At 65.5% G+C, this 54,521-nt stretch carries 67 protein-coding genes (2 of these 67 only partly in view); 38 read left to right on the top strand and 29 right to left on the bottom strand.

Features of this window, described 5'->3' with window-relative positions; genetic code table 11:
• The 7 genes from EGT50_RS10150 to EGT50_RS10120 all read right to left on the bottom strand — a co-directional run.
• Positions 1–333, bottom strand: the 5' portion of a protein-coding gene (locus EGT50_RS10150) for a propionyl-CoA synthetase (protein ID WP_127953808.1). The gene continues 1,593 nt to the left of window position 1, outside the view; 333 of the gene's 1,926 nt are visible here — the first part of the coding sequence; it begins with the start codon at positions 331–333; the stop codon falls past the left edge of the window.
• Between the two features lie 159 nt (positions 334–492).
• Entirely contained in the window at positions 493–1,995 is a 1,503-nt protein-coding gene (locus EGT50_RS10145; protein ID WP_127953804.1) for a carboxyl transferase domain-containing protein, read from the bottom strand.
• A 137-nt stretch (positions 1,996–2,132) separates the two neighbouring features.
• Complete coding sequence (locus EGT50_RS10140) at positions 2,133–2,585, bottom strand: YiiD C-terminal domain-containing protein (protein WP_127953801.1); 453 nt, start codon at positions 2,583–2,585, stop codon at positions 2,133–2,135.
• A gap of 297 nt (positions 2,586–2,882) precedes the next feature.
• Positions 2,883–4,085 carry an ABC transporter permease gene (locus tag EGT50_RS10135; protein WP_127953798.1) on the bottom strand — a complete coding sequence of 401 codons (1,203 nt, stop codon included), beginning with the start codon at positions 4,083–4,085 and terminating at the stop codon, positions 2,883–2,885.
• Positions 4,082–4,981, bottom strand: coding sequence for an ABC transporter ATP-binding protein (locus tag EGT50_RS10130; RefSeq protein ID WP_127953794.1), 900 nt, complete (start codon positions 4,979–4,981; stop codon positions 4,082–4,084). Before EGT50_RS10130 ends, EGT50_RS10135 begins: the two co-directional genes overlap by 4 nt.
• Positions 4,978–5,535 (bottom strand): hypothetical protein, encoded by a 558-nt coding sequence (locus tag EGT50_RS10125; RefSeq protein WP_127953791.1) that lies wholly within the window; start codon positions 5,533–5,535, stop codon positions 4,978–4,980. The genes EGT50_RS10130 and EGT50_RS10125 overlap by 4 nt, the downstream gene beginning before the upstream one ends.
• Positions 5,528–5,818 (bottom strand): helix-turn-helix transcriptional regulator, encoded by a 291-nt coding sequence (locus EGT50_RS10120; RefSeq protein ID WP_127953788.1) that lies wholly within the window; start codon positions 5,816–5,818, stop codon positions 5,528–5,530. The genes EGT50_RS10125 and EGT50_RS10120 overlap by 8 nt, the downstream gene beginning before the upstream one ends.
• A gap of 100 nt (positions 5,819–5,918) precedes the next feature.
• On the opposite strand from EGT50_RS10120, the gene EGT50_RS10115 reads away from it, so the two are divergent.
• The 3 genes from EGT50_RS10115 to EGT50_RS10105 all read left to right on the top strand — a co-directional run bounded on the left by EGT50_RS10115 (position 5,919) and on the right by EGT50_RS10105 (position 8,367).
• Positions 5,919–6,461: a hypothetical protein gene (locus EGT50_RS10115; protein ID WP_127953785.1), complete on the top strand. Its 543-nt coding sequence runs from the start codon at positions 5,919–5,921 to the stop codon at positions 6,459–6,461.
• Positions 6,462–6,596: 135 nt separating this feature from the next.
• On the top strand, positions 6,597–7,184 hold the full coding sequence (locus EGT50_RS10110) for a copper chaperone PCu(A)C (RefSeq protein WP_127953782.1): 588 nt from the start codon (positions 6,597–6,599) through the stop codon (positions 7,182–7,184).
• Positions 7,177–8,367: a Dyp-type peroxidase gene (locus EGT50_RS10105; protein ID WP_127953779.1), complete on the top strand. Its 1,191-nt coding sequence runs from the start codon at positions 7,177–7,179 to the stop codon at positions 8,365–8,367. The genes EGT50_RS10110 and EGT50_RS10105 overlap by 8 nt, the downstream gene beginning before the upstream one ends.
• A gap of 189 nt (positions 8,368–8,556) precedes the next feature.
• Here the strand turns inward: EGT50_RS10105 and EGT50_RS10100 are convergent, their stop codons facing one another.
• The 3 genes from EGT50_RS10100 to EGT50_RS10090 all read right to left on the bottom strand — a co-directional run bounded on the left by EGT50_RS10100 (position 8,557) and on the right by EGT50_RS10090 (position 9,952).
• The gene (locus EGT50_RS10100) at positions 8,557–8,814 is read right to left on the bottom strand and encodes a hypothetical protein (protein WP_127953776.1); all 258 of its coding nucleotides are present in this window, start codon (positions 8,812–8,814) and stop codon (positions 8,557–8,559) included.
• Between the two features lie 14 nt (positions 8,815–8,828).
• Positions 8,829–9,200 carry a LapA family protein gene (locus tag EGT50_RS10095; RefSeq protein ID WP_235870673.1) on the bottom strand — a complete coding sequence of 124 codons (372 nt, stop codon included), beginning with the start codon at positions 9,198–9,200 and terminating at the stop codon, positions 8,829–8,831.
• 152 nt (positions 9,201–9,352) lie between these two features.
• Positions 9,353–9,952, bottom strand: a complete 600-nt coding sequence (locus EGT50_RS10090) for a class I SAM-dependent methyltransferase (RefSeq protein ID WP_127953773.1) — start codon at positions 9,950–9,952, stop codon at positions 9,353–9,355.
• Between the two features lie 138 nt (positions 9,953–10,090).
• Between EGT50_RS10090 and EGT50_RS10085 the strand changes: the two genes are divergently transcribed.
• The 3 genes from EGT50_RS10085 (at position 10,091) to EGT50_RS10075 (ending at position 13,046) form a co-directional block, all read left to right on the top strand.
• Positions 10,091–10,927 carry an aldo/keto reductase gene (locus EGT50_RS10085; RefSeq protein ID WP_127953770.1) on the top strand — a complete coding sequence of 279 codons (837 nt, stop codon included), beginning with the start codon at positions 10,091–10,093 and terminating at the stop codon, positions 10,925–10,927.
• Positions 10,928–11,115: 188 nt separating this feature from the next.
• Positions 11,116–12,627, top strand: a complete 1,512-nt coding sequence (locus tag EGT50_RS10080) for a DHA2 family efflux MFS transporter permease subunit (RefSeq protein WP_127953767.1) — start codon at positions 11,116–11,118, stop codon at positions 12,625–12,627.
• A gap of 125 nt (positions 12,628–12,752) precedes the next feature.
• Complete coding sequence (locus tag EGT50_RS10075) at positions 12,753–13,046, top strand: DUF427 domain-containing protein (RefSeq protein WP_127953764.1); 294 nt, start codon at positions 12,753–12,755, stop codon at positions 13,044–13,046.
• 54 nt (positions 13,047–13,100) lie between these two features.
• On the opposite strand, the gene EGT50_RS10070 is transcribed toward EGT50_RS10075, so the two are convergent.
• Together EGT50_RS10070 and EGT50_RS10065 are read right to left on the bottom strand one after the other, a co-directional pair.
• Positions 13,101–13,646 (bottom strand): peroxiredoxin-like family protein, encoded by a 546-nt coding sequence (locus tag EGT50_RS10070; protein WP_127953761.1) that lies wholly within the window; start codon positions 13,644–13,646, stop codon positions 13,101–13,103.
• A gap of 53 nt (positions 13,647–13,699) precedes the next feature.
• The gene (locus EGT50_RS10065; protein WP_127953758.1) at positions 13,700–14,440 is read right to left on the bottom strand and encodes a Crp/Fnr family transcriptional regulator; all 741 of its coding nucleotides are present in this window, start codon (positions 14,438–14,440) and stop codon (positions 13,700–13,702) included.
• A gap of 122 nt (positions 14,441–14,562) precedes the next feature.
• Between EGT50_RS10065 and EGT50_RS10060 the strand changes: the two genes are divergently transcribed.
• Positions 14,563–15,135 (top strand): hypothetical protein, encoded by a 573-nt coding sequence (locus EGT50_RS10060; protein WP_235870672.1) that lies wholly within the window; start codon positions 14,563–14,565, stop codon positions 15,133–15,135.
• 15 nt (positions 15,136–15,150) lie between these two features.
• Here the strand turns inward: EGT50_RS10060 and EGT50_RS10055 are convergent, their stop codons facing one another.
• Positions 15,151–15,633 (bottom strand): cupin domain-containing protein, encoded by a 483-nt coding sequence (locus EGT50_RS10055; protein WP_127953753.1) that lies wholly within the window; start codon positions 15,631–15,633, stop codon positions 15,151–15,153.
• 69 nt (positions 15,634–15,702) lie between these two features.
• Between EGT50_RS10055 and EGT50_RS10050 the strand changes: the two genes are divergently transcribed.
• Positions 15,703–17,073 (top strand): DUF1254 domain-containing protein, encoded by a 1,371-nt coding sequence (locus EGT50_RS10050; protein ID WP_127953751.1) that lies wholly within the window; start codon positions 15,703–15,705, stop codon positions 17,071–17,073.
• 10 nt (positions 17,074–17,083) lie between these two features.
• On the opposite strand, the gene EGT50_RS10045 is transcribed toward EGT50_RS10050, so the two are convergent.
• Entirely contained in the window at positions 17,084–18,154 is a 1,071-nt protein-coding gene (locus EGT50_RS10045) for an NAD(P)-binding domain-containing protein (RefSeq protein ID WP_127953748.1), read from the bottom strand.
• Positions 18,155–18,349: 195 nt separating this feature from the next.
• Here EGT50_RS10045 and EGT50_RS10040 point away from each other — a divergent pair, with 195 nt between their 5' ends.
• The 8 genes from EGT50_RS10040 (at position 18,350) to EGT50_RS10005 (ending at position 31,607) form a co-directional block, all read left to right on the top strand.
• Complete coding sequence (locus EGT50_RS10040) at positions 18,350–19,081, top strand: enoyl-CoA hydratase (protein ID WP_127953746.1); 732 nt, start codon at positions 18,350–18,352, stop codon at positions 19,079–19,081.
• Positions 19,082–19,092: 11 nt separating this feature from the next.
• Positions 19,093–20,190 (top strand): MBL fold metallo-hydrolase, encoded by a 1,098-nt coding sequence (locus EGT50_RS10035; RefSeq protein ID WP_127953744.1) that lies wholly within the window; start codon positions 19,093–19,095, stop codon positions 20,188–20,190.
• Positions 20,191–20,315: 125 nt separating this feature from the next.
• The gene (locus EGT50_RS10030; protein ID WP_127953741.1) at positions 20,316–22,781 is read left to right on the top strand and encodes an HAD-IC family P-type ATPase; all 2,466 of its coding nucleotides are present in this window, start codon (positions 20,316–20,318) and stop codon (positions 22,779–22,781) included.
• Positions 22,782–22,860: 79 nt separating this feature from the next.
• Entirely contained in the window at positions 22,861–24,525 is a 1,665-nt protein-coding gene (locus EGT50_RS10025; RefSeq protein ID WP_127953738.1) for a Na+/H+ antiporter, read from the top strand.
• Between the two features lie 17 nt (positions 24,526–24,542).
• Positions 24,543–25,739, top strand: a complete 1,197-nt coding sequence (locus EGT50_RS10020; RefSeq protein WP_127953735.1) for a lipase family protein — start codon at positions 24,543–24,545, stop codon at positions 25,737–25,739.
• 200 nt (positions 25,740–25,939) lie between these two features.
• Positions 25,940–27,565, top strand: coding sequence for a substrate-binding domain-containing protein (locus tag EGT50_RS10015; RefSeq protein WP_127953730.1), 1,626 nt, complete (start codon positions 25,940–25,942; stop codon positions 27,563–27,565).
• Between the two features lie 145 nt (positions 27,566–27,710).
• Positions 27,711–29,198 (top strand): class I adenylate-forming enzyme family protein, encoded by a 1,488-nt coding sequence (locus tag EGT50_RS10010; protein ID WP_127953727.1) that lies wholly within the window; start codon positions 27,711–27,713, stop codon positions 29,196–29,198.
• Positions 29,199–29,369: 171 nt separating this feature from the next.
• Complete coding sequence (locus EGT50_RS10005) at positions 29,370–31,607, top strand: ATP-dependent DNA ligase (RefSeq protein ID WP_127953724.1); 2,238 nt, start codon at positions 29,370–29,372, stop codon at positions 31,605–31,607.
• 51 nt (positions 31,608–31,658) lie between these two features.
• Here EGT50_RS10005 and EGT50_RS10000 read toward each other — a convergent pair whose 3' ends face one another.
• From EGT50_RS10000 to EGT50_RS17035, 4 genes are all read right to left on the bottom strand, one after another.
• A complete protein-coding gene (locus tag EGT50_RS10000; protein ID WP_127953720.1) occupies positions 31,659–32,366 on the bottom strand; it encodes an HD domain-containing protein in 708 nt (235 codons plus the stop codon).
• Positions 32,353–33,015 (bottom strand): TetR/AcrR family transcriptional regulator, encoded by a 663-nt coding sequence (locus tag EGT50_RS09995; protein ID WP_235870670.1) that lies wholly within the window; start codon positions 33,013–33,015, stop codon positions 32,353–32,355. Before EGT50_RS09995 ends, EGT50_RS10000 begins: the two co-directional genes overlap by 14 nt.
• 138 nt (positions 33,016–33,153) lie before the next feature.
• On the bottom strand, positions 33,154–33,966 hold the full coding sequence (locus EGT50_RS09990; protein ID WP_127953717.1) for a class II aldolase/adducin family protein: 813 nt from the start codon (positions 33,964–33,966) through the stop codon (positions 33,154–33,156).
• 197 nt (positions 33,967–34,163) lie between these two features.
• On the bottom strand, positions 34,164–34,847 hold the full coding sequence (locus EGT50_RS17035) for a PucR family transcriptional regulator (protein WP_164873381.1): 684 nt from the start codon (positions 34,845–34,847) through the stop codon (positions 34,164–34,166).
• A gap of 72 nt (positions 34,848–34,919) precedes the next feature.
• Between EGT50_RS17035 and EGT50_RS17030 the strand changes: the two genes are divergently transcribed.
• Positions 34,920–35,225 (top strand): hypothetical protein, encoded by a 306-nt coding sequence (locus tag EGT50_RS17030; protein WP_164873380.1) that lies wholly within the window; start codon positions 34,920–34,922, stop codon positions 35,223–35,225.
• A 368-nt stretch (positions 35,226–35,593) separates the two neighbouring features.
• Here EGT50_RS17030 and EGT50_RS09980 read toward each other — a convergent pair whose 3' ends face one another.
• The 7 genes from EGT50_RS09980 to EGT50_RS09950 all read right to left on the bottom strand — a co-directional run bounded on the left by EGT50_RS09980 (position 35,594) and on the right by EGT50_RS09950 (position 42,086).
• Positions 35,594–36,316 (bottom strand): hypothetical protein, encoded by a 723-nt coding sequence (locus EGT50_RS09980; RefSeq protein WP_127953711.1) that lies wholly within the window; start codon positions 36,314–36,316, stop codon positions 35,594–35,596.
• Between the two features lie 93 nt (positions 36,317–36,409).
• On the bottom strand, positions 36,410–37,771 hold the full coding sequence (locus tag EGT50_RS09975; RefSeq protein WP_235870668.1) for a YncE family protein: 1,362 nt from the start codon (positions 37,769–37,771) through the stop codon (positions 36,410–36,412).
• A 668-nt stretch (positions 37,772–38,439) separates the two neighbouring features.
• Entirely contained in the window at positions 38,440–38,964 is a 525-nt protein-coding gene (locus EGT50_RS09970) for a hypothetical protein (protein ID WP_127953708.1), read from the bottom strand.
• 351 nt (positions 38,965–39,315) lie between these two features.
• The gene (locus tag EGT50_RS09965; protein ID WP_127953706.1) at positions 39,316–39,843 is read right to left on the bottom strand and encodes a hypothetical protein; all 528 of its coding nucleotides are present in this window, start codon (positions 39,841–39,843) and stop codon (positions 39,316–39,318) included.
• Between the two features lie 459 nt (positions 39,844–40,302).
• Positions 40,303–40,614 (bottom strand): hypothetical protein, encoded by a 312-nt coding sequence (locus EGT50_RS09960; protein WP_127953703.1) that lies wholly within the window; start codon positions 40,612–40,614, stop codon positions 40,303–40,305.
• A gap of 308 nt (positions 40,615–40,922) precedes the next feature.
• The gene (locus EGT50_RS09955; RefSeq protein WP_127953700.1) at positions 40,923–41,597 is read right to left on the bottom strand and encodes a hypothetical protein; all 675 of its coding nucleotides are present in this window, start codon (positions 41,595–41,597) and stop codon (positions 40,923–40,925) included.
• A 222-nt stretch (positions 41,598–41,819) separates the two neighbouring features.
• Positions 41,820–42,086 (bottom strand): hypothetical protein, encoded by a 267-nt coding sequence (locus EGT50_RS09950; RefSeq protein WP_127953696.1) that lies wholly within the window; start codon positions 42,084–42,086, stop codon positions 41,820–41,822.
• A 169-nt stretch (positions 42,087–42,255) separates the two neighbouring features.
• Here EGT50_RS09950 and EGT50_RS17025 point away from each other — a divergent pair, with 169 nt between their 5' ends.
• A complete protein-coding gene (locus EGT50_RS17025; RefSeq protein WP_164873379.1) occupies positions 42,256–42,432 on the top strand; it encodes a hypothetical protein in 177 nt (58 codons plus the stop codon).
• Entirely contained in the window at positions 42,429–42,668 is a 240-nt protein-coding gene (locus EGT50_RS09945; protein WP_127953693.1) for a hypothetical protein, read from the top strand. Before EGT50_RS17025 ends, EGT50_RS09945 begins: the two co-directional genes overlap by 4 nt.
• 117 nt (positions 42,669–42,785) lie before the next feature.
• On the opposite strand, the gene EGT50_RS09940 is transcribed toward EGT50_RS09945, so the two are convergent.
• The 3 genes from EGT50_RS09940 to EGT50_RS09930 all read right to left on the bottom strand — a co-directional run bounded on the left by EGT50_RS09940 (position 42,786) and on the right by EGT50_RS09930 (position 45,468).
• The gene (locus tag EGT50_RS09940) at positions 42,786–44,021 is read right to left on the bottom strand and encodes a site-specific integrase (RefSeq protein WP_127953691.1); all 1,236 of its coding nucleotides are present in this window, start codon (positions 44,019–44,021) and stop codon (positions 42,786–42,788) included.
• Between the two features lie 86 nt (positions 44,022–44,107).
• Positions 44,108–44,794, bottom strand: a complete 687-nt coding sequence (locus tag EGT50_RS09935; protein ID WP_127953689.1) for a helix-turn-helix domain-containing protein — start codon at positions 44,792–44,794, stop codon at positions 44,108–44,110.
• A gap of 449 nt (positions 44,795–45,243) precedes the next feature.
• The gene (locus EGT50_RS09930; protein ID WP_164873378.1) at positions 45,244–45,468 is read right to left on the bottom strand and encodes a helix-turn-helix domain-containing protein; all 225 of its coding nucleotides are present in this window, start codon (positions 45,466–45,468) and stop codon (positions 45,244–45,246) included.
• A 146-nt stretch (positions 45,469–45,614) separates the two neighbouring features.
• Between EGT50_RS09930 and EGT50_RS09925 the strand changes: the two genes are divergently transcribed.
• From EGT50_RS09925 to EGT50_RS09855, 19 genes are all read left to right on the top strand, one after another.
• Positions 45,615–45,890 (top strand): hypothetical protein, encoded by a 276-nt coding sequence (locus tag EGT50_RS09925; protein WP_127953684.1) that lies wholly within the window; start codon positions 45,615–45,617, stop codon positions 45,888–45,890.
• 145 nt (positions 45,891–46,035) lie between these two features.
• Complete coding sequence (locus EGT50_RS09920) at positions 46,036–46,524, top strand: BRO-N domain-containing protein (protein WP_127953681.1); 489 nt, start codon at positions 46,036–46,038, stop codon at positions 46,522–46,524.
• A complete protein-coding gene (locus EGT50_RS09915) occupies positions 46,521–46,760 on the top strand; it encodes a hypothetical protein (protein WP_127953678.1) in 240 nt (79 codons plus the stop codon). Before EGT50_RS09920 ends, EGT50_RS09915 begins: the two co-directional genes overlap by 4 nt.
• 313 nt (positions 46,761–47,073) lie before the next feature.
• The gene (locus tag EGT50_RS17020; RefSeq protein ID WP_164873376.1) at positions 47,074–47,211 is read left to right on the top strand and encodes a hypothetical protein; all 138 of its coding nucleotides are present in this window, start codon (positions 47,074–47,076) and stop codon (positions 47,209–47,211) included.
• Positions 47,208–47,459 (top strand): hypothetical protein, encoded by a 252-nt coding sequence (locus tag EGT50_RS09910; protein WP_127953675.1) that lies wholly within the window; start codon positions 47,208–47,210, stop codon positions 47,457–47,459. The genes EGT50_RS17020 and EGT50_RS09910 overlap by 4 nt, the downstream gene beginning before the upstream one ends.
• Positions 47,460–47,649: 190 nt before the next feature.
• The gene (locus tag EGT50_RS17335) at positions 47,650–47,772 is read left to right on the top strand and encodes a hypothetical protein (protein ID WP_268960670.1); all 123 of its coding nucleotides are present in this window, start codon (positions 47,650–47,652) and stop codon (positions 47,770–47,772) included.
• Complete coding sequence (locus EGT50_RS17015; RefSeq protein WP_164873375.1) at positions 47,769–47,933, top strand: hypothetical protein; 165 nt, start codon at positions 47,769–47,771, stop codon at positions 47,931–47,933. Before EGT50_RS17335 ends, EGT50_RS17015 begins: the two co-directional genes overlap by 4 nt.
• The gene (locus EGT50_RS09905) at positions 47,930–48,115 is read left to right on the top strand and encodes a hypothetical protein (RefSeq protein ID WP_127953671.1); all 186 of its coding nucleotides are present in this window, start codon (positions 47,930–47,932) and stop codon (positions 48,113–48,115) included. The genes EGT50_RS17015 and EGT50_RS09905 overlap by 4 nt, the downstream gene beginning before the upstream one ends.
• Entirely contained in the window at positions 48,112–48,294 is a 183-nt protein-coding gene (locus EGT50_RS09900) for a hypothetical protein (RefSeq protein WP_127953668.1), read from the top strand. The genes EGT50_RS09905 and EGT50_RS09900 overlap by 4 nt, the downstream gene beginning before the upstream one ends.
• 73 nt (positions 48,295–48,367) lie before the next feature.
• A complete protein-coding gene (locus EGT50_RS09895; protein ID WP_127953664.1) occupies positions 48,368–48,913 on the top strand; it encodes a hypothetical protein in 546 nt (181 codons plus the stop codon).
• Positions 48,910–49,539, top strand: a complete 630-nt coding sequence (locus tag EGT50_RS09890; protein ID WP_127953661.1) for a hypothetical protein — start codon at positions 48,910–48,912, stop codon at positions 49,537–49,539. Before EGT50_RS09895 ends, EGT50_RS09890 begins: the two co-directional genes overlap by 4 nt.
• Entirely contained in the window at positions 49,536–49,883 is a 348-nt protein-coding gene (locus EGT50_RS09885; protein WP_127953658.1) for a hypothetical protein, read from the top strand. Before EGT50_RS09890 ends, EGT50_RS09885 begins: the two co-directional genes overlap by 4 nt.
• Entirely contained in the window at positions 49,883–50,236 is a 354-nt protein-coding gene (locus EGT50_RS09880) for an HNH endonuclease (RefSeq protein ID WP_235870666.1), read from the top strand. Before EGT50_RS09885 ends, EGT50_RS09880 begins: the two co-directional genes overlap by 1 nt.
• Positions 50,237–50,358: 122 nt before the next feature.
• Entirely contained in the window at positions 50,359–50,811 is a 453-nt protein-coding gene (locus EGT50_RS09875; RefSeq protein WP_127953655.1) for a single-stranded DNA-binding protein, read from the top strand.
• A gap of 132 nt (positions 50,812–50,943) precedes the next feature.
• Positions 50,944–51,075 carry a hypothetical protein gene (locus EGT50_RS17330; RefSeq protein ID WP_268960669.1) on the top strand — a complete coding sequence of 44 codons (132 nt, stop codon included), beginning with the start codon at positions 50,944–50,946 and terminating at the stop codon, positions 51,073–51,075.
• 185 nt (positions 51,076–51,260) lie between these two features.
• A complete protein-coding gene (locus EGT50_RS09870; RefSeq protein ID WP_127953652.1) occupies positions 51,261–52,070 on the top strand; it encodes a hypothetical protein in 810 nt (269 codons plus the stop codon).
• Entirely contained in the window at positions 52,067–52,564 is a 498-nt protein-coding gene (locus EGT50_RS09865; protein ID WP_127953648.1) for a hypothetical protein, read from the top strand. The genes EGT50_RS09870 and EGT50_RS09865 overlap by 4 nt, the downstream gene beginning before the upstream one ends.
• The gene (locus EGT50_RS09860; protein WP_127953645.1) at positions 52,557–52,946 is read left to right on the top strand and encodes a hypothetical protein; all 390 of its coding nucleotides are present in this window, start codon (positions 52,557–52,559) and stop codon (positions 52,944–52,946) included. The genes EGT50_RS09865 and EGT50_RS09860 overlap by 8 nt, the downstream gene beginning before the upstream one ends.
• Positions 52,947–52,979: 33 nt before the next feature.
• Complete coding sequence (locus tag EGT50_RS09855; RefSeq protein WP_127953641.1) at positions 52,980–53,648, top strand: hypothetical protein; 669 nt, start codon at positions 52,980–52,982, stop codon at positions 53,646–53,648.
• Positions 53,649–53,933: 285 nt separating this feature from the next.
• On the opposite strand, the gene EGT50_RS09850 is transcribed toward EGT50_RS09855, so the two are convergent.
• Positions 53,934–54,521 carry the 3' portion of a hypothetical protein gene (locus EGT50_RS09850; protein ID WP_127953637.1) on the bottom strand. 87 nt of this gene lie beyond the right edge of the window, so only the last 588 of its 675 coding nucleotides appear in the window; its start codon lies off the right edge, out of view; it ends in the stop codon at positions 53,934–53,936.

Below are 54,521 nucleotides of genomic sequence, written 5' to 3'. Positions count from 1 at the left end.
GCCGGCGAACCGGGCGACCTCGGCGAGCAACTCGGAGTACGTGTACGTCCGCTTCGTGGGCACCATCGCCGAGTCGTAGATGAGCGCAGGCTCGTCGCCGTGCCCGTCGCGCACGTGCCGGTCGAGTGCGTTGAAGCACGTGTTGAGGGTGGCATCAGGGAACCACCGGTACATCGGGGCGTTCGAGCGGTCCAGAGCGAGTGTCGGCGCGGAGTCCCACGCGATAGCGTCGGCGGCCGCGAGCCAGAAAGTGTCCGGATGCTCGAGGCTCTCCTCGAAGGCGATGGCATACGCTTCGGCGCGCGTGCCAGGTGCGTGCTCGGTTCGGCTCATCTGTTCGTGTCCTCTCGTGTTCCGAAGGACACCCTATGTGAGCTTCGCCTCATCTGCGGTCCGGTTGTGACCGGTGCAACCAAGAGCATGGATCGTCCTGAGCGCCCACTTCTGGGCTCGGGGAACGGGAACCCGCGCGAAATCGGAAGGAGTGGGCGCTCAGGCCGGAGGGAAGCCGAGGGTGCGGTAGCGCGCCAGGCGGGAGGACATCCGGTCGTCGTCGGCGAAGTCGCGTAGTGCGACGATCTCGCGCGCGATCGCCGCGCCGACGCGTTCGGAGAACTCCACCGGTTCGAGGGCGGCATCCGGTCGTTCCGGGATGACGGTGTCGACGACGCCGTCGCGCAGGAGATCCACCGACCGGATGCCCTGCGCCGCCGCCATCTGCGGGGCGTGGGTGGTGTCGCGGTGCACGATCGCGCTCGCACCCTCGGGGGGAAGCGGTGCGAGCCATCCGTTCTGGGCGGCCAGGACACGGTCGGCCGGCAGCAGCGCGAGTGCGCCACCACCGGTGCCCTGGCCCAGGATCACCGAGACGGTGGAGGTGCGAAGGGTGACGAGATCGGATATGCACCGGGCGATCTCGGGGGCCAGGCCGCGTTCCTCGGCCTCCTGCGACAGCGCGGCCCCGAGCGTGTCGATCACCAGTACGAGCGGCATTCGGAGCTCTGCGGCCATGCGCATGCCACGGCGGGCCTCTCGCAGCGCGGCCGGGCCCATTGTGTTGAGCGCCGACTGGCCCGCGCGGTCCTGGCCGAACAGCACACAAGGCTGGCCGCCGAAACGCGCGAGGGACAGCAGCACTGTCGAGTCCACCTCGCCCTGCCCGGTGCCACTGAGGGCCACGCGTGTGGAAGAGGCGTGGCGCACCAGCTGGCGGACGCCCGGACGGTCGGCACGACGCGATGCAATCACCGACTGCCACGCCGGTACATCCGGGATGTCCTGTGCCTCACGCTCCGGGATATGGATCGTGTCGTCGGCCGGATCGCTCAACACGTGTAATGCTCGATCGACCAGCTCACGCAATTGGTCGACGGATGCCACGCCGTCGATGACGCCCTTGCGGTAGAGGTTCTCCGCCGTCTGCACACCGGCCGGGAACTCTGCGCCGTACAGCGCCTTGTACACGCGGGGTCCGAGGAAGCCGACGAGTGCCCCGGGTTCCGCGATCGTCACGTGCCCCAACGATCCCCACGACGCGAATACGCCCCCCGTGGTGGGGTCGCGCAAGTACACGAGATATGGCAGGTGTGCGGTCTTGTGCGCGGCGATGGCGGCGGTGATCTTGACCATCTGCACGAACGCGATCGTGCCCTCTTGCATGCGGGTTCCGCCGGACGTCGGTGACGCCAGCAGCGGCAGTCCCTCGGCGGTGGCCCGCTCGATCGCCGTGACGATCCGCTCGGCGGCGGCAACCCCGATCGAGCCGGCGAGGAACGAGAACTCGCATGCAATGACCGCAACCCGACGACCCTCGAGGGCGGCGGTGCCCGTGATCACGGATTCGTCCACCCCGGACTTCGACGCGGCCGTGTCGAGTTCGGTGCGGTACTTCGCATCCGGAGACACGTCGACCGGGGTGACATCCCACGACACGAAGCTGCCGACGTCGAATACCCGTCCGATCAGTTCCCGAGCCGAAATCCTGGTGCGGGACATGGTAATTCCTTACGTCCGACGACTGCCGCCGGCGACCGTGGCCGACGGAGGACGGTCGCCGCGACCCAGCCTAGTCAGCGGGCGAGGGCATCTTCGGCTGAGCACCATGTCTCATTGCTCGGAACCGAAGTGATCGATCAGCCGCGATCGGTCCTGTTCGGCCGCATGCTGACCACGAACTTGCAAGCCCCAGTGATCGTTCCGTCTTGGTCTGTCAACGAGACGTCAACGTCGACGTCCTGACCCTCCCCAGCTTGAAGAGCTCGCTGTATCTCTGCAGCCACCGACGGATCGACCTTGCCGCTGGCGGTGATACCTCCCTGCGCGGGCCGCTGATACTCGATCGTCGCGCTACGGATGACAATGTACGCACTGGTTGCGGCCGCGCCGGCAGCCATTACCGCCGCGCCGGCTCCCGCAACTTCGGCCACGCCGTAAATGACTGGAGCATTGACGTGCCCATTGTGGTTGATGTGCTCGGGCTTGGGGCGGCGCAGTATGGACCTCACCGATCCGTCCTCACCGAGTTCGGTGTCCAAGTCCAGCCACTCGATCCAGGGCATTGTCTTCATCGCATCTGTCGCGGCCACCGATCCTCCTGCATCCGACTGTTCACTGTGTAATGGCGTACCCGCGGTGGATCAGCGTTGCAGTGCTGGTAAACGCTGCCCACAAGTTGTGTGTCCAGCATTTGTCTCACCGCGGGTCCGCAGGGTAACACGGCCAGGAGGCGCAGCCCGGCCGGGGTGGGAGCAAACGAATTTCGACGCTGTGGCGTCGGGTTCGGGGCCGAAATTCTGTTGCCGGACATGGGCCTTCCTTCACCCGGGGAACCGCCAACGGCGACCGCGCCCCAAGTAGGGGACGGTCGCCGTGGCCAAGCCTGGCTACCGGGCGAGGGCCTCGCGCCACGAAACGGTCTTGCCCATCCGAAGGATCGAGCGCTGGTAGATCCGGGCGGCAACAGCAGACATCGCGACGGTGACCACCAGCATCAAAGCCACCGTGGTCACGACCTGAGTTGGGGTTGCGACACCGGCAGCAATGCGCAGGGGCATGAGTATCGCGGAGAACGGCGGAATCCAGCTGAGCACGTTCGACAGCGTGCCCTCCGGGTCCTGCGACGAGAAGAACGCGGCGAAGAACATCCCCATGACCAGGATGGTCAGCGGCATCGCTGTGGAGTTGACGTCCTCCTGTCGCGACACCATCGAACCGGCAGCGGCGTAGAGAACGGCGAAGAACGCGAAGCCGAGGACGAACCAGCCGAGCGTGCCCACGAGCGTGCCCCATGCGGTGCCACCCAGGGTGAGGACTCCCGTCGAGGTGCCGGCGCTGACGCCGACGACACCGTAGACGGTCAGCTGCGCCAATCCCACGGCACCGATCCCGATCACCTTGCCCCACAACAACTGCAGCGGTCGAAGCGTCGACAGCAGCAGCTCGACTACCCGGGACGACTTCTCCTCGACGACGCCCATGGCCACGTACATACCGAAGGCGAGAATTTGCATGTAAAGGAGCACCACGACGGCCATGGAGAGCGCAATACGTTGTCCGCGTTCGGGGTCCGGCGGGTCGATGGCGTCGACGATTACAGCGGCGGAGCTTGTGTCCTGGGCCAACTGTGAGGCATCGACTCCCTGCGTCGCGAGTGCCTCGGTCTGTGCCTGCGCGGCGACCGCGCCGTCGAGCACGATCCGCAGCGGTGCGTCGATCTGTGACTTCGTGATCGCGGTGACGGCTCCGTCGGCGCCAGGAAGCAGTGCGACGTCGAGGTGGCCGTTCTCGACCTGGCGCCGGGCGGCCTGCTCGTCGCCCACCTCCGTCACTTCGACGGGGTTGCCGACTGCGTCCCCGGCCGCGACGAGTGCCTCGCTGAGCGACTGGTCACCGACGATTCCCACCTTCGAGCTCGACTCGTCGTCGGTGCCGGAGAGGACCGAAGCGGCGACGATGCCGCCGATGATCACCAGCAGGACGACCGCGTTGCTTATCAGGAAACTCTTCTTCTGCACCTGGGTCACGAATTCGCGCCGGGCTACCAGGGCGATCGCGCGGACTGAGGGGAGCGTTGCCCGGTCGCTCATGCGGACACCACCTTTCGGAACAGTTCGGTCAGGGTTGGCTTGTGTACTGCGAATTCGCGCACAGGCCCGGTCTTCAGGGCGGCGTGCAGCACAGCCTGATCGTCGGCACCCGCACCGAGCGACAGCACCGTGCGTCCGTCGGAGTGACTGACGGTTGACACTCCCAACAGGTGATCGGCCCACCCGTCCGGAGCCTCGGGTGCGTGCACCTCGAGGAGTACTTCACCGGTGCCGCGGAGCTCGTCGACGGTGCCGATCGAGTTCATCCGGCCCTTCGTGATGATCCCGACCCGGTCGCACAATTGCTGCACGAGATCGAGTTGATGGCTCGAGAAGATCACGGGGACACCGGTGTTCGCCTTCTCCGCCAGGACGTCGCTCATGACGTCGACGGCAACAGGGTCGAGTCCGGAGAACGGCTCGTCGAGAATGAGGACTGACGGGTCGTGGACCAGGGCGGCCGCGAGCTGGACGCGCTGCTGGTTGCCCAGGCTCAGCGCGTCGACGGTGTCGTTCATGCGCTCGGCGATGCCGAGGCGCTCGGTCCACCGGTGCGCCGACTCGGTTGCCTCACGATGAGAGAGCCCGTGCAATTCGGCTAGGTACGTGAGCTGCCGTCCCACCCGCATCTTCGGGTAGAGGCCCCGCTCCTCGGGCATGTAGCCGATCGAGCGCCGCACCTCGAGATCGACGGTTCGGCCGCCGAGTCGGACCTCGCCGGCGTCGGCGGCGAGGACTCCGAGCGCAATCCGCATCGTGGTGGTCTTCCCGGCGCCGTTGCTGCCGACGAATCCGAAGATCTCGCCGGGGCGGACGTCGAAGCTCAGGTTCTCGAGTGCGACGACGTCGCCGTAGCGTTTCGAGATCGCGTCGAAGGTGAGGGTCTGGCCGGTCATGCAGGCTCCTGGTGGTCGTCGGGGTCGGTGTCGGGGTCGGGTCGGGTCCAGGCCAGGATCATCGTGGGCACGCAGGCGCCGAGGGTGAGTGTGGTCACGACGAACAGGCCGCCGGCATAGGCGAGGTTGGGGCGGTCGATGTCGAGGTCGTATCCACTCGCGACGATGAGGAACATCGCGGGGAGGACAGTGAGCGACTGGGTGACTGTGAGTCCGATCGATCGGGCACTGTCGCGCTGCTGGATCTCCCATTCGTCGAGGGCGTCGCGCGGCGCATCGCCCTGCCGACCCGAGACGATCTGCAGAACTGCACGGGTAGTCACAAAGGCCAGGACCGCCGACGCCACCAGCAGGGGGCCGGTGCGCATGTTTGTCAGGCACACCGCCGCAGCCGTCGCCAGGTACACCAGCGTCGCCGCGAGTGCGACGACGAGGATGCGCCTCCGTTTTTGGGTCCGCCACCGGGGAAGCCAGTGCCGGTAGCGCTCCGCGTGGCGAAGGAAGCGCCTCGTGCGGAAGTCCTGATACCGCTCGAGCAGGCCGATGTCAGCCATCGTTGTCGACTCCTTGTGATCGGACGGGTCGGTACAGCTCGGTGCTGAGGGGGCCGAACTCGGTGCGCGAGAACACAGCCTCCACCGGCAGGTCGAACACCGCGCAGATCCTTAGCGCGAGGTCGAGGCTGGGGTAGTGGTCGCCCCGCTCGAGTGCCCCGACGGTCTGCGGATTCACCTCTATCAGTTCGGCGAGCTGCGCGCGGCTCATCCTGCGTTCCGCGCGCAGCACGGCGATTCGATTGAAGATGGGGAGATTCGCCCCACGTCGCGCCGGACTCATGCAAGGAACTGTTGTAAAAACACAACAACTTGTCAAATCGAGTAGACGGACGAGGATTCCGAATCACATCCCGTACGACGGCCTGTAGTAACCTCTGGCCATGCGGAACGGCCCAGGTGGAGAGCTCGCCCGCCAAGTGCGTGGCCTCGCCGTGGCCGGGTCCGCGATCGCCCTTGCGATCGGTGCCCACGGACTGGCGGGCGGCGCAATGCCGAAAGTGGGCACGCTCCTCCTGCTCGTCGGCGTCGCCGCTGTACTTGCCGCGGCCGTGACTGCGGTGCCGACCCTCGCCGTTCGGAGGAGCTGGCTCGTTCCTGTGCTGGGTGCCGGGCAGGCGGTATCGCACCTGACGTTGTCTCTGGGAGACGCCCACGGCGGGATGCACGCCGGATCTCACCTGACCGGGCCGATGCTTCTGGCGCACTCCACGGCGGTCCTCGCGTGCGCGGCACTCATCGCCGCAGCCGAGCGCATCGGTCCGCGCGCCTGCGCCGCGCTTCGCCGGATCCTCCCGCAGATGGTTGCCTCGATACCGGTGCTGATCGAGCCGGCTGCGCCGCGTGTCCTCGCGGATGTGCGCCCAGTGGTATCAGATCCGTGCTTGGGATCGATTGCACGCCGCGGTCCGCCGGCGTTCTGCTGACTTCCCACACTTCACCGCGTCGCGAAAGCGTCGTCGACGCGCATTCCCCCATCCGGGTTACCCCGGACACCCTTGCCGGGCAGCGCCCGCACCTCTGAAGGTTGCCGCGCGCCCGCATGCGAAAGGCACACTTAGATGAAGGCATTCACCCGAGCCCGCATTCTCACGATCGGCGTCACCCTTGCGGCCGGTCTCACCCTCGCCGGATGCAGCAGCGGCTCAGACGACACGAGATCGACCGGTACGGACACCGGAGTCTCACTGCGGGATTCGTGGGTCAAGGCGGCCGACAGCGGGATGACCGCCATGTTCGGCACGATCGTCAACGATTCAGACAGCGCCGTGACACTCACGACGGTGGCGACCCAGGCGGCTCCGCGAGTCGAACTGCACGAGATGGCTGCCGACGGCACCGGCGCAATGAAGATGCGCGAGAAGGATGGCGGCATCACCGTGGACGCCCATAGCTCGTACGAGCTTGCGCCGGGCGGTGACCACATCATGCTGTTCGATCTCCCGGCCCCGATACAGGCCGGTACCGACGTGGACTTCACGTTCACGTTCGCGGACGGATCCAGCGCGGGTTTCACGGCGCAGGTTCGTGACTTCACGGGTGCCCGTGAGGAGTACGACTCGCACGGTGAGACCCGGGGTGAGACGGACGATCACGGGTACGAGACGACGGACCACGATCACAGCGACAGCGAGGCGCACAATGGCTGACATCAGCCGACGGCAGTTGTTCGGGTTCGGTGCCGCCGCGGTCGGTGGTGCCGGGCTCGGCCTCGGTGCGGGGGTCGTGATCGCGCGTCCGGCCGGGGCGGAGCAGATTTCGGAAACCGTTCTGTTCCACGGCGATCACCAGGCCGGGATCGAGACGCCACCGCAGGCGCACACCACGTTCGTCGGCCTCGATCTCGTGCCCGGGGCCGACCGCGCGGCGTTGGTCCGGTTGATGCGGGTCTGGACCGATGATGCCTCACGGCTCACCGAGGGCCGGGGTGCGTTGGCTGACACCGAGCCCGATCTGGCAACTGCGCCTGCCCGGCTCACCGTCACGATCGGGTTCGGTCCAGGGGTGTTCCGGGCGGCGGGCCTCGAAGACCGTCGCCCCTCGTGGTGCAATCCGCTGCCACCGTTCGAGATCGACCGGCTGGAAGAGCGGTGGAACGACGGTGACCTGCTGCTGCAGGTGGGTTCTGACGACCCGGTCTCCGTCGTACACGCGTTGCGGGTGCTGCTCAAGAATGCTCGGAACACTGCGACGATCCGATGGGTGCAGCGCGGGTTCCGGCGCGCGCGGGGCAGTGAACCCGAGGGCACGACCATGCGCAACCTCATGGGGCAGGTCGACGGCACGATCAATCCACGGGCGGGCAGCGATGACTTCGCGCGGGTCGTGTGGAACGACGGCGTCGAGCAACCGTGGATGGCAGGGGGAACGTCTGTCGTGATTCGACGGATCCGCCTCGATCTGGACGGGTGGGATGAACTGGACCGTCCGGGCCGTGACGAGGTGATGGGACGTCGAATGTCGGACGGCGCGCCCCTGACCGGCGAATCGGAGTTCGACGTGCCCGATTTCGATGCGGTTGGACCGGGTGGGCTCAAGATCATCCCGGAGTTCTCGCACATCGCCCGTGCCCGGCCCCTCGCGCCGCGGGAACGGTTCCTGCGGCGGGGCTACAACTATGACGAGGCACCGGACGGAATCGGGGTATCGGACTCCGGTTTGATCTTCGTCGCGTACCAGGCCGACGTCGATGTCCAGTACCTACCCGTGCAGCGGCGGCTCGCGGAGGCCGACATGTTCAACCAGTGGTCGACGCCGATCGGTTCGGCGGTGTTCGCGATCCCTCCCGGGTGTCGTGAGGGCGAGTACCTGGGGGAAGGGCTCCTCGGGTGAGGAAACCTGGGCGACAGCCGGTTTCAGGTGTCGTATCGGCTGAGCCGATCAATGCTGGTACTGCCTGAGCCGATCAACGCTGGTACTGCCTGAGTCGGCCTTCGCTCATCCGTGACCGCCGGGTGTGACACATCGTGTCAGCACCCGGCGGTCGCGAGTGACCAGGTAGAGCCCTTGCGGCCGGCCGGGTCACGAGGATTCGTCAGGGGCCGTCACCCGGTGTGCTGGGCGGCGGATGCCTGCGACGAGGAGAGCAAGTCCGAGCATGGCGACAGCTCCGACCGCCGCGCCGTAAAGAAATAGCTCACCTGTCGATCCGGTGATGTCGATGCCCAGAACTTCGAACTCGCGGGGAAGGATGTGCTCGTCCGCACTGTTCGCGGACACCGCCGCGACTACGACGACCACAGCGGCGATCAGCAGGATCAATCCGACGATGACAAGCATGGCGGCCTCCTGGTTCAGGTGCTGTCCCGTCGGGAAGGTTCAGCACTGGCGGTCTTGTAGGCGTTGCGCAATTGCCATATGCGTGCCCCTCCTATGAACGCCATGACCAGCAGACCGCCGATCGCAGCAAAGAGCAGTGCCACCCCGAGAGGGAGAGTGAAGTTCCAGCCGAGGAAGGCAATAGCGATCTCCTCGGTGTTCTGCAGGATGAAGATCAGCATGCCGACCACGATGATCGCGCCCACCGCCACAGCAGTCCATGCCATCCCAGCCCGCGTGGGTGCGAGATCGGGGCCGCGATGCGGCGTCGAGTCTTTGTTCTGTTCGTTGCCGGGCGCCTGCTCGTTGTCCGGCTCCGGACCGGCGCCGGCGACTGGATCGTTCATGGCCGTCTCCTCGCACCCCACATCGACCACAGGCGACGCGTTGGCCGCACCCGCCCCGCTCTCCAGCTTAGTGGGCGGCTGCCCGGCAGACAGGCTCATCACAGTTATGAGGTATGGCCGCCGATTACCGAGCTGACCGACATCGGTGGCGGTCAACTCCGGACGAGGCGGAAGAACCGGGGGTCGGCCTTCGCGAGTAGGCCGAGCGACGCGTCGGCGTCGATCGGGTAGTCGCCGACGACGGTCCAGCCGTCCAGTGCCTGCTCCACGTCGAGCTGGGACGCTCCACGTGGCAGCGGTCCGCGCCAGCCCGGCGAGAACGAGAACATCAGCAGTTGTGCACCGGGATCGGTGACCGCGGTCAGTCCACTGCCGTACGCGGTGCGCTCGGCGTCGGTGAGTCCGTGGAAGCAGCCGATGTCGAGCGCGAGGGTGTACCCGCGTTCGACGTACGCGGGCAGGTTGGTGACGTCGCCGAGGACGAATCTCACGTCGGCGCCTGCGATTGGCAGTTTCGCGCGGGCCCGGCTGATCGCCAGGGGTACTGCGTCGACCGCGGTAACGGACCAACCGCGTAGGGCGAGTTCGATCGAGTGGTCGCCGGTGCCGCAGCCGAGATCGAGAGCCTTCGCGCCCGGCGCGGGCGACGCGGCGCCATCTAGCAATCTGTCGAGCTGCCTGCCGAAGATGCTGCGTCCAGCCTGCCATGGGGTGACGCCGAGTCGATACGCCAGCCGGTAACCGAGGTTCATCGCCCGCCCCTTCCGACCAGACAGCCTGGATCGAACGTAGGCCCCGCCGCCGTCGCGGCGCAACGGATTCGCCGGTGTCCACGGTTGCTCGCTTCGGAGCTGTGGGAACTGTCCGGCGGTCGCTCTCGTTGCCCGAGTATGACCTCGATCGATCCGGTACCGGACATTGCTCTCAACGACGGCAATTCGATCCCGCAGCTAGGATTCGGGGTGTTCCGGGTGCCCGACGACCAGGCGTACGTCGCTGTCTCGGAAGCGTTGACGGTGGGGTACCGAAGCGTCGACACCGCGAGCGTCTACGGGAACGAGACCGGGACGGGGCGAGCGCTCGCCGACTCCGGCATCGACCGTGAGGATCTGTTCGTCACCACCAAGCTGCGGAACGCCGACCAGGGGTACGACTCGGCGCTGCGGGCGTTCGACGACAGTCTCGCCCGATTGGGGCTCGAGTACATCGACCTCTACCTGATCCACTGGCCCGTCCCTGCCAAGAACCAGTACATCGACACGTTCAAGGCGTTCCAACAGTTGAAGGCTGACGGTCGGGTCCGGTCGATCGGCGTCTCCAACTTCACCGAGGAGAACCTCGAGCGGCTTGTCGAGGCGGTGGGGGAGACCCCCGCCCTCAACCAGATCGAGTTGCACCCCGAGTTCGTGCAGTCACACCTGCGCTCGGTCCACGCCGACATGGGCATCGTCACCGAGGCCTGGGGCCCCCTCGGGGAGGGGACCAGCATTGCGAACGCGACGATTCGCACGATCGCCGACATGCATGGCCGCACGCCGGCCCAGGTGATCCTGCGCTGGCACATCCAACTCGGGAACGTGGTCATTCCGAAGTCGGTGACGCCGGACCGCATCGCATCCAACTTCGATGTATTCGACTTCGAGCTGACCGCAGACGACATGTTTGCGATCTGTTCGCTCGATCGACCCGACGGTCGGCTCGGGGGGAACCCTGAGACCTTCGGCTGACGGCCGCCGGTGCGGTGCGAGCCAGCCGTGGGGAACCGTTAGTATCCCGTTCTTGTACATCCGGGTGATGACGCGGGCCGAACTGGATTGGGTCCGACCTGCGCCGGTCGCGTCCGTGCGGGCGCCGTTCCGTGGGTGACCGAGGAACTCCTCGAATCACTGAAGCTCGATGATCGGAAGGGCAAACGATGAACACCGAAATCCGGCCGTGGCCGGCCTTGTGGGCGCTCTGCCTGGGCTTCTTCATGATCATCGTCGACAGCACGATCGTGGCGGTCGCGAACCCGGTCATCACGGCCGACCTGAATACCGACGTCAACGCGGTCATCTGGGTCACGAGTTCCTACCTGTTGGCGTACGCGGTGCCGCTGCTCGTCACCGGGCGCCTAGGTGACCGATTCGGGCCCAAGAACCTTTACCTGATCGGTCTGGTCGTATTCACCCTCGCGTCGCTGTGGTGCGGGCTGTCCGGCGACGTCGCGATGCTCATCGTCGCCCGCGTGTTCCAGGGCCTCGGCGCCGCGATGATGACGCCACAGACGATGGCCGTCATCACGCGAATCTTCCCAGCTAACAAGCGTGGTGCTGCGATGGGTATGTGGGGTTCGGTGGCCGGTATCGCGACCCTTGTCGGCCCGATCCTCGGCGGCGTCCTCGTCGACAACCTCGGCTGGGAGTGGATCTTCTTCATCAACATCCCGGTCGGCGCCATCGGCTTCCTGCTCGCTTGGCGCCTCGTCCCGTCGCTGCCGACCAACAACCACAAGTTCGACACGGTCGGTGTTGCGCTCAGTGCCATCGGCCTGTTCTGCATCGTCTTCGGTCTGCAGGAAGGCGGGTCTTACGACTGGGATGGCCGCACCTGGGGCCTGATCGCCGCAGGACTGGTGGTCATGGGTGCTTTCGTATGGTGGCAGAAGGTCAACCGGGACGAACCGCTGGTGCCGCTCGGGTTGTTCAAGGACCGAAATTTCTCGGTTGCGAACGTCGGCATCGCGACGATGGGGTTTGCCGTCACCTCGGTAATGCTGCCGTTCATGTTCTACGCGCAGAGCGTGACCGGACTGTCGCCGACCCGCTCGGCGCTGCTGATGGCCCCGCTGGCCGTCGTCACCGCCATCCTCGCGCCCTTCGTCGGACGGCTGGTCGACAGGACCCACCCGCGGTACATAGCCGGTCCAGGCTTCCTGATGTTCGCTCTGTCCATCGCCTGGCTGGCGACACAGCTGACCCCGTCGACGCCTATCTGGCAGATCCTGGCATCTACAACCGCGATCGGCGCATCCAACGCCTTGATCTGGGCGCCGCTGGCCGCCACGGCGACCCGCAACCTGCCGCCCGCGCACGTCGGCGCCGGATCCGGTGTCTACAACACCACCCGTCAGGTCGGAGCCGTTCTCGGCAGCGCCGCGATGGGTGCACTCATGACGTCGCGGATCACTGTGGAAGTGTCCAGCGCCGGTGTCGCCGGTGGCGCTGGTGCAGCTCCGGTGGGTGAGGGCTTCCACGTCGGTCAGCTACCGGAACTGGTCCGCGAGCCGTTCTCGACCGCGATGGCGCAGTCGACGATGCTTCCGGCGGCCGCGCTGCTGCTCGGCTTCGTAGCCGTGCTGTTCTTCGTCGATCCCCGCAAGGGCACAGGCACTCAACATGTTTCGGTGTCGCGTGGCGACAGAGAACCGGCCCCGGCCCAGGGCTGACCGGACCGAGGCTGTCGTTCTCCTGACGGGCTACCCCGGTCGTGTCATCACGCCGACAGTCGACACATGCAGTAGGTCGTGGAAGGCTCGAATGTAGGAAGAACCCGTGAAGGAGGATGCACGAAATGATGCGCGCAATCTGGAACGGCACGGTGATCGCCGAGGCGCCGTCAACGATCGAGGTGGAGGGCAACCAATACTTCCCGCCGGAGTCGCTACGCCGCGAGTACTTCATCGACAGTGGCACCGAAACGGTGTGTCCCTGGAAGGGGCTTGCCAGCTACTACCACGTCACGGTCGGCGAGGAAACGAACGAGGACGGGGCTTGGTACTACCCCGAACCGAAAGAGAAGGCCAGCCAGATCCGCGACCACGTTGCATTCTGGAACGGCATCCAGGTCGAGGGCGAACCCGAATAGCGCGGTGTGCGGTACCGCGCTCGAATGTCGGCTCCGGACGATTTCGCCGGTGCCTCAGGGCGAGTGCAATTGATCTGCCAGCGTGAGAATCTCGTCGACCGACCATTGGTCGTCGGCGTGCGTGCCGTACTTGCGAGCCAGGATGCGGCCGTCGGAGGCGATGAGAAAGTCCGCGGGCTTTCCGAAGTGGTCCTCACCCCGGCCGAGGGCAGAGCTGATCGAGCGCTGGCGAGCCGCACCGAGTGCCGCGGCAAGCCAAACCCGTGGGTGTGCAATCGCGGTGGGGTCCGATTCGACGCCGACTTCCGAGTAGAGGCTCCGCTGCGGATCCGCTACTACGGCGAACGGCATGTCGGCCAAAGAGCGGCGCAGCGCCTCGGGGGCGGAATGGAACACCACGACCTCCGTCACACCAGCGGCCGTGATCTCCTTGTACCGCCTCAGAATCGACTGCAGATGCAAGTGGCAGACCGGGCAGCCCGCATAGCGGCGGAACTGCAAGTGGATCAGCCGATCTGGGCTGGGCACTGCAACGGTGTCCCCGTCAATGGTCTCTAGGCGGTGGGGTGCAAAGCGGTCGCCTATGTTCAGCTTCGCCATGAGTATCAGTCAAACACAGACCCATCCGCGCTACCCGTCGGCACCATCTGGACTCACCCGGATCTGGTCTGTCCGAGGGCGCGCAACCGGTCCGGATCGGCGATGTCGATGGCGGCATAACGTGTCGCGATGAGCCCCTCCCGCTCGAAGTCCTTGAGGATCTTGTTCAGCGACGGCCGCTGCACGCCCAGCATCGCTGCCAGCGTTCGCTGGGCCAGTAGCACGGTTCCGTCGATCGCCTCGTCGTGCAGCAGTTGAGCTACTTGCATCGACAGTGAGCATCCAAGGATGCTGATCAGCCGTGTCTGGGTGGCGGCCGTGCGCTGCGCGACACTCGATAGCCAGCGGCGCGCGATCGCCGGGTGCCCGGCCAGCAGTTTCTCGAACGCCATCTGGGACAGGAACAGGCACTTGGAATCGGTCAGTGCTCGCGCGGTGTACATCAACGGCATGTCCAGCAGCAGTGGAATGTCGCCGTCGACGTCGCCAGGCCGCAGCACGTCGACCACGGCACGACGACGCCCCGAACCGACCGCAAGTTCCACTTGTCCGGCCCGCACGATCCATACCCCTTCGGCCGAACGGCCGGCCGTGAACATCACCGACCCGGTCGGCAAAGACTGAACCTCGAGCAGATCAGCCAACGCCACCAGGTCATCGGCGCGCAGCGGCGCAGTGGCACCGCGGCCGACGCAGCGTGAGATCCAGGCCGCCTGACGCAGCTGATCGTCGCTGAAAGACTCTCTGCCTAGCGCGCGCATCAAGTGCGCGAACGGCCTCTGTGTCCGGTCCATCTCAGCCTCCCCTACCACTGGACCCATCCTGTCAGCACGCTGACAATCTTCGCTCGTTAATCGTCACGACGGGATTGACTACGGGTGAGAGAAACGTCCTTCCCAAGACGAAAGGATCTCCCATGACTTCTCCAGCATCGAGCAGTTCGCTACCTGAGAGCGCCGCAGGCGGTGGAACTGTCGGCGTCGCCGTGGCACGGGGAGCCCTTGCCGGTGTCGCTGCATCGATCGTGATGGCGGCATATGCGATGATCGCCGCAGCGACGTACCAGGACTCTGGCTTCTTCACGCCCCTGTATCACATCGCGGCTACCTTCATCGCCCCCGACGCGATGATGAGCTCGATGCAGAGCGCCGCTGGTGGCGACTCCTTCTATTTCTCGGCTGGCCCGGCGTTGCTCGGTGCCGTCATCCACATGATGGTCGGCGCTGTGTACGGGGCGATCTTCGGCCTTCTGGTGTGGGTCGCCAAACTGCGCGGCATCAGCGTGTTCGTCTCCGGAATCGTCTGGGGCCTGGTTGTTTTCGCGGCTAGTGTCTGGGTCGGCCTACCCATTGCGGCCGCACTCTTCGGCGGCGGCGACCCCATCCGGACCATGGCGAGCATGGTCGGATACCCCACCTTCCTCGTCGAACACCTGCTCTACGGTGGTGTCCTCGGCGTGCTGCTGGCGGTGCGTCCCAGCCACCGCTGATCCGGATCGTTGCGTCTAGAACTGCGATGGTGAGGGCATCGGATACTCCTGCCCCTCGACACGGAAGTCGGCGAAGTCGAAGCCGGGGACAACGATGCAACTGACCAGCCCGGCCTCGTCCTCGATCGGCCGAGCCCGCTGCCAGGAGCGTGGTGGTATGACGACCTGAGGGCTCTGGCCGGACGAAATGTCCGGTCCGAGAACGTGTGTCGTCACGGATCCAGGTTCATCGCCGTCGCCGGCGAGTTCGAGTAGGAGCGGACTGCCGCGGTGGTACAGCCAGATCTCGGTGCCACGCACCGTGTGCCACGCGGACTGCTGCCCGGGCTCCAGGAGGAACAGGATCGCTGTGCCGGCCGACCGCGACCCACCGTACATGTTTGGCAACGCGACGCCAGGCAAATCGATGTCGCTTCGCCAGGTCTCGCGGTACCAGCCGCCCTCTTCGGGGTGCGGGGTGAGATCGAGGGCTCTGGCCCACTCAGGGAAGGAGGTCACGAGACCATGATGAACCGAATGTTGGCGTAACGCGAACGTGGCTGGGTCGCCGATGGTGGAATGATCGCCATGACCCACCCGAGTGGAGATTCGGTAGTCGGTTCGAATTCGGCGGTCAGCATCGAGGCGGTCGTCAGGGCGTTCGTCTACGGGTTCGCTCCGGTCTTCAACCTGCCTCGGGTGGAGCGGTTCGTGACGACCGGGGTGGGTGCGAGTTCCGCTGTCCCGTTCAATTCCTTCAGCCATCCAGGTGGCCTGGCCGGTCCGGACGATACGTTCGTCTCGGTCAAGAACGACACGATCTGCTCGATCGCACAGCTCGACCTCGGCACCGGTCCGTTGGTCATGGATGTGCCGGATACCGCCGCAGTCTACTTCGTACTCCAGTTCGTCGACGGGTGGGCCAACAACTTCGCGTACATCGGCAAGCGCGCGACGGGCACCAAGGCCGGCCGCTTCGTCTTGGTTCCGCCGGGATGGCCGGGTGCACTACCCGCCGACGCCACCTCGATTCACTGCCCGACCCGCATCGTGTCGATGGTGGGGCGGTGGGGATGCGACGGCTTGGACGATATCGGTCGCGCCCGCAAGCTCCAGCAGCAGATCTCGTTGAGCCCGCTCTTCGCGAACGACTCGGCGGGCTTACCAGTGCCAGATCCCGCGGTGCCGGACGAGCTGATGTTCTGGGAGAAGCTGCGCATGTACCTGCAGGCCTTCCCGCCGGCGCCGCGAAACATCGCATTGCAGCAGACGTTCGAGCCGTTGGGGCTGCTGAACGCGGGTCCGTCGCCGTACGCGAACGCCGATCCCGCGCTGGCAAAGCTACTGGTGGAGGGCGCGGCCGAAGCGCGGGACCGGATCGAGGAAGCTCTGAAGTCCGGCGCGGGTGCCCGCGCCAGGAACGACTGGAATCAGGCGTTCGAGTTCTTGGACTACAACGACTTCTTCGAGTTCGGGACGATCGGCAGTCCTGAGTGGCGAATCAGTGAGAATGCCAAGGCAATCGGGGTACGTGCCGCCGCGGCGATGGGTGGGCTGTGGGGTAGCCACGGGAATGAGGCCCCATATACCCCGATCTGCGCGGACTCCGACGGCGACCAGTTGACGGGCGATCGCCGCTACACCATCACTCTCGCGCCTATGCCGCCCGTCGACGCTTTCTGGTCGATCACGATGTACAGCATGCCGCACTTCCATCTCGTGTCGAACTCCATCGAGCGGTACTCGATCGGGGATCGCACAGCGGGACTGGTCTACGGCAACGACGGGTCACTGACCATGACATTGAGCGCCACCGAGCCGTCGGATCCGGCCGCACGAGCCAACTGGTTGCCCACCCCGACCGGTCGCTTCCGGCCGTTGCTGCGCATGTACTCCCCGCGCGAGCGCGTATTCGACGGCAGCTACGTGATCCCGCCGATCGTGAAGGCCGAAGCCTGAACTGCCGCCGTCAGTGCCCGAGGAACTGCGTCAGCTCCCGCGCCGCCGCACGTCCGGCTCGGTTGGCGCCGATCGTCGACGCCGACGGCCCGTAGCCGACTAGATGGACGCGCGGGTCCGCGGCGACCTGCGTCGCGAGTCGGCCGGTCATGGCGATCCCGCCGCCAGGGCCTCGGAGCCGTAGCGGCGCGAGATGGTCTAGCGAGGAACGAAACCCCGTACACCACAGGATGACGTCGGCCCGTCGCTCGGATCCGTCGAGCCATCGGACGCCGGTTTCGGTGATCTCCGAGAACATCGGCAGCCGGTGTAGGACACCACGGTCTCGTGCGGCCCGAATCGCGGGGGTCACGGGCAGACCGGTCACCGACACCACTGAACCCGGTGGAAGTCCGCGGCGAACTCGATCCTCGACAAGTGCCACGGCGGCACGGCCGAGCTCGGGCGTGAACGGTTCCTCTCGGAACTCTGGCTCTCGGCGGGTCACCCAAGTGGTCTTCGTCACGAATGAGATTTCGTCCAGCAACTGGATGGCCGAGATCCCGCCCCCGACCACGATCACGTGCTTTCCCTCGAACTCGTGCGCCGAGCGGTAGTCGCGTGTGTGCAGTTGCCGGCCCTCGAACCGTTCCGCGCCGGGCACGGCGGGGATGAACGGTCGCTCCCACGTTCCCGTCGCGTTGACGAGGCCACGGGTCAGGTACGTCCCCTCCGGAGTTTCGACGGCGAGCCGCTTGTCGCGATGGGACACGACCGTGGCGTGCACCGGTCGATGTACGGGCAACTCGAACCGCTTCTCGTAGAGGGCGTAGTAGGCGGGGACGGCGTCGGCGGCCTGCACCGTGTCGGCGCCGGGCCCGAGGATCTCGGCGAACCGCATTCCGGGCAGGTCGTGCACGTTGTTGACGGTCTGGAGCGTCAACGACGGCCAACGGAACTGCCATGCCCCACCCGGGCCGGGAGCGTGGTCGAGGACGACGAACTCGCGTTCTGGTGCCAGACCTGATCGACGCAGGTGGTAGGCCGTGGACAAGCCGGCCTGACCGGCTCCGATCACGACCACTTCCAGCTCGCTGTCCATCCCACTCCGTTCTGCCCATTTCGTTCTGTCATAGCCTGAATTTGCCGTCCGACTTTGCGGCAACGCCCGCAGCGGTTCCGTTGTTCCACGGGGCTCGGTCGGTGGGTCTCGCGTTGCGGGTACTGTTCGGATCGCACCCGCCGGGGACCGTCCACGGTGGACGGCGCCCGCGTCCGAGAAAGCGAGTGAGGTCAGATGATCGGGACCAGCCGTGACGGGCACGTGGTCACGCTCGAGTTGCAGCGCCAGGATCGCCGCAACGCACTCAATGCCGAGTTGTGCATTGCGCTCCGCGAGGCTCTCGAGAAGGCAGTAGCCGATGGGGCCAGAGTGGTCGTGCTGACCGGACAGGGCACCGCGTTCTGTGCTGGCGCCGACCTCTCCGGTGATGTGTATGCCGAGGGGTTCACCGATCACCTGCTCGCCATGTTGCACACGATCGATGCGATCCCGGTCCCGGTCATTGCCGCGATCAACGGGCCCGCGGTGGGGGCCGGCACCCAGTTGGCGCTCGCATCGGACCTGCGCGTGGTCGCGCCCGAGGCCAGCTTCGGTATCCCTGCTGCGAAACTCGGCATCGCCGTCGACAAGTGGACGGTGCATCGCTTGGTGTCCCTCATAGGCGGCGGCCCGGCTCGTACGATGCTTCTCGGTGCCGAGATGCTCTCGGCGGAAGAGGCTTTCGCGCGCGGTCTAGCGAACAAGATCGGTGACATCGGTACCGCGCAGAAGTGGGCGCGAAGCATCGCGGAACTCGCGCCGCTGTCTCTGCGGCACCTCAAGCTGGTCTTCAACGACGACGGCACCCGCGAACCACAGACAGAGGAGCAGCTCGCCGCAATGTTCGCAGCATGGGGCAGCGAGGATGCGCAGGAGGCGCGGGCAGCGCGCCTCGAGAACCGCGAACCCGACTTCCGGGGTCGATAGAGGGGACGACGATGATCGCCAGAGGAGCAATCGTCGCGGCGGCGGCGGCAGGTGTGGGATGGGTGGCACGGGCCGCGTGGGGAACCATTCCGGCGCTCGGAGCGTCCCGTGCGGACATCGAACCGTATGCGTCGGCGTCACCGCGATACCGCGACAACCGGTTCCACAATTCCGACCCGGGTTCGTCACTGCCGTCCGGCTCGCAATCCGGCCTCGCGAAGGCCGTTCTCACGCGCGGAAGTACGGGTCGGCCGCGACGCACGATCCCACTCGCGACGCCGCTGGCGCCAGCCAGCGCCGGCGAACTGGCGGTGACCTGGTTCGGGCATTCGAGCGCGCTGGTCGAGATCGATGGCCGTCGAGTGCTGACGGATCCGGTATGGAGCGAACGGGTTTCGCCGTCCACCGTCGTGGGGCCGGCGCGCATGCATCCCGTACCGATGGCGCTGGCGGACCTGCCCGCGGTCGACGCCGTCGTCATATCCCACGACCACTACGACCACCTGGATCAGGCGACGATCACGGTCCTAGCCCGCACCCAGGACACCATGTTCGTCGTGCCCGTCGGGGTAGGCGCCCACCTGCGACGGTGGAACGTCCCAGAGGCCAGGATCGTCGAACTCGATTGGGACGAGAGCGCCGAGGTGGCCGGCCTGACCCTGACCTGCACCGAGGCTCGCCACTTCTCAGGTCGAGCGCTCGCGCGCGACATCACACTGTGGGCGTCGTGGGTGATCGCCGGACCACGCCGAAAGGTCTTCTTCGGCGGCGACTCCGGGTACACGCCACGCTTCGCCGACCTCGGCCGCCGGTACGGTCCGTTCGACGTCACCCTGTTGCCGGTCGGTGCCTACGACGAGCGCTGGCCGGACATCCACATGAATCCTGAGGAGGCGGTCCGCACACACCTCGACGTCGGAGGTGCGCTGCTGATCCCGGTCCACTGGGGCACGTTCAACCTCGCATTCCATCCGTGGGGTGAGCCGATCGCTCGTCTGATCGACGCAGCCACCGCCGCCGGCGTGGAGATGTCGGTTCCGATGGTCGGCCAGCGCGTCGACGCGATGCGTCCGGGCATGCAAGAGAAGTGGTGGAAAGACCTGGGTTGAGTCGCGTCGTGGTCACCTGACCCGCACCACCGTGCCGAGGCCCGGGTGATCGTGTGATCGACATGACCGCGCCGGAACGCAGCTCATCGGTGGCGGCTGCGGCAGGTTGGCATAGCCTTCGTGTCATGGCAACGGACGAGCCGATCGAAGGTGCCGCTGTCGGCACCTTGGACACCGATCCTCGACACATCGAGGACGGCCTCACCGCAGATCAGGTGGCGAAGCGGGTCGCGAACGGGCAGACCAACGATGTGCCCGATCGAGCGAGCCGCTCGGTCAAGGACATCGTCCGGGCGAACGTGTTCACCCGGATCAACGCGATCCTCGGTGTCCTGCTGATCATCGTGCTGTCGACGGGGTCGATCGTCGACGGGATGTTCGGTCTACTGATCATCGCCAACAGTGTGGTCGGCATGATCCAGGAGATCCGCGCCAAGCGGACGCTCGACCGCCTTGCGATCGTCAGCCAGGCCAAGCCGGTGGTTCGCCGTGACCGGGCGGCGACGCCGTTGCCGCCCAAGGAGGTCGTGCTCGACGACATCATCGAGCTCGGCCAGGGCGACCAGATCGTGGTCGACGGCATCGTCGTCGAGGCGTCGGTGCTCGAGGTGGACGAGTCGTTGCTCACCGGCGAGGCCGATCCGGTGCCCAAGACAATCGGCGCCCGGGTGCTGTCGGGCAGTTATGTCGCCGCCGGCAGCGGCGCCTACCGGGCGACCAAGGTGGGGCACGAGGCGTACGCTGCGAAGCTCGCCGATGAGGCCAGCAAGTTCACGCTGGTGCACTCGGAGTTGCGCTCCGGCATCAACAAGATCCTCAAGTTCATCACCTACCTGATGGTCCCGGCGGGTCTGTTGATCATCTACAACCAGCTGTTCTCGAGCGGTCAGGCACTCGCACCGGCGCTCACCGGCATGGTCGCAGCCCTTGTGCCGATGGTCCCCGAGGGCCTGGTGCTCATGACGTCGATCGCGTTCGCGGTCGGCGTGGTCCGGCTCGGACAGCGCAAGTGCCTGGTGCAAGAACTGCCCTCGATCGAGGGCCTCGCCCGGGTCGATGTCGTCTGCGCCGACAAGACCGGCACCCTCACCGAGACCGGCATGAAGCTCGCCGAAGTGCGCACCGCCAAGCCAGACGACGAGCAGGCCGCCCGTGCACTGGCCGCGATGGCCGCGGACGATCCGCGTCCCAACGCGAGCATGCTCGCGATCCGGGAGTCGCTCACCGATGATCCGGGCTGGGAACCGACGGCGGTGGCACCGTTCTCGTCGGCCAAGAAGTGGAGCGGCCAGTCCTACGGCAGCAACGGCAACTGGGTCCTCGGTGCCCCGGACGTCCTGCTCGACTCGGACAGCGACATGGCGCGGCAGGCCGAGAAGATCGGCGCGCGGGGCCTGCGAGTGCTGCTGCTCGGCAGCAGCGACCGGCCGGTCGACGCCCCGGATGCGCCCGGTGCCGTCGCACCGCGGGCACTGGTGATCCTCGACCAGAAGGTGCGCCCCGACGCCCGTGAGACCCTCGATTACTTCGCGAGCCAGAAAGTCGAGGTCAAGGTCATCTCCGGTGACAACGCCGTTTCGGTGGGCGCGGTCGCGACGACACTGGGCCTGCCGGGTGGGGAGAACGCGGTCGACGCCCGCCAGTTGTCAGAAGAACCCGAGGTACTTGCGGACACGCTCGACGAGGCCACCACCTTCGGCCGGGTGCGCCCCGACCAGAAGCGCGCGATGGTTGGCGCACTGCAGTCACGCGGCCATACCGTCGCGATGACCGGGGACGGTGTCAACGACGTCCTGGCGCTCAAGGATGCCGACATCGGAGTCGCGATGGGTTCAGGGAGCCCGGCCACCCGCGCGGTCGCGCAGATCGTGCTGCTGGACAACAAGTTCGCGACGCTGCCGTACGTGGTCGCTGAGGGCCGGCGCGTGATCGGCAACATCGAACGGGTCGCGAACCTGTTCCTCACGAAGACCGTCTACTCGGTGCTCCTCGCCTTCCTCATCGGCGTCTCAGGCATCGTGGCGCAGATCTTCGACTTCGACCCGCTGCCGTATCCATTCCTGCCGCGACACGTGACGATCGTTGCCTGGTTCACGATCGGCATCCCCGCGTTCATCTTGTCGCTGGCGCCCAACAACGAGCGTGCTCGCACCGGATTCGTCGGCCGTGTCATGCGGCTGGCGATCCCGTCGGGCGTCATCATCGGTGTCGCGACATACGTGTCGTATCTGTTCGCATACGCGGGCCCCGAAGCCAGCGAGCAGCAAGTGGAGCAGGCCGGAACAACGGCGCTGATCACCCTCATCATGATCGCGCTGTGGGTCCTGGCCGTCGTCGCCCGCCCGTACACGTGGTGGAAGATCGTGCTGCTCGTGTGCTCGGTGCTCGGGTACGTCGTTCTGTTCGGATTCAGTTTCACCCGCGAGTTCTTCAAGCTCGATCCGTCGAACATCGCCGCGACGACGGGCGGGTTCGTGATCGGGCTGTTGGGCGTGCTGTTGGTCGAGGTCGCCTGGTGGGTGACCGGACGGATCCACGGTGAGCGCCGTCGACTGTTCGCCTCGAGCGACGACCTGCCTGGCGTGCACTGATATGGCGTTTTAGCAGGTCATGACCATCTGACGCCCACCGTAGCCGCCGACCGGGCGAAGTTGGCGGCACAATCGACAGGTGAGCTTGAGCCTGGTACTGCTCGTCATGATCGCCGCCATCGCGGTGACGAGCCTGGCGAAGCGGCGGGATCTGCAGGTCCCCCTCGTCCTCGTAGCGTTCGGGTCCGCGGCATCGTTCATCCCCGGCATGCCCCGGCTCGAACTCACGCCCGAGATCCTCCTCGGGGTCGTGCTCCCTCCGCTGCTGTACTCGGCCGCACTGGACTTCTCGATCGCGAGCCTGCGCCGTAACATCGCCCCGATCCTGCGGCTCGGCGTCGGACTCGTGCTGGTGACGGCCTTCGTCGTCGGGTTCTTTGCGAACTGGCTCGTCCCCGAATTGACGCTGGGGGCGGCCCTCGTCCTCGGCGCGGTCGTCGCGCCCACCGACGCGGTCAGCGCGGTGAGCGTCGGGCGCAAGCTGGGCCTGCCGAAACGCGTACTGGCGATCCTCACCGGCGAAGGACTGCTCAATGATGCGACCGCACTGACCCTGTTCACCGTCAGCGTCGGCACCGTCGCCGGAACCCGCGTGCTGGTCGAGCAACCAGTGCTGTTCTTCCTCTACGAGGTCGCCGGCGGCGTCGCGATCGGTGCCGTGATGGCCACTGTCGTCCGGCTCGTCCGGGACCGCATGTTCGACTCACCGCTGGAAACCGTTCTGGGGTTGGTGCTGCCGTTCGCGGCCTACCTCGCCGCGGAAGAGATCGACGCCTCCGGTGTGCTCGCGGTCGTGGTGGCGGGCTTCATGATGGGCCATCACGCGACCAATGCCTCGATCCCGACGAGGATCCAGGAGCGTTCTCTGTGGGAGACCCTGGACCTGCTGCTCGAGATGTTCGTCTTCGCGTACATGGGGCTGCAACTCAAGTTCGTCATCGACGACGTCGCTGACGAGGGACTTCCCGTCTACCACGTGTTTGCATACGGGTTCGCGGTGCTGCTGGTCGCCATGCTCCTGCGGCCACTGTGGGTGTTCGGTAACTGGGGTCGACTGAGAAGTCGCACCGACCCCGGACAGGGGGCGGCGGTGCAGGCCGGGATGACCTGGCGGCAGAAGGCAGTCGTCTCCTGGGCCGGCATGCGTGGCGTCGTCACCCTCGCCGCCGCCGGCGGTGTCCCGGTGCTGACTGCGTCCGGCGACCCGTTCCCGGGACGCAGCGTCATCCAGGCGATCGCGTTCACCGTCGCGGTCGGCACGCTGCTGATCCAGGGCTCGACGATCCCCTTCCTGATCAAACGGCTCGATGTTGCGGACCACGAGGAGGCCGAACGCGGCCGCCGGGAGGTACAGTTCGCGCGCCGCATCTCGGCCGTCGCCGCCGATCGGGCTCTCGCCGAAGCGGCAGCCAGTCCGCCCCCGGGAGTCGACCCGGAGGAGTTCGCGCACGCCCTCGACCGGGTGCGCGTGTCGATCCGCGCCCAGGCGCAGGTCGAGGAGGCCGAGGGCGACGACGACGGCAGTGGGGACGACGGTAGCGACGACGGGAATACGACGACGCTGCACCACGCCGGGGCACTGTTCGACACGGTGCGGCGCCGGGTGCTCCAGGCGCAGCGCAGCGCACTCATCGCCGCGCGTGACGAGGGATACCTCGACGACGAGGTCCTGCGCGCCGAACTCGAGTCGCGCGACATCGAGGAGGCGGCGGCGGAACAGCGCGTGCGCCGGTGGAGGGGATGAGGGGCACAATCGGAGCAATGACCCTGACCCGGACGGCGCTCACCCTGCTCGTCTGCGCCGCGACTGCCGTCGGCTGCGCGACGACGGCACCGGAGTTGGTGCCCGCGACCGCCGCCGGCACCGCGAACGAGCTGGCAGTCCCCGCTCTCAGCCCTGCCGAGCGCGGCCTCGTCACATCCGCTGAGCCGTTCGTCGGCACCGGGCTGTCGGGGCAGCGGATCCTGTACCGGTCCACGTCCGGGATCGACGGCCGCGGAACCGAGGTGTCGGGTACGGTGTTCGCCCCGCCCGGGCAGCCTCCGCCCGACGGCTGGCCCGTGGTGACCGTCGGGCATCCGACGACTGGTCTGATCGACGAGTGTGCGCCCTCGCGTGCCCCCGACCTGTTGGGGTCGGCCGGACTCGTCCGAGACCTGCTGGCCCGCGGATTCGTCGTCACCGTCACCGACTACCAGGGGCTGGGCAACCCGGGTCCGCACCCTTACCTGGAGCCGATCACCGCCGCGTACAACCTGATCGACGCGGTTCGGGCGGCCCGGTTCCTCGTTCCGGACACTTCCCCGCGGTGGGCGGCGATCGGGGAGTCGCAGGGCGGGCAGGCGTCGTGGGCGGCCGCTGAGCAGGCCGCGGCGTACGGTGACGGCCTCGACTTCGTCGGGGCCGCGAGCCTGTCCCCGCCCGCGGACCTCAGCCCGGTCGTGGCCGACGGACCGCCGGTCCTCGACGTTCCGCAACAGATGTTCCTGCCGATGTTGCTCGACGGGCTGGCGGTGGCGCACCCCGATCTCGACGAGAGCAACTACATCCACGGCCCGCTCCTCGAGAATCGCGACGTGCTCCGTACGTGTACGCGCGACCTCGTGCCCGAGAAGGTGGCCATCGCACTGAGCCTCACCCCCGCCGACACAGCCCCGAACAGCAACGCCGACGTCGAGAGAATGCGCAAGTGGCTCACGCAGGACGCGCTGCCACAACGACCGGCCACGGCGCCGATGCTGGTGGTGGTCTCCGGCCGTGACGTGCTCATCCAGCCGGACTGGACCGTCGACGCTGTCGACCGTGCGTGCGCTCTCGGTGACACGATCGAGCTGCGGTACCGCGCCAATGACGCCCACGCCGACTCGCGTGCCCTGCCGGGCGCGATCGACTGGGTTGCGGGGCGGTTCGCGGGTGCGCCGATCGCGGACACCTGCGCCGGAGCGGCGACGCCGTGAGCGCGGCACTGTGGACCGCGCTGGTGGCCTCGGTGGCCTCGGTGGCTACCTCTGTAGGGCACTGTTGTGCACGTCACTCTCGGGATTGGCTACCATCGGTGCCCAAGTCGAAGGTGCTCGTCACCGTCCACATCTGATCGGCGGAACCCGCGCAACACGCGCATCGCCGCCTCGCGCTTACCACGGAGGTCTCTAAGTCCATGGCCGGTCGCCACAGTGCCCCACGGTCGAAATCGGTCCCGCCCGTCGTCAAGTACACGACGGTAGGCCTGGCCATTGCGGTCGTCGTCGGCGTCGGAGGCTTCGCCATAGTCGGCGGCCTGGTCGGCAAGAAGTGCGAGTCGGTGAGCGACTACACAGTGGCCGCGGATCCCTCGATCGCTCCCGTTCTCAGCGAAGTCACCAGCGGAACCTCGGCAGAGGACCTCGGCTGCCGCAGCTTCTCGATCCAGGCCGCGTCCGGAGTCGACGCCCTCGGAACTCCGGGCCGTGAGGATGGCCCTGAGCTGTGGATTCCGGATTCCACACAGTGGGTCGCCCGTGCGGGCGGCGTGTCGGGCACCCAGTTCGACTTCGCGACCCCGTCGGTCGCTACTACGCCGATCGTGATCGCGGCACGCGACGGCGAGATGCCGTTCTTTGCGAACTGGGTGAGTGCGCTGCAGGTTCAGGGGCTGCGGACCGGCGACCCGCTCTCGAGCAGCGTCTCGAGCGGGCCGATCGTCGGCGCACTAGCCGAGGCGGACACGGGCCAGATCCCCGCCGACTCGGTCAATGGGGCGCTGGTCCCACTCGCGCAGACGCAGGCCGCCAACATGCTCGACGCCGACGCCGCGAAGCGTCTCGAGGCCGTCGTGTCGGACGGCGGCACCGCGATCGCGACGGAACAGCATGTAGCCGAGAACCAGGGGGACCAGTCGGCAGGGTTGACGGTCACCGCACCGAACACGGGGGCCGTGTTCCTCGACTACCCGATGGTGGTGACCGCGCCGGACTCCCGTCAGGACGAGGCGAAGGAGGCCGGTGTCGCGCTGGCTGAGGTGATGCGCTCCGACGCCGGGCAAACAGCACTGTCGGCGGGTGGCTTCCGGGGGCCGGATCGCGCTCCGCTCGACGCCGGTCGGGGAGTCGGGGAGATCGCAGTGTTGACGGTGACGGATCCGGAGGCGGCGTCGCAGTTGCTGAAGCGGTACGCCGTGCTCGCGCTGCCGTCACGAGCACTCGTGGTCGAGGACGTCTCGGGATCGATGTCCGAGACAGCCGGCACGGAGACACGGATCGCTTTGACGGTCCAGGCAAGCGAGACCGGGGCGACGTTGTTCCCGGACAACGCCCAACTCGGTCTGTGGGCGTTCTCGATCGGGCTCGGTGAGGACGGGCAGGACTACAAGGAACTTGTGCCCATCCGCCGTCTGGACGAGAAGAGGAACGGCGTCAGCCACCGGGAGCGACTCACCGATGCCGTGCGCGAGCTGCCCACACTCGTCAACGGTGGCACCGGGCTGTATGACACGACGCTCGCGGCTTTCCGCAAGGTCAAGGAGAGCTACGACCCCGCCGCGATCAACAGTGTCATTCTCTTCACCGACGGCTCCAACGAGGATCCATCGAGCATCTCGCTCGACGAATTGCTCGACAGGTTGGAGAAGGAACAAGACCCCGCACGTCCGGTCATCATTGTCACGATCGGCATTACCGACGACGCAGACGCAGAGGTTTTGCAGCAGATCTCGGCCGTGACCGGCGGAACCAGCCACATCGCGCGCACACCCGCCGAGATTCCCGGTGTCTTCGTCGACGCGATGCGCAGTCGCGCCACCGCCTGACTCGGAGCACGACCAGGCGACACATGTGACGTCGGGACAAACGGTTTTCGAAAGTTGAGCCCGCGGACTGTTTCGACTCGGCCAAGACCCCTTTAGTGTGGTGATCGGCACCGTTGTGTCCGAGACACTACGGAAGGGTGATGTTGTGTCGGATGTCAACTACTTCGCGTGGGACCGAGCCGCGGAACGTCCCGACAATCCGTGTGTCCGCGACGACCATGTCGAATTGTCGTATAGCCAGTTCGCCGATCGTGCGCTCGCATTCGCCGAAACTTTGGCGGACCGAGGTGTCGGTGCCGGTGACGTCGTAGGCGTGATGTTGCCCAACCGTGCCGAGCTCCTGATTGCGTTGAATGCCGCCTGGCGCATCGGCGCGATTCCGACTCCGATCAACCCGGCGTTCAGTGCTTCGGAGGTCCAGTACCAGATCGACGATGCCGGCGTGATGCTTGTGGTCAACGAAGGACCGCAGGCACCCGACGGCGGGCGGCCGGCCATCTCGGTAGGCGAGATGGCGACCACCCCATCTCCGGATCGGACCTGGGGCGAGGCGCCGGTCGGGGCTGACTTGGCCATGCTGATCTACACATCGGGTTCGACGGGCCACCCGAAGGGCGTCCAGTTGACCCACGCGAACCTACAGTTCATGGCCGATTCCGTTCGGAGCCATTTGCGAGTGACCGAGAATGATCACTGCTTGCTGATCCTGCCGCTCTTCCATGCCAACGCGATAGTCATCAGCTTCCTCGCACCGATACTGGCGGGCGGACAACTGACCATCACCGGCCAGTTCTCACCGGAGCGCTTCCTGGACGACGTCAGCCGCCTGCGTCCGACCTACTTTTCTGCCGTCCCCGCGATCTATGCACTTCTGGCGGCTCTGCCCGCCGACACTGCAGCCGACACGTCGTCGTTGCGGTTCGGGATATGCGGCGCTGCTCCGATCTCGAAGGAACTCTTGGATCGGGTGGAGAGGCGGTTCGGCCTGACCGTAGTCGAGGGCTACGGGCTAACCGAGGGCACCTGCGCCTCGGCGTGCAACCCGGTCGACGGCGTGCGCAAGATCGGGACCGTCGGGCCGCCGATGCCCGGCCAGCAGGTTGCCATTGCCGGGCCGTCCGGAGAACATCTGCCCATCGGCGGAACCGGTGAGGTGCTCATCAAGGGACCGAACGTGATGCCCGGATACGTGGGGCGTCCGGAGGAAACAGCCCGCATGGTGGTCGACGGCTGGCTCCACACCGGCGACGTGGGACGATTCGACAACGACGGCTATCTCACGGTCCTCGATCGTATGAAAGACATGATCGTTCGGGGCGGAGAGTACGTGTACCCCAAGGAAATCGAGAAGGCTCTCGCCTCCCATCCCGCGGTGGTGGAGGCCGCCGTGATCGGCGCCGAGCACCAGATTTTCGGGGAGGTCCCCGTCGCCTACGTCGTGACCTACCCCGACAGCGTGGTCACCGAAGGAGAACTGCTCGCCCACGCCGCCGAACGGGTGCCGCGAACCAGGGTGCCCACGAAGGTGTATCTCGTCGACGCTGACAGCCTGCCGCGGAACCCCGTCGGCAAAGTGGACAAGCCCGAGTTGCGCAAGCGTCACACATCGAAGCCGCTGAGCGCGCAAAGCTGATCCGACCGGCACTGCGACGGACGCGCCTCGTCGAACACCTGCAGCCCACCACCGCGGCGCTGGAGTACGCGCTGCGAGCCCTGGAGGTCTGTAATAGCTCAGTTCCGTGCTGTTGGGCAGTCGACGGCGCACAATGTGCGTACAGCGTGTCGGTCCAGGGGAGGTGCTCGCATGCCCACACGGACGATCGACGGCCGTCGGGTGGCTGTGAGCAGGTTGGACAAGGTGCTGTACCCGGCCACGGGTACGACCAAGGGCGAGGTGATCGACTACTACACGGCGATCGCACCCGCCATGCTTCCGCACGTCGTCGACCGTCCTGTCACCCGCAAGCGTTGGCCGAACGGGGTGGACGCGCCGTCATTCTTCGAGAAGAACCTCGCAGCGTCTGCACCGAAGTGGCTCACCAGCCACGCCGTTCACCACAAGGACCGCACCGTCCGCTATCCCATCATCGACTCGACGGCCGCCCTCGCCTGGATCGGACAGCAGGCCGCGCTGGAAGTGCATGTCCCGCAATGGCGATTCGTCGATGGAGAGCCGGGGCCGGTAACCCGGCTGGTCTTCGACCTGGACCCCGGCGAGGGCGCCGGCCTGCCCGAGTGTGCACGGGTGGCAATCGCGGTGCGGGATCTCGTCGCGACACTCGGGTGGACCGCATACCCGGTCACGAGTGGTAGCAAGGGGATTCACGTCTACGTGCCGCTCGACCGTACGCTCGCCCCCGGCGGTGCATCGACCGTGGCGCGCAAGGTCGCCACCAGTCTCGAACAACTGCATCCGGATCTCGTGACGGCGACGATGTCGAAGTCGGTGCGGGACCGAAAAATCTTCCTGGACTGGAGCCAGAACAATCCCGCCAAAACCACGATCGCGCCCTACTCGCTGCGCGGCCGAGCCGCGCCCACGGTCGCCGCGCCCCGCACGTGGGAGGAACTCGAGGATCCGCTGCTGCGTCATCTGAGGTTCGACGAGGTCCTGGAACGCTACCGGCGCATCGGTGACCTGCTCGCCGATCTGGACGCGAAGATGGACGCCCTGACCGAGTACCGGCGCAAGCGTGATCCTGCGCGCACTCCGGAGCCGATGCCGCGAACGGAAGCCGAAGGAGGTGAAGGTAATTCGTTCGTGATCCAGGAACACCACGCCAGGCGTCTGCACTACGACTTCCGGCTCGAACGTGACGGCGTCATGGTTTCGTGGGCTGTGCCGCGTGGTGTTCCGACCTCTCCCAAGGAGAACCGACTGGCCGTGCAGACCGAGGACCATCCCCTCGAGTATGCGACGTTCTCGGGGTCGATACCCAAGGGCGAGTACGGCGGCGGAACCGTGAGCATCTGGGACGCAGGCACTTACGAACCGGTCAAGTGGCTCGACGACGAGGTGATCGTCCGTCTGTACGGTCAACGCGTCGAGGGGCAGTTCGCGCTCATCCGGACCGGTGGCGACCAGTGGCTGATGCACCGGATGAAGGACGGCGGAGACGTCGGGGACCTGCCGCGCGCGCTGCGGCCGATGCTCGCCACCGGCGGAAGTATCGACGGTCTCGATCCCGCCGAGTGGGCCTTCGAGGGGAAGTGGGACGGAGTCCGGCTGATCGTCGAGTTCGACGGCGAGAAGATCACCCTGCGAGGCCGCGCCGGCAACGATGTGACCGACCGGTACCCGGCGTTGCAGGCCTTGGCGGCCACGCTCGACGGGCACCGGGTGGTGCTCGACGGTGAGGTCGTCAGCCTTGACGATGCCGGCCACACGAGTTTCACCGGCCTGCAGGCTGGGGGAGCACCAGTGTTCTGGGCGTTCGACATCCTGTATTTGGACGGTGTGTCGTTGGTACGCAAGCGTTACGACGACCGTCGACAGGTCCTCGACGCGCTTGCGGCGGCGGTGGACGGGCTCGTCGTCCCACCGCAGCTGACGGGCTCGATCGAAGACGTCGTCGAGCGCAGCCGCGACCTCGAGGGTGTCGTCGCAAAGCGCCGTGACTCGATCTATCTACCCGGCAGGCGGGGATCGGCGTGGATCAAGACGAAGAACTGGCACACCCAGGAGGCCGTCATCGGTGGGTGGGTCCGTGGACGCGGCGCACGAGGCGGGCGGTTCGGCTCGTTGCTGCTCGGGGTTCCCGACGACGACGGCCTGCGCTACATCGGCCGCGTCGGCGCCGGGTTCAGTGAGCGCGAACTCGACCGGGTAGGCGCGGTGCTGGCGCCGCTCGAACGCAGGACCAGTCCCTTCATCGGTGACGTACCCGCGGTCAGCGGACGCGAGACCGTTTGGGTGACACCGAAGATCGTTGGTGAGGTCCGGTTCCGGGACCGCACCGATACCGGCCGGCTCCGGCACCCGAGTTGGCGGGGATTGCGTGAGGACAAGTCACCCGACGACGTCCGCGACGAGCCCGGCTGAGTAAGTCCGCCTCCGCATGAACACCGCGTGAGTCGCGGTCTTCCGGCGGCATCAGCCTTGTGGACCGCGCCCATCCAGCGGGTTGAGGCGTAGCGGCAGTGCGAGCCCCGACCGGTACATGGTGGCGGCGACCGAACGGGGCCGCAGTCGTGCTTCGGTCCGCATGGCTGCGAGAAATTCCTGCTGGAACCCGTTGCGTGGATGGGCATCGAGCACGCGGGTGACGAAGGTTCGGGTGAGTTCGCGGAGCCGGTATCCGACGACGTCGAGGTGCGCTGCGTCGTGGAGTGCACGTTGCTCGGGCGCCGGGCCGGGGGTGGGGTCGAAGTGCCGGAGGATGGCGGGCTCGACCAGATCAGCCAGTTCGGGGCGTCCGGCATCACGACAGAGCCCAGCGGCGACCGCGCCGCTGGCGGTGACGAAGCACCCGACGCCGGGTTCGGTAGTCCCGAGTTCGATGTCGTGGAGCATGCAGGCGACGAACAGTGCTTCCGCGTCAGGGGTGATCTCGTCGATCTCGGCCAGCGCACAAGCCCATTGCCAGCAGCGTCGACTGTGCTCGTAGATGATGGGCGTGAGCGTCTGCTTCGCCAGCTCGTCGGCCTCGGCGCAGACGGGCGTGTCAGGCGCGCTCGTGAGCGGTCGATCGGTGCCGACGCGGGGGCCGAGCGTTGCTCGCGGGACTTCGAGCGTCGCGTTCAGCAGTGCGCGGGCGCCGAGGCGGACTCGCTCGCCGCGGGTCTTCTCACCGGGTTGCATTGCCGCTCCTATCGGTTTGGGTCAGGCGGGACAGGGAGGTTTCGACGGCCGCGGCCAGCAGGTCGTCGGCTGTCTTCGCGTCGATCAGGTTCTGTTGAAGCAGGCTCAGAACGCCGTTCACGGTTGCCCATGCAAGCAGTACATCCGTCCGGACGTCGGCCTCGTCGGCCGGAGTTCCCGATACCCGCCGCACGACGTGGTCGACCACACCACCGAGTCGGACAGCGACCTCTGCCCGCGCCCGCCTGGCTACGTCGGCCCCGCTCGATTTACCCCTCGATGCGGTGTCGGCGATGTCGGTCAAGCCGAGCAGTCGGAAGGCCAGTGGGTAGTCCCGGTGGAACCGGATGTACTCGATCAGCGCAGCGCGGGCAGCGGCCGCGCCGTCCGGCGCGGCGTCGACGACATCGGACATCCGGGCCGCATGATCGCGCGCGGTCCGGCATCCCAGTACCGCGTAGACCTCCGCCTTGCCGCCGGGGAAGTTGCCATAGACCGAGGTCACCGCAACGTCCGCGGCCTTCGCGAGGTCCTCTACCGAGGTTTCGCGGTATCCGCGTTCGGTGAACAGGACTTCTGCCGCATCGAGCACCGATGTGCGCGTGCGCCGCCGTCGCCGGTCGCCCTCGCTGTCGAGTAGGGACTCCATGAACGAAACTGTAGTCCAATTTCAGAAATGAAGTCTAGTTTCACTTTCGCAAGGGTTCCAACTTGCGGACCAAACTCGTAGGAGGCCTCTCGGTCGAGAGGAACTGGGGCGGTCGCGGGTTCAGTACGGGAATGCCCATCAGGTCAACAGGTCTGGCTGCTCGTGGACAAGGCTCTCGTAGATGGGTTGAAAATTGAGCCACCCCATATACGGGGTGCCGAAGTGGCGGCGGGTGTGCCGCGCCGCCTCCGGTGAGACCGGTTTCGGCGGAGTTGCCGATGCCTCGATCAACAGCTGTACCCGGCAGGCGTGCTCGAGGGCGATGAACCACCAGGCCGCTTCGTCGATGCTGTGCGTTCCGGCAGAAAACAACCCGTGGTTTTGGTGGATGACGGCTTTGTTGTTCCCGAACCTCGAACCGACAGCCTTTCCCGCATCGACTTCGACGACGATCGCGCCGGCTTCTTCCTCGATGACCGCGTGGTGCTCGAAGAACACACAGACATCTTGAGTATTCGGTGGTAGCAGCCGCCCCATGGCGGCCCAGGCCGCCCCGTGAACCGTGTGGGCATGGCACGATGCCACGATGTCGGGATTCGCCTCATGGATTGCCGAGTGCAGGACGAAGCCAGCCCGGTTCGCAGCGTAGTCACCTTCTACGACCCTGCCGCCGTGATCGACGAGGATCAGGTTCGACACTTTGACGTGCGCGAACGGCACGGCGAATGGATTCGTCCAATAGAGGTTGGGGCTTTCCGGGTCGCGGACCGTAAGGTGGCCGCCGGTTCCGTAACTGAAGCCGAACTTGTCGAACGCGCGGCACGCCGCCGCGAGACGTTCCTTTCGATGCTTGCGCTCTTCCTCCACATATTTGAACTTTGGTAGCTCGGGGAACTTCAGCCCCTGTTGCTCGGGTTGGTAGATGGATTGGCGCTCCGCCGTCTCGGTCATGACGTCTCTCCTTTTCGGCGGCTCGATGTCGTAGTCGCAACCTGTCTCGGATGCCTAACTGCAATCGTCGGCGCGAGTGGCGGAGCGTACAACCGCGGTTTGTCGCGAGATGAGACAGCGACTTTCACGGTTCGTAGCAATGCCCTGGTCGAGCTGTTCGCATCCAGGCTGTGGGATCGATGAGGCAGTCGTCCAGCTCACCTGTCTTGTAGGCGGGTGTACGCGTCGAGCAGTTCCATCGCTTTGAGTCCGAGGTGGAGAACTTGGCGTACCTCGCCATCGTGGAGGCTCATCTCGAGCTGCATCTCAATCTGGTTCAGGCGGTAGTAGAGTGACGTCCGGTGCAACCTAAGGCGTTGGGCGGTAACAGGTATCGATCCGCCCGAGGCTAGGTACAACGTCAGTGTCTCGCCGAGAACACCGTGAGAGTCGTCCTCGAGAAGTCGGCGCAGATTTGACGGAACTACCTCTTCGAGATCCTCGCGCTGTAGCCGCAAGAGGACGGAAAACACCCCGAGATCGGAGTACGTCGCGAACGGCCGGAACTGGGGGAGCAGCGTTGCAGCCTCGGCGGCCAGTCGTGATTTCTTCCGCGCCGTGCGCATCATGCTCAGCGGTGCCGGGGTATCGCACAATCCCAGTGTGCAGCAAGATCTCTCGCTGACAAGTGAGCTCACCGACTCAAGGATGCGCCTGCCTTGCTCACGAATGCCCTCCATGCTCGAGGGGTGTTCGGTGACTGAGCAAATCGTCGCAATTCCGTCCTGGTACAGGTGCGCCAGTCGAGCGCCCTCCCTCAGCCCCGCGTTTGCCAGTCCGGCATCGACCTCGAGGCCAACCTCAGCGCCGCAAAGCCCGGGGCTCCTGATCTTCATCGTCATGACCACGGCCTGTTCGACGGGACCGCCCATGATGTGGGCGGCTTGGGAGCGAGCATGCTCCCGGGCGGCGTCGTGATCACTGAGAAGGTCGGAGAGAAGTTTGGACCGTTGCTCGCGGCACCGCCTCTGGTCTGCTTGATTGCGATCGAGAATGCCGACCATCGCTCGAGCCGTTTGCATCGCGGCATCAAGTTCGACGTCGGTGAGGCCGCTCTCGGCCCGATCGATAATCATGAGCAGGGCCAGCAGGGTTCGTCCTTGCCGGATCGGGATCACGAATCGTTGCTCGAAGCCCAACTCCGGTGCGGCAGCAACGGTACCGGGTTCACGCCAATCTCGGACCCCAAAGGAATGGATGTGTCGATAGACCTCGGGTAGCGCCACCCGAGCCAACACAGCCCGAACCCGAGCCTCGTCCTCGTCTCCGTAGTGAGCGCTAGTGGCGAGGATTCGAATCTCCGGGTCGGTGACCGTGACGGATCGTTGCAACCGCGCCGCCAGGCGATCGGCCAAGTCCTGCAAGTCGTGCGTCGGCAACACCCCACTCCTCAGTAGGTGGTGGCGCACGACAGGGAAATGCATGCGCAACGCCACCCGGCCAACAATCAACCCACGACCGCTCTTCGGGTCGAAGCAACGCTCCGGCTCATCTGATATCTGTTTCGGACAGTTGTCAATCCCTCATCATCAAATGGCTGCTGCCCAGGACGATCACCCCACCTGGCGTCGACCCGCGATGACCACTGCTACCGGGTGAACTCGACGTTGCTGGACAGTGTGCCGGTGGTCTTGGAGACGGTGCAGGTGTAGGTGACCGTCGCGGTTTCGGTTCCGTATTTGCTTGCGCCCTGGGAGGTTCCGGTGGCCGTCCACCTGCCGTCGGAGCTCTCCTCGGTGCGTTCGTTGGCGATGTCGACGGGTAGCTGCTGGACGACGTACTTCTCCTCGATGAATTCGCGGCAGAGGTCGTTGACCGCATCGGCGTCGAGGGGAGCGTTGCGATCGACCTGGGACCGGTAGCCGGGGTCCTCGCCGCAGCGGGCGCCTGGCACGTAGTCGATCCAGCCCGTGCCGGAATCGATCCCGGTCTGCGCGGCGCCGAGCGATCCGACCGCGACCTTGGCGGTGCCCAGGAGGGGATTCTTGCCGGGTGCTGGGTCGGCGCACGTGAAGTTGACGAAGTACCCGCCGTCGGGTTTGGTGTCGAGAAGTTGACCGCGAATCATAGTCCAGGCCGCGTCGATCGAGTCGGTGTCGGCGGTGGTGACGGTCGCCGTGTATCCGTAGTCGCCGATCTCGCGCAGCGTGTAGGTGGCAGGGCGAGGGACTGCCGCGGCCTCCGTGATGGAGATCGAATTGCCATCGGTGTCGGTGTCGGTGTCGGTGCTGGCGCAGGCGGTGAGCCCGACTGCGCATATGGCGAGGATTCCAATTGTGGTGGTGCAGTGCATTCCAAATGTCCGGTTCATACCGGGATCAAACCATGCGTACTGTTCTGCGCCCTACCCTGCGCACAAAGGCGCCCACCCTCTCCGGGCGGGGCGCCTTCGCCGTGTCAGGATTTACGACCCTGAGGAGCCGACCACCCCCGAAGACCCGGCCCACCCCAACGACCCGAGGGATCCCAAAGACCCAGTGGGCGGCGTCTCGGTGATGTCGAGGACGACGGGCAAGTAGGCGTCGGCACCGGCGCCGTTGGTGGCTGTGACGATGAACGCGAACGGTCCGGCGGTGGTGGGGGTGCCGGACAGAACACCGTCTGCACTGAGAGTCATCCCGCCGGGCAGGGTGCCCAAGGTGACGGTGGTAGTGGGGGAGGGCTGCCCGGTGAGGGTGAGCGCGTACTCGTAGGGCTGCCCGACGGCACCGGCCGGGGGTGTGCCGGTCAGGGTCGGTGCCTGCTCGATCGCGATCACGGACACCGTGTCGCTGCCGGAGTTGGTGACGTAGGCGTGGGTGCCGCCGGGGGTGATCGCCACGCCGGCCGGGTCGGCACCGACGTCTGTGGTGGTGGCAATGGTATTGGTGGTGGTGTCGATCACCGACACCGATCCGTCGACGTTGTTGACTACGTAGGCGCTGGTGCCATCGGGGGTGATCGCGACCCCGGCCGGGCCGTCACCGGCGCCGATGGTGGTGGTGATGGTGTTGGTGGCGGTGTCGATCACCGACACCGTGTCGTCGGCGAAGTTGGTGACGTAAGCGCGGGTGCCATCGGGAGTGATCGCCACTCCGAACGGAGCGCCTCCGACGCCGATGGTGGTGGTGATGGTGTTGGTGGCGGTGTCGATCACCGATACCGGGCCGCCGTCGAAGTTCGTGACGTAGGCGCGGGTGCCGTCGGGGGTGATTGCCACCCCGGGCGGGTTGGCACCGACGTCGGTGGTGGTGGTGATGGTGGTGTTGGTGGTGGTGTCGATCACCGACACCGATCCGTCGGTGCTGTTGACTACGTAGGCGCGGGCGCCGTCGGGGGTGATCGCCACCCCGGCCGGGCCGTCACCGACGCCGATGGTGGTGGTGATGGTGTTGGTGGCGGTGTCGATCACCGACACCGTGTCGTCGGCGAAGTTGGTGACGTAGACGCGGATGCCGTCGGGGGTGATTGCCACCCCGTACGGGTCGTTGCTGTCGTCGACGGTGGTGGTGACGGTGTTGGTGGTGGTGTCGATCACCGACACCGTGTCGTCGGCGAAGTTGGTGACGTAGGCGCGGGCGCCGTCGGGGGTGATTGCCACCCCGAACGGCGAATCTCCGACTGGGATGGTGGTGGTGACCGTGTCGGCGTGCGCGGGCGGGGCGGCAGCGAGCATCAGTCCCGTCGCAAGGGCGGCAGTGAGCCCTGCCGTGCGCCGTTGCCGGGCGCGGGGCCCCGAAGCTGGCTGACCCCAGAGGCGAGGCGGGGCAATGATGTTGTGAGGCATCGTGATCGGACTCCTTCGACTAGGCGATGGATATGCACGACATCTCTGCGGGCGCAGCACCCGCAGGGCAAATAGAAACCGAGTGGTCTCCCACGCCGGTGCGGACTATACGGGGCATGCGGACAACCTGACCGGATCGACACGACGTGTTGGGGAGCGGGATCGCCTGTTCCAGTGGCTGCCGGGGCGCGCTGCCGCCGCCTGTGAAAACCGATCGTTGAGCTGTGAGTCCAACCACGCACGGACACAATCGAAACGGCAGCGATCCGAAGCCAGCTGCAACCGGTACGGCGGGGCTATCGGATGAGTGCTTCACTTGTCCGCGTTCACCACACCCTGGGGGCACCGCGTCGACTCGCGGAGGAGGTAGCGGCGACCCTACGCTCCCGTCAGCACAAGCTCGATCGGCGTAACGCGATCTTCGCTGGATTCTGTCCGGCCTCGGATTTCGATGTCCCGGATCAGCAGCTCGGCCGTCGTCGCCCCGAACATGTTTCGCCCATGCGTGTTCGCAAGAGCCGGATGATCCCGCGGGACTGAGCGACGGCAACACAACCCGATGGCCTGGCGAGCGTGCCGCGGGGCGGGCCCAAACCAACACGAACAAAAGCGGGCCCGAAGATGCTTCTGGCCCGACACCGTGATGGTGCCGGGCCAGGAAGGGGCGGTTAGGAGAAGCCCAGGACGCCTTCGAGGCTGCCGGACCCGAAGGTCCCTAGGAAGCCCTCGCCTTCGAGGTCGATGCTGACGGAGTCGAGGTTCCCTAGGACGGCTTCGAGGTCGATGCTGCCGAATGGGCCAACCGGGGTGGTGAACCGGATCGGCTCGGCTGTCTTGTCGTCGTGAAGAAACTCTTCCGTGCCCCAAACCTCCGGACTGTCCCAGGACATGCACCCCCAACTGGTTACGTAGTTGCCCTCGTTGAGGTACCGCTGGATGCGATACTCCTCATCCGGGAGGATGTAACCGGTAATGGTTGAACCGGGCGTGCGGCCGTCGTCAGTCACGACCTGCCAGTCGCAGCTGATCAGATCTCGAGAGTTGTTGGAGATGGCGACTTCAACGAAGTTACCCCTGACGTCGACCGAGAGGGTGACGTCTTCGGGTGCGGCGTTGGCCGGCGCAGCGAACGCGACGGACAGGAGCGGGGCGGCCAAAGCTGCTGCGGCGGCGGTACGTACTGACTTGATCAAGGAGTTCTCTTTTCTTGTTCTCCGCATAGGAGGCCCGTGTGCGGGTGGTGGTGCACCTAGGGGGTAACTCGAAAGGGCGCGAATGTATCCCCGCCCAAGCGTGAACGAAGTTAGCACTGGAGGCCGCTCACCTCGAGGGTTTCGGGGGAATCGGCGTCGAATGCTGACCCGAGTATCTGCCGTTGATGAAACCACAACGCCCGCAACAACTGACGGAAACACACGCTGGAAGCCGAGCTACGGGGCGACCGAACGACTGTGCCGTGGGACGGACCCAAACCATCACGAAACACCGGGCCCGAACATGCGTCTGGCCCGACACCGTGATGGTGCCGGGCCAGGAAGGGGCGGTTAAGAACTGCCGAGGAGGCCGCTGCCCGCATTGATGGCTGCGACGACAGGTAGGAGCCAATCGGGGGCGAGGTGCCAGCCGTCGCCGGTGATGCCGTCGGTGGCAGCAGGGGTGGTGAAGGAGATAGGCTCGGCTGTCTTGACGTCGTAAATCCAATCCCCTGTCCCCCAGGTCTCGGGAGTGTCCAGAGAGTAGCAATACCATGCGGTGAGGTAGCTGCCATCTTCAAAGGTCCACCTGTCGCGAACCTCGTCACCGGGGTCGACTTCCAAGCCGTAGCTCGCGAGAGTGTCTAACTTGTGGGACGTGAGTGACGAGGTCGCCGGGAGGCCCTCACGTGTGACCATCCAGGCGCAGTCGATCTGCCCCTCACTGTTGTTGGTAATGATGACTTCGAGGTCGTTGCCCTGCACCTCGGCGGTGAGGGTGACGTCTTCGGGTGCCGCGTTGGCCGGCGCAGCGAACGCAACGGCCAGGAACGGAGCGGCCAAGGCTGCGGTGGCAGCGGCACGTACTGACTTGATCAAGGAATTCCCTTCTCTCGTTCTTCGTATGCGGGCATGCACCGGTGGCATCTCGAAGGAACGTGAGGAATCCCCCCCCGGCGTGAAGGAAGCTACACCAAGGAGGTGCCGTGAAGCCGATCGACGCGATCACCGCCATCGCGGCGCACGTCCTGCGCGTATCGCCGACAGCATCGACGTGCAGACGGCCGGGACACCCCGCCGCTGAGCCCACCCCCCGTACGCGCGGCACACCGCCATAGCGGCACGTCCCGGTATCCCATGTGAGCAGCACGCCAGCGCCCAGGGGAAAGCGCCCGCCGACACTCCCCCGATCGGCGAGCGCCCGACTTCCTTCCCGCGGCAATACAACCCATTGGCCTGACGAGCGTGCCGTGGGACGGACCCAAACCAACACGAAACACCGGGCCCGAACATGCGTCTGGCCCGACACCGTCATGGTGCCGGGCCAGGAAGGGGCGGTTAGGAACTGCCGAAGCTAGCGCAGAGTTCATCGAGCCCCGTCGCTTGCAAAGAAAGGTTGTCGGTATCGGCAACGGCCTCGCACGCCACCCAGAAGAATGGGTACACGAAGGGGAGCATCACGGAGCCTACGACGTGTTCGAGGGAGCCGGTGTCTGCGCCGGTGTCGGCGATCGTTGCGGTCGGCGACGTCATAGCGGATACCGCCTGGACGCTGGGCTCGACCGACGCAGCCTGGGCGATACCAGATCCGCCAGCGATGAGTCCTGACGTGACAGTGATGACGGCCATCGCCTTCCGAATGAAACCCATTGTGAGAATCCCTCCCTAATGTGGACCGGACCGAGACCCGGTAGGGCTGTGGTGAATTGGCAACCCTATGGAAGGCTATCGACCACTCGACAGGCGGCGTTAACAAAGCCATTTCGGGCACCCGTGCGATCAGCCAGGGAGGTGCCGATGGCCGGCCAGACCCCCCGGCGGATACCTCCTCATACCGAACGCGGTGCGCGACGCTGGTTTCCATGGCAACACAACCCATTGGCCTGGCGAGCGTGCCGTGGGGCGGACCCGATCCGACAGGAACGAACAGTTACGTTTGGGCCGGTGGATGCGGGTTCCTACTCCACCAACTTCCAAATACCACAGCCCTTGGAGGTGAATCCACTGTCGGTTGGTGCGATTGTGACCGTCACTGACGGCGCGAGGGTGACGAAGTTGTTGTCGATGATGTTGCCGTTGGCGTCGGAGCGCTCCCAGTAGCAATCCGTGACAGGCTTTTCCGTTTGGTAGGTGCCAGGCGACAGGTAATAGCCCCCCAACGGCGATAGCTCTAGCCCGTTGCCGATGAGCCGCTTGCCGCCGCGGAACGTCGTTTCCCGAACGTCACCGGCTATGGCTTGGTCCACGATCGGTTGCTGATCTGGACACAGGATTGGGACCATCAGGATGCTCCGGCGGCCCTCGTTGGCGTCGGTCGGACGGTAGACACCGTATCTGGTTGCGAAGTCATATGGGTCCAGCTCCCCGGAGCGCAACTCTTCGCAGGTGAGTTTGTCCCAGTACATCGTGCCGTCGGAGCCAGGCCGGAAGTCGATTCCGGCCGCGGTAAGTGCGCTCGAGTACTCCGAGTACAGCGCTTGTTCGGGGCTGACCGCCGTTGTCGGCGCCGGGGTTGTCGAGGTGGGGCTGGTCGACAACGATGCCGCGACGTTCGCTGAGTCTTCGGTCGACCCGCTCCCGCACGCGGTAGCCAGCACACCTACAGCGGCCAAAACTAGAACACGTTTCATCATGCGCCAACAGTATTCGACAGACCCCATCAGCGCTGATCCGGTTCCGGCACAATCGAGGTCGCACATCTAGAGGGATTCCGTGGAATCGACGTCGACCGCGTACCTTGGAACAGCTGGCGGTAGCACACGCGGGAAGCCGAGGTGCATGGCGAACGACCGGACAGCGTGCCCGAACATGCTTCTGGCCCGACACCGTGATGGTGCCGGGCCAGGAGCGGGCGCTTAGGAACTACCGAGGACGCCGCTGCCAGCGTTGATGGCTGCGAAGACAAGTTTGACCCAGTCTGGGAGGAGGTGCCAGCCGTCGCCGGTGATGCCGCCGTCGGTGTCGCCGCTGTTGTTGGTGATGATGAATTCGACGTCGCTGCCCTGGACCTCGGCGGTGGCGGTGACGTCCTCGGGTGCGGCGTTGGCCGGCGCGGCGATCACGGCGGCCAGGAGCGGGGCGGCCAACGCAGCCGCGGCGGCGGAACGTACTGACTTGATCAAGGAGTCCTCTTTCGCTCGTTCTCTGTATGGCGGCATGCACCGGTGGCGACTCGATAATGTGAGGAAGCCCCCCGGAGCGTGAGTGAAGTTAACACCGAAGACGACCATCTCGAGGGAAGTCACGCCATCGACGTTGTGCGAACCCCAGTACTCGCGTTGAGGAGGCGCTGTGAACCCGATCGACGCAATCACATCCATCACCGCTGGCGTCCTGCGGCGCATCGCCGACAGCATCGACGCACAGGCACCCAGCCAGCAGCCGAGCAGCGACATCCACATCCACATCACCGACGACGAACCCGGTAGCGAACCGAAGCCGAGCGGTCGGGCACGGCTGAAGCGATGAGCCGCACCGGACACCGCACCTATTGCCGCAACCGCGACCGAATACTGCGCACCACGGACGTGTGCCCACCGTGCGGTCAATGGATCGACCCCGAGCTGCACTACCCGAATCCAATGAGTGCCAGCGCCGACCACGTCATCCCGGTTTCCAAGGGCGGTTCGAACACCGGGCCGCTGGAAGCCACGGCGTTCGATGCGAACTGCGTCGCGGCAACTGAAACCGACATGGGATGTTGAAGAGTTTGTGTGCCCCTGGCAGGATTCGAACCTGCGACACCGGCTGTCGTAGGGCAATCAATGCATTACCGCTGGTAGAAGCCCTGCAGGCAGGTGATTGGTGTGCGAACTCTCCACTTACTCTCCGCCAATGCCTCCGGAAACTGCCCGGTCAAGAGCTGACGCCACCTCGGCGCGCACTCTCCCGCGCGCCATGTAGACGTCCTGAGTCATCGACGGGCGGGCGTGTCCGAGTTGGTCAGCAGCCACTCGCGGCGACAGCTTCTGCTCGTCGATGATCGACGCGACCGTACGACGGAATGTGTGACCGGTGACCCCGTAAAGACCGAGCGCATTGCGCACCCGTCGCCACTGTCCGTTGATCACATCTGGATCGCGCAGTGTCCCAGTGCGACTCGGGAAGATCGCATCGTGTTCGTTGGGGGGCATCGCCATCTTGCGCGCGCGGAGCATCGTCAAGGCGAAGTGGGGGAGTGCTAGAACGCGCCGGCGCGACTTGGGGTCGGCGGTTCCCGCCATGCGCTGCAATCCCTCGCCTGGCACACGAACAACCTTCCCGTCGATCGTGATGGTCTGTGCGTGGAAGTCCACTCCGGTCCATTGCATCCCGAGCAGTTCGGACATCCGGACACCTGTGGCGGCGAACATCGTCACGAGGTCGGCCAAGTCGGCCTTCGCGCAGTACTCCGCAACGGTCGGTGTGTGGTACTTGTTGGTTCCGCTGCCAGGGCACGGGATGGTCGAGGATCGAATTTCGGCGAGGAGTTGGGCAAGCCTCTCCGGCGTGAGGGTGACCTTCTCATTCTTCTCGTGCCGCGTGGTCGTCGCCCTGGCGTCGCGGGTGAGGTTGGTTTGAATCGCGCCGAGGCGCACGGCGGATGACAGCATCCCCGAGAGGACAGAGCGTGTCGTCTTCGCGTTGCCCGGACCTCGAGTTCCCTCGATTGTCCGCAGAAACGCATCGATCCGCTGCGTGGTGATCTCGCGCAGTCGGACGCCGCCTAGGCCGTCGCGAATGAACGACGCCACCTCGTCGTAGCGCTGGAGTGTGCGCGGTGCGCGGCCGAGGTCGACAAGCTCAGCTCGATAGTGAACCCAGAGCTGCGCGATGGTCGTCTCTGTGGTGATCTCGTCGCTCGCGCCGACACGCACGCGTTCAGTGAGGTGGGTGATGAGCTCACGTTCGGCGGCTGCGCCCTTCTTGTCGGCGACCCCCGGGGGCGTGTAGCGCCGGGCGCGTCGGGTGACGCCATCCATGTCGCGAACCCTGCAGTCGGCATACCAGTGGCCGGCTGAGACCTCGACGCGGGTGATGCTTCCCCAGGTTCCTATGCGCATCGGCGGACGTGCCATCAGACTCCTTCGAGAATCACATGATTCGGCTCAGTCCCACTCTGGGCTGACGGGGGCTTGGCGTCAGCGTAGTGCGAACTCGGTTGTCAGGGCAGCCATCCCAGTGCAGTCTGTCCGCTCGCTAGATCGAGGACGAGCATGGTCATACTCGTCCGCCCTCCGTCGGGGCGGGTGATCGTGGTTCGCAGTGCTCGCATCGGATCGCTGAAGTTGTCGCGTTCCCATCGAGAACGGAAGGCGTCGTTGCCGCTCATGCGGTTGAGGAGCGTGTGTGCCCAGCGTCGTCCTTTGCGTTCGTGCGTGGCGGCGATTTGCCAGCGCATCAGGTCGACTGCGAGAGTCGCCACGGCCGCCCACGACTCTCCGAACACCTGCCTGGACTCGTCGCGCTCGAAGACCCAGATGACGAAGTTCTGGTCTTCGCCGAAGCCGGGCAATAGTTCCTCGACTGCCCTCGTGGCATACGTGATCGTCAGTGAACTGCTGAGCACGGCAAGGGCGTGCCGATCCGAGATCGTTGCCAGTGTCGACATCGGACGCCGCGGGAGTTTCGAGAGGACGCGAAGGTAGTTCTCCTCGCCTATATCCAGCCTCAGCGCCTCCACGATGGCGTCGACCACTTCCTCTTTGGGGGGGCGCCTGTTCAACTCGAGTGACTGGATGGTGTGGGGCGAGAGTACGGCGAGGACTGCGAGTTCGCGTTGGGTGACGCCTCGTTTGGTTCGGAGTGCTTGGATGACAGATCCTGTCGTGTGGGGTTCTAGCGGATCCACACCAAGAAGTCAATACATTCGAGGTGTACAAATTTGTACGTCCTTTGAACTCGCATAACCCTCGGTTTCTTCTTTACGCTCGTGGAGACGGTCGAGGTGTTGCTCGGCTCACGGAAGTATCCCTTACGTCGAGAGGGCGTCGTCGGAGGGTCACGAACCGAACGTTCGGTTGTTTGGTTGTTCAACCAGACCGGGCATGAGGATTGAGAGGAGTGCTCGTGGAATCTGTACGGCAGCGGCCGCCGAGAGTCGATCGGGCACCCTTCGTTCCTGCTTCCCGTACGAAAGAACGCTGTCTGAATACAGCAACGCCGACCAGCGGATCGCTGGCCGGCGTTGGAGTCAAGTGTGGGGATGTGTTTGCGTTGCGCGAAGAAGGGTCTGCTGATCATCTAGGTATGCCGGTGGAGCGACTTGTCGCAGAAGCGACCGAGCGGGGGGTTCGGGCGTCAGAGCTCCTGGACCTGCTGTTGAGCGAGGTCAAGGATTTGGCCGGCATCGGCACCTAGGGCCGAGCAGATCTTCAGCAGCTGGAGGATGTCGATGGAACGTTCGGCGTTCTCGAATCGCATGATCGTCGCATGTGACATCGACGTCCGCGATGCAAGTTCCTTCTGTGAGATCCCCACGCGGGCCCGCGCTGCCCTCAACTCTGCGCCAACGATCTGCCTCACGCGCTGATCATCGTCGAATGTGTCCATAGTCGCGCATCGTATCGCCGATTGGTTACTACTGACAACCGATTGGTTACTATTCCCATTCGCAAATTTCTGTACCGGTTTTGTTGCGAGGTTACCGTTTGGTGACTATCGTCCACCGTATGGTTACTCCGAATCCTCCAGATCTTGATACCGACTGGATCCGCCACGTTGAGAAGACGGTCACGGCTGCTGTAGCCGCGTCTACCCACAGTTGGGAAAGCCTGTGCGCTGCCATCGGCATGTCTGAGAAGGCGCTCTTCGGCCGCTTCAAGGGCAAGCCGCCGTTCAAGTTGCCTGAACTGGTCGCTATCGCCAACGAGCTTCGCATCGAGGCGGGCTCGCTCGTACCCCCAGCACTTCGCGTCTTCTCCCACGTCGGGAGGAGGTCGGAATGATGCGCGCGCACTGCGGGGTATCCGACGCCCAGATCGCGGAGTTCATTGCTGCACACGTGCAATCGGACGCATGAAAAGACCGCCAGTTGTTGGCGCAACTGGCGGCCCAAGTCCAACCGACCAACACCCACTGAAGGAGGCAGACGTGACAGATCATACGACACAGCTTGAGCCGTTCCACCACGAGGACGCGCAGGTCCGGGTCATCAACATCGACAGGGAACCGTGGTTCGTCCTCGTTGATCTGTGCTTGATTCTCCGGTTCGGAATCCCTCACGAGGTCGCTGAGCGTATCGACTCCGATGCCCGGAGTCTGGCTCCGGTCATCGATTCTCGCGGCCGGGCCGTACTCGCCGACAGCTACCGCACTTCGTCGGCCGGCAGCCGTCTGGTCAGTGAGGCCAAGAAAACCTTCGGAATGAACGAGGAGGAGCTACGTGCGCTCCCGCTCGAGCAGAGACGGGTCTTCGCCCGGCACGCCGAGCGCGGGACCCGGATGTGCGACCAGTACTCGGAGTTCGGGCCACACGTCAATGCCCGCGAGACAGTCATGAACCACACGTGGGGGTCGCGCAATCACTGCACGTTGAGGGTCACCCCGCGCGGGCGAACAGCAGATGGGGATGTGGCATGAGCGACGTCGTTCTGAACATCCATCAGGTCAGCGCCCGCACCGGGCACTCAGCTGACCGTATCCGCCACCTGCGCGTCGACGGACACGAACTCTACTCGCTGATGTGGAAGAACGGGCCATCGCACAACTCGCCGCTCCTCCTGGAGGAGCGACTGGTGGAGGAGTGGGTGGCCTCTCAGCGTGCGAGAACGATCCGCCCCGAGGCTGCAAGGTATCGGACGGTCGCATCGTCATGAGCCACTTCCCAACGGGCGCGGCACGGGCCGAGGCGCCACGACACGTCTTGCCACGTCACCACGACGGAGTGTGCGTCAGCCTGTCGCTTGGCAGCACGCTGCTCATGTCGATGTTGACCCACTGCGAGGCGCGGGCCTTGGGGAAGCAATTGCCACCCGAAACCAACTAGTTCCAGGCGGTGGTGGGCGCTCTGCTGCGTTCCTGCTCGCAGTCCGGCTGCGCACTCCCCGCTACCGCTGGCATTCGTACCATCCGACGCGAAACCCCTGGACGGGTTGTCGCGCAGACGACTACACCCTCTTGGAGCCTGACATGAAGCTCTTCAAACGCAATCAACCCGGCCTCCGACCGGATGCGGGGATACCGCCTTCCCGGACACCGATCTTCGTGCGTCTCGCGGCCGAGCTGCCGCTGCCGTCGTGGGACGACTTCGAAGAGGTGGCAGCATGACCCCGATCGTGGACCGAGGTGAGCTGGCTTCCGACATCTGCATGCACACTCGCACCGTTGTCCGTACCGACAGTGTCGGCCCATTCGAGAGCTGCTTGGACTGCAGCCGGGCTGTTGATGGCTACGGCCAGTTCGACGCGGTCGACGAACTCGACGAAGTGACTTGGATTGTCGTGGTGTGGATCTCGATGATCCTCTTCACCGCAACGGTCGGCGTCGGCTTGATCGTCTGGCTACGGCTCTCATGAGCGGCGCCTGCGACCGAGCCCCGTTCGATCCGGCCATCGACGACCCCTGCCTGCTGTGGGACCGCGACGACGAAGCCTGGGATCGCGCGTTCGAGCAGCACCGAGATCAACAACTGGAGGCCACCGAATGATGTTGTGGGACTGCAGTCACTGTGGTGCTACCAGGTACGCCGCGTGCGGGCAGGTGTGTTTGCCGGCACAGCGCATCGACCCGCAGGAATTCCGCGCCAAACGTATCCGGCGCGATCGGGCACAGCGAGATATGACCGACGCCGCGGCGACCGCGGCATGGGCCGAGGAGGCCGGACTGTGAACATCGAATCCGACGCCGAATTGGGGTTCGTACCCGACACGCCCCCGGTGATGGCTGAAGCCGCTACCCGGACCGTGTGGCGCAACGCTCTTGACGTCGATGATGCGCGGATGCTGTTGCAGATGCTCGGACTCCCCGATGGACGGGAGGTGGCGTCGTGAGCGCATCGACTCGTGTGTTGGTGGATGGGACCGAGGTCTGGAATCTGCCGGAGGGCACCCGGTTCCGTGAGTTGGGTTCGCTGGGGCGCACGTTCACCGTGGGCGTCCGCCAGGGGCATCTGTGGCACGGCGAAACCCCATGTGGTGTCGAAGCTGTCGAGTTGCCAGTGGTGATCGTGTGATCGAGATCCGCGACGGGCACACTCGACTCTCCGCGTTCGGGACGCCCGCTGGTTGGCCCCGCACCGACCGGGTTGTGCGTCTGCATCTGGCCGATGACCGGACCGAGCTGGCAATCGAGCTTTCCGGTGGGCAGCTGCGGCAGATTGCCAGCCTTCTCGACGACCCGAAGGACGACTGATGTTGCCGACGCTGGCCGAGGTGCAGGCCCGGTACGTGCCGATCACTCCGAAGACCACTCTCGAGGAGACGCGATGAGCGAGATACAAGTGTTCGCGGATGCCGACCTGGCATACCAGGCGGTAATGTTGAAGGCGCTGGCTGACACGGTCCTGGACGCGCAGAAGCGGGTCCGGCACGAGTTGGCGCAGCGAATGGCGAAGGGTGACCGCCTGACTGCGCGTGACGGTGACGCCAAGTTGGGCAGCGTCAACCTGACGGATCCGAAACCGAAGGCGACGGTCACGGATGAGGCCGCCTTCGCTGACTATCTGACGGCCAAGTACGGCGACGAAGCCACCGTCACAGTCGAGCTGGGCGACGTCGGGGAGATTTGCGCGGTCCTCGCCGACTCGGGACATGAGGATCTGTTCACGGTACGTCAGGTATTTCCGGCGTGGGTTCGGGAGCAGGCGATCAAGGATGCGCTGCTGCCGAGGCACACGGTACCGGGTGTGACGGTGACGGTTCCGGCGGGTGTGGTATCGGCGCGCACTGAACAGGCTGCGGTTGAACGGGTTCGGGCGGTGTTATCGGGTGGGGACGTTCGGGTGCTTGCCATCGAAGGCGGCGCACAGTGACGAACCTCGAAGGATTGAAGAAACTTCGTGAACCGTTCCCGGACCATCAGGTCAACCAGCTACCCAAGCCCCTCCAGAAGAATGCAGAGAAGGGAAGGTGCCGGGAGTGCGGCGGCTGGCACGGTCTCCCCGCCCTGCACCTGGACTACGTCGGCCACGCGGCCCTCACTGATCGATTCCTCGAGGTCGATCCGGAGTGGTCATGGGAGCCGCTGGCGATCGGCGCCGACGGGCTGCCGGTGTTCGACCGCAACGGCGGCTTGTGGATTCGGCTCACGATCTGTGGTGTGTCTCGCCTCGGCTACGGAGACGCTGACGGCAAGTCTGGCGGAAACGCGATCAAGGAAGCGATCGGAGACGCGCTCCGCAACGCGGGAATGCGATTCGGTGCCGCGCTCGAGTTGTGGCACAAGGGCGATCTACACGAGGCGGCGGAAGCCCAAGGGCAGACGCTGTCACCGGCGGATGAGGCCCGCGCCGCGCTGCTCGAGACCCTTCGGTCCAAGGGGATCGACCCGAAGGACGCTGTGGCGCAGTTCCGACAGGATCACGGAGTCGAGCTGCGTGACTCGGCCGACGTCGATGCAATCAAGGCGCTGGCCGAGCAGTACAGGGGGCAGCGATGACGTTCGATCCAGTGTCGATCGAAAGGGCGATCGGGGAGTGTGCCAACAGGATCGCGAAGGGTGTCACCGTCTGCTCGAACACCTACTCGGCGTTCCTTGACGCCGATCGCGGCTACGACCAGGCGTACGCGAAGGCGTACCTCGAGGCCGGTGGCGCCGCGCACGAGCGCAAGTATGTCGCCGAGCTCGCAACCGTGGAGGAGCGGGAAGGGAGAGACCTCGCGGAGGCTGCATACCGGTACGCCGATCGGCAGGCTCGAGCGCTCGAGGCGGAGCTACGGGCGTGGCAGTCGGTCGGTGCGTCGGTCCGGTCGATGTACGCGGTGGCTGGACGGGGCGAGTAGTGAGCGCGAGGTTCCCGAAGATGGTGCGGGAGTTGATCGAGGCCCGTGCTGGTGGGCGGTGCGAGGCGATGTGGGCTGGCACCTGCAACGGCCGCGTCGAGGAGATTCACCACCGCCGACCCCGCGGTGCCGGTGGAAGCAAGGCGCCGGCGGTGAACCGGGCGGGGAACGGGATCGCGATCTGTAGTCCGTGTCACCGGTTGATCGAGTCGCAGCGGGACGCGGCCCGCACCGCGGGCCTGTTGGTGTCGCTGCACGAGTCGCATCCCGCGAACGTTCCGGTCGTGCGGCGACATCGGCTGGTGCTACTCGACGACTTCGGCGGCATCCACGACCAGGAGGTGCCGTTTTGACCAGCACCTATGACCTGTACGGATTCAACAGCTACGACCCGGACATTCTCGATGAACGGCACGCTCTGCTGTGTTCGGGGTGTTCGAAGTGCAAAGACGTTTTCTGAGAAGAGGTTCCAAGAATGGCGAATGAAACTGTGCTGACGATCATCGGGAATCTGGTGGCTGATCCGGAGTTGCGGTTCACCCAGTCAGGCGCGGCGGTCGCGACGTTCACTGTCGCCTCGACCCCGCGCATGTTCAACCGTCAGGCCAACGAGTGGACGGACGGGGACGCGCTGTTTCTGCGCTGCAGCGTGTGGCGTGAGGCGGCGGAGAACGTCACCGAGAGCTTGACCCGCGGCTCGCGAGTGATCGTGAGTGGACGCCTCAGGCAGCGTTCGTATGAGTCCCGCGATGGAGAAAAGCGCACGGTGAACGAGCTCGAGGTCGACGAGATCGGGCCGTCGTTACGGTACGCGACGGCGAAGCCGAGCAAGGTCACCCGCGGTGGCGGGCGAGCGGATAGCAGTCAACGTACGAGTACCGATGACCCGTGGGGCGCCACAACGTCTACTGACGAAGTGCCGTTCTGACAAAGGTCGCAGTTCCGACAGGAGAGGAGGCAACGTGAGCGAATTGACCTTCACGGCACCGGTTCTGGTACTCGAAGACCCGGTGCTCGAGCGTGCCAGGATCACCACCCTGATGGAGTGGATGGTGGCGCAATGGGCGACGTGACCTCCGATGTCCGCGCCGAGCCGCGCAGCCGCCCGTGTGACGGATTCACCCTACGGTTCGGGGACAACGGCGCCGACGTCACGCTCGTTTTCGAAGAGGTGCTGCCGCAGCTCGTGTGACTGCCACCCCGGCCGAACAGGACAGGAGAGCTGAGCCTGTGGTGATCCGCTGCCCCGTCTGCTGGCGGCACGTGCCTGTCAGTACCGGTAGGCGTGCTTGGCAGCACCAAGACACGAGCGGTCGCCGGTGCCCGATGAGTGGGTGCTGGTGCCCGACCGAACACGAGAAGGAAGGAGGTGTGTCTGTGCGGATTCGATCGATCAAGCCAGAGTTCTGGTCGTCCCCCAACTTGCCCGAAGATCCGTGGGCACGCCTGCTCTACATGGCGATGTGGAACTGGGCTGACGACAACGGGGTCGGGACCGCGAACGCCCGGGAGCTGTTGGGGTTTGCATTCCCGAACGACGAACACATCATGCTCGCGGATGTTCGCCGAATGCTCGTGGAAATCCATCGAGTGTTCGGCGTGAAGTTCTACACCGTCGCGGGGCGCCCCTACTACGCGATCCCCTCGTGGGAGAAACACCAGAAGTTCGATCGTCGCTCGAAGGGCAAGCATCCCGGACCCGACGAGGCCGAAACATGGCTCTACCAGGACGAACATCAGGATTCGGCGGAGGCTCGCGGAAATCCCACGAGGCCTCGGCGGGATTCAGTCGCTGGAACAGGGGAACAGGGGAACAGGGGAACAGGGGAAGAGAAGACTTGCGCAACTCCGTCGCGCGACTCCGACCCGCCCCGCTTCGATGAGTTCTGGGCGGCATACCCGCGGCGTAGGGACCGACGCAAGGCCGTCAAGGCGTTCGCGGCCGCGACCAAGCGCGCCGAGGTCGGCACGATCATCGAAGGCGCGCTCCGGTACGCCCGAGACCCGAACCGACTGGAGCAGTTCACCAAGTACGCCGAGGGCTGGCTGAACGGTGACGGGTGGCTCGACGAGCCGCTGCCGTCCCGCACCCCGCAACACTCGCCCGTCTCCCGCGCTGACGAGAAGGTCCGGGGCTACCTCGACATCGGCGATCGCCTCACGACCGCACCGAAGGAGCTCGCATGATCACCGATGACGACAAACGCACCGCAGCCCTGGTGCTGGCGAAGTGCGCCGCGAACGATCCCTGGTTTCCGAACGGTGGCGACTCCACCGTGCTCGCATGGGCGGATGTATTCGCCGACTCGGGTCTCTCACGGGATGACCTGCTGGCCGGGGTGTCCCGGGCCTACCGTGTCTGCGAGGACGGGTTCAAGCCACTACCGGCGGCGATCATCAAGCACGCCCGCCTCGCGTACGTCGAAGCTCTGCAGGGGCTGTCGAAGCAGGACCGCGAGGCAATGGACGAAGCCTGCCACATCCTCCAGGACATGGGCTGGCGGCCACCCGAGGCGCACAGGTGGGTGCGTGCGGTCAAGGCCGGCCGCCGCAAGCCGTTCGAGTTGACGGCGGAGCAGGAGGCGGAGTTCCGGGAGCGGATCGCTCAACGGCGTGCACTGCCAGTCAGCCCGGGTGAGGTGCGGGCAATGCTCGAGCAGTCGGGGGTCCGCGATGGCTAACGCGAACAAGCGCAAGGGTGACCAGGAAGAGCGTGAGGTTCTCGCGGTCCTGCGTGCCAACGGCTTCCCGCACGCCGAACGCACCCGGCCTGGCCGCATGGAAGATCAGGGCGACATCTTCGTCACCCGAACCACCGGCCTCGCGCCCGGTGTCGTCGTTCAGGTCAAGAACGTTCAACAGCCACGCTGGCGGGAGTGGGTGGCCCAGCTCGCGAACCAGAGAGCCCACTCGGGAGCCTTGATCGCCTTCCTGACCCACAAAGTCCGGGGGAGCGGGGGTAGGCCTCCGATCCGGCTCGCAGTCATGGAGCTGAGCGCATTCACCGACCTACTCCGCGCCGCCGGGCACGGCGACCCTGTCGACACCGACAACCACCGATAACCACGGCCACAACTCCTGCCACCGGAGGATCCGATGAGCAACCAGTTCTTCATCACCCGCGCTGACATGCAGGCGCTGACATCCCTGTTGCGCGAGATCCCATCGCTCGTAGAGGATCTGGCGATCACCCTCACTCGTCAAGACAAGACCGCTCGCTGTGGAGCCCGGATCGGCACCCACAGCGACGTACAACCGCTCCCGATGAATCTCGCAGCATCAGAAGCACACGAACTGCTGAACTCGACCCTCACAGCATGGGCACGGCACGCGTGCGAGTCACGAGCGCAGGTGTACACCGGGTCGGCTGCCACGACAGGTGTTGCGCGGTGGCTGGCCGATCACGTCACCAGCCTCGCCATGACCGAGGGATGCGAGGAGGCTCACGATGAAATCGAGTACGCCATGCGCGAATGTAGAAGAGCTTGCGATTTCACCAACGACAGATCGGTCCGCCACATCGACCCCAATCTCATCCCGGAACTTGAAGCCCTCGAGCTAACTTCGGCGCAGTGTGCCCGAACCGCATCGGATGCGGGAATCCCGCTGTCGAAACGGCGCGTCGCCTATCTCGGCGAAACAAGGAAGGGTCGGATCCGCAAGAACAACAACGGCGACTGGCTCTATAGGTTCGGGGATATCTTGGACGCCAACGGCACACCGCTTCGTCACGACCTGGGACGGGAGCAGTATGTGGTAGGCTGACGCCCAGCAGGCGCGAGAGTTGTATCCACAACATCGCGCCTTTGCTGTATCCGGACCATCCTTGTTCTTCCGGGACATCCCAGCCCGCTGCAGCCCCTAAGTGCGCGCGGCCTGCCGCCATCGCGGCCCGTCCCGGCCCCTGTGAGCAGCACGCCAGCGCCCAGGGGACAGCGCCCGCCGACACCTCCCCCCATCGGCGGGCGCCCGACTTCCGTCCCAAGGCAACACAACCCATTGGCCTGGCGAGCGTGCCGTGGGGCGGAGCCAAGCCAACAGTACGTGTTCTTACTCGACCAACTTCCAAGTGCCACAGCCATCTGAGGTGAATCCGCTGTCGGTTGGTGCGATCGTGACCGTCACTGACGGCGCGAGGGTGACGAAGTTGTTGTCGATGATGTTACCGTTGGCGTCGGAGCGCTCCCAGTAGCAGTCTGAGACAGGCTTTTCCGTTTGGTAGGTGCCAGGCGACAGGTAATAGCCCCCCAACGGCGAGATCTCCAGTCCGTTGCCGATGAGGTGCTTTCCGCCGCGGAACGTCGTTTGCTGAACGTCACCGGCCATGGCCTGGTCCACGATCGGCTGCTGATCTGGACACAGGATTGGGACCATAGTGGTGATGTGGCGACCGCTTTCGGTCTGTTTGAGGACCCCAAATCTGGTTGCGAGGTCGTATGCGTCCAGTTCCCCGGAGCGCAGCTGATCGCACGTGAGCGTGTCTCCGTACATATCCCCGCCTGGACCGGAACCAGGCAGGAAGTCGATTCCGGCCTCAGTAAGTGCGCTGGAGTACTCCGAGTACAACGCTTCTTCGGGGCTGACCGTCGTTGTCGGTGCTGCGACTGTCGAGGTGGGGCTGGTCGACGAGGATGCCGC

Source organism: Rhodococcus xishaensis, from assembly GCF_004011825.1.
GTDB lineage: Bacteria > Actinomycetota > Actinomycetes > Mycobacteriales > Mycobacteriaceae > Prescottella > Prescottella xishaensis.
The sequence above is the reverse complement of the archived record's forward strand: the minus strand, read 5'-3'. Positions and strand labels throughout refer to the sequence as shown.

Excerpts from the sequence above, each read along its gene's own strand:
- EGT50_RS10145 (WP_127953804.1), bottom strand. The coding sequence starts at position 1,995 with ATGTCCCGCACCAGGATTTCGGCTCGGGAACTGATCGGACGGGTATTC.
- EGT50_RS10135 (WP_127953798.1), bottom strand. The coding sequence starts at position 4,085 with ATGAGCGACCGGGCAACGCTCCCCTCAGTCCGCGCGATCGCCCTGGTA.
- EGT50_RS10130 (WP_127953794.1), bottom strand. The coding sequence starts at position 4,981 with ATGACCGGCCAGACCCTCACCTTCGACGCGATCTCGAAACGCTACGGC.
- EGT50_RS10125 (WP_127953791.1), bottom strand. The coding sequence starts at position 5,535 with ATGGCTGACATCGGCCTGCTCGAGCGGTATCAGGACTTCCGCACGAGG.
- EGT50_RS10120 (WP_127953788.1), bottom strand. The coding sequence starts at position 5,818 with ATGAGTCCGGCGCGACGTGGGGCGAATCTCCCCATCTTCAATCGAATC.
- EGT50_RS10115 (WP_127953785.1), top strand. The coding sequence starts at position 5,919 with ATGCGGAACGGCCCAGGTGGAGAGCTCGCCCGCCAAGTGCGTGGCCTC.
- EGT50_RS10110 (WP_127953782.1), top strand. The coding sequence starts at position 6,597 with ATGAAGGCATTCACCCGAGCCCGCATTCTCACGATCGGCGTCACCCTT.
- EGT50_RS10105 (WP_127953779.1), top strand. The coding sequence starts at position 7,177 with ATGGCTGACATCAGCCGACGGCAGTTGTTCGGGTTCGGTGCCGCCGCG.
- EGT50_RS10100 (WP_127953776.1), bottom strand. The coding sequence starts at position 8,814 with ATGCTTGTCATCGTCGGATTGATCCTGCTGATCGCCGCTGTGGTCGTC.
- EGT50_RS10095 (WP_235870673.1), bottom strand. The coding sequence starts at position 9,200 with ATGAACGATCCAGTCGCCGGCGCCGGTCCGGAGCCGGACAACGAGCAG.
- EGT50_RS10090 (WP_127953773.1), bottom strand. The coding sequence starts at position 9,952 with ATGAACCTCGGTTACCGGCTGGCGTATCGACTCGGCGTCACCCCATGG.
- EGT50_RS10085 (WP_127953770.1), top strand. The coding sequence starts at position 10,091 with ATGACCTCGATCGATCCGGTACCGGACATTGCTCTCAACGACGGCAAT.
- EGT50_RS10080 (WP_127953767.1), top strand. The coding sequence starts at position 11,116 with ATGAACACCGAAATCCGGCCGTGGCCGGCCTTGTGGGCGCTCTGCCTG.
- EGT50_RS10075 (WP_127953764.1), top strand. The coding sequence starts at position 12,753 with ATGATGCGCGCAATCTGGAACGGCACGGTGATCGCCGAGGCGCCGTCA.
- EGT50_RS10070 (WP_127953761.1), bottom strand. The coding sequence starts at position 13,646 with ATGGCGAAGCTGAACATAGGCGACCGCTTTGCACCCCACCGCCTAGAG.
- EGT50_RS10065 (WP_127953758.1), bottom strand. The coding sequence starts at position 14,440 with ATGGACCGGACACAGAGGCCGTTCGCGCACTTGATGCGCGCGCTAGGC.
- EGT50_RS10060 (WP_235870672.1), top strand. The coding sequence starts at position 14,563 with ATGACTTCTCCAGCATCGAGCAGTTCGCTACCTGAGAGCGCCGCAGGC.
- EGT50_RS10050 (WP_127953751.1), top strand. The coding sequence starts at position 15,703 with ATGACCCACCCGAGTGGAGATTCGGTAGTCGGTTCGAATTCGGCGGTC.
- EGT50_RS10045 (WP_127953748.1), bottom strand. The coding sequence starts at position 18,154 with ATGGACAGCGAGCTGGAAGTGGTCGTGATCGGAGCCGGTCAGGCCGGC.
- EGT50_RS10040 (WP_127953746.1), top strand. The coding sequence starts at position 18,350 with ATGATCGGGACCAGCCGTGACGGGCACGTGGTCACGCTCGAGTTGCAG.
- EGT50_RS10035 (WP_127953744.1), top strand. The coding sequence starts at position 19,093 with ATGATCGCCAGAGGAGCAATCGTCGCGGCGGCGGCGGCAGGTGTGGGA.
- EGT50_RS10030 (WP_127953741.1), top strand. The coding sequence starts at position 20,316 with ATGGCAACGGACGAGCCGATCGAAGGTGCCGCTGTCGGCACCTTGGAC.
- EGT50_RS10020 (WP_127953735.1), top strand. The coding sequence starts at position 24,543 with ATGACCCTGACCCGGACGGCGCTCACCCTGCTCGTCTGCGCCGCGACT.
- EGT50_RS10015 (WP_127953730.1), top strand. The coding sequence starts at position 25,940 with ATGGCCGGTCGCCACAGTGCCCCACGGTCGAAATCGGTCCCGCCCGTC.
- EGT50_RS10005 (WP_127953724.1), top strand. The coding sequence starts at position 29,370 with ATGCCCACACGGACGATCGACGGCCGTCGGGTGGCTGTGAGCAGGTTG.
- EGT50_RS10000 (WP_127953720.1), bottom strand. The coding sequence starts at position 32,366 with ATGCAACCCGGTGAGAAGACCCGCGGCGAGCGAGTCCGCCTCGGCGCC.
- EGT50_RS09995 (WP_235870670.1), bottom strand. The coding sequence starts at position 33,015 with ATGGAGTCCCTACTCGACAGCGAGGGCGACCGGCGACGGCGGCGCACG.
- EGT50_RS09990 (WP_127953717.1), bottom strand. The coding sequence starts at position 33,966 with ATGACCGAGACGGCGGAGCGCCAATCCATCTACCAACCCGAGCAACAG.
- EGT50_RS17035 (WP_164873381.1), bottom strand. The coding sequence starts at position 34,847 with ATGACGATGAAGATCAGGAGCCCCGGGCTTTGCGGCGCTGAGGTTGGC.
- EGT50_RS09980 (WP_127953711.1), bottom strand. The coding sequence starts at position 36,316 with ATGAACCGGACATTTGGAATGCACTGCACCACCACAATTGGAATCCTC.
- EGT50_RS09975 (WP_235870668.1), bottom strand. The coding sequence starts at position 37,771 with ATGCCTCACAACATCATTGCCCCGCCTCGCCTCTGGGGTCAGCCAGCT.
- EGT50_RS09960 (WP_127953703.1), bottom strand. The coding sequence starts at position 40,614 with ATGGGTTTCATTCGGAAGGCGATGGCCGTCATCACTGTCACGTCAGGA.
- EGT50_RS09955 (WP_127953700.1), bottom strand. The coding sequence starts at position 41,597 with ATGATGAAACGTGTTCTAGTTTTGGCCGCTGTAGGTGTGCTGGCTACC.
- EGT50_RS09945 (WP_127953693.1), top strand. The coding sequence starts at position 42,429 with ATGAGCCGCACCGGACACCGCACCTATTGCCGCAACCGCGACCGAATA.
- EGT50_RS09940 (WP_127953691.1), bottom strand. The coding sequence starts at position 44,021 with ATGGCACGTCCGCCGATGCGCATAGGAACCTGGGGAAGCATCACCCGC.
- EGT50_RS09925 (WP_127953684.1), top strand. The coding sequence starts at position 45,615 with ATGGTTACTCCGAATCCTCCAGATCTTGATACCGACTGGATCCGCCAC.
- EGT50_RS09915 (WP_127953678.1), top strand. The coding sequence starts at position 46,521 with ATGAGCGACGTCGTTCTGAACATCCATCAGGTCAGCGCCCGCACCGGG.
- EGT50_RS17020 (WP_164873376.1), top strand. The coding sequence starts at position 47,074 with ATGAAGCTCTTCAAACGCAATCAACCCGGCCTCCGACCGGATGCGGGG.
- EGT50_RS09910 (WP_127953675.1), top strand. The coding sequence starts at position 47,208 with ATGACCCCGATCGTGGACCGAGGTGAGCTGGCTTCCGACATCTGCATG.
- EGT50_RS09895 (WP_127953664.1), top strand. The coding sequence starts at position 48,368 with ATGAGCGAGATACAAGTGTTCGCGGATGCCGACCTGGCATACCAGGCG.
- EGT50_RS09885 (WP_127953658.1), top strand. The coding sequence starts at position 49,536 with ATGACGTTCGATCCAGTGTCGATCGAAAGGGCGATCGGGGAGTGTGCC.
- EGT50_RS09875 (WP_127953655.1), top strand. The coding sequence starts at position 50,359 with ATGGCGAATGAAACTGTGCTGACGATCATCGGGAATCTGGTGGCTGAT.
- EGT50_RS17330 (WP_268960669.1), top strand. The coding sequence starts at position 50,944 with ATGGGCGACGTGACCTCCGATGTCCGCGCCGAGCCGCGCAGCCGCCCG.
- EGT50_RS09865 (WP_127953648.1), top strand. The coding sequence starts at position 52,067 with ATGATCACCGATGACGACAAACGCACCGCAGCCCTGGTGCTGGCGAAG.
- EGT50_RS09860 (WP_127953645.1), top strand. The coding sequence starts at position 52,557 with ATGGCTAACGCGAACAAGCGCAAGGGTGACCAGGAAGAGCGTGAGGTT.
- EGT50_RS09855 (WP_127953641.1), top strand. The coding sequence starts at position 52,980 with ATGAGCAACCAGTTCTTCATCACCCGCGCTGACATGCAGGCGCTGACA.